The organism is Ruegeria sp. BC2, from assembly GCF_056539245.1.
This window is the reverse complement of the sequence record NZ_JBQFUQ010000005.1, coordinates 1-53,137: the sequence shown is the minus strand read 5'-3', so window position 1 is coordinate 53,137 and position 53,137 is coordinate 1. Positions and strand designations below refer to the sequence as shown.

At 61.6% G+C, this 53,137-nt stretch carries 61 protein-coding genes and 1 tRNA gene (1 of these 62 cut by a window edge); 41 read left to right on the top strand and 21 right to left on the bottom strand.

Annotated elements, in window-relative coordinates; translation table 11 throughout:
- The 5 genes in view from bluB to trmD are tightly spaced (at most 6 nt apart) and all read left to right on the top strand, a layout consistent with a single transcriptional unit that may run on beyond the window.
- Window positions 1-347: the 3' portion of a 5,6-dimethylbenzimidazole synthase gene (bluB, locus tag ACR0CU_RS17300; RefSeq protein ID WP_170448840.1), read on the top strand. It extends 289 nt beyond the left edge of the window; only the last 347 of its 636 coding nucleotides appear in the window; the start codon falls outside the window, past its left edge; the stop codon is at window positions 345-347.
- 6 nt (window positions 348-353) lie between these two features.
- Window positions 354-503: a hypothetical protein gene (locus ACR0CU_RS17295; protein WP_170372674.1), complete on the top strand. Its 150-nt coding sequence runs from the start codon at window positions 354-356 to the stop codon at window positions 501-503.
- Complete coding sequence (rimM, locus tag ACR0CU_RS17290; protein WP_093965189.1) at window positions 496-999, top strand: ribosome maturation factor RimM; 504 nt, start codon at window positions 496-498, stop codon at window positions 997-999. Before ACR0CU_RS17295 ends, rimM begins: the two co-directional genes overlap by 8 nt.
- The gene (locus tag ACR0CU_RS17285) at window positions 996-1,814 is read left to right on the top strand and encodes a hypothetical protein (protein WP_170448838.1); all 819 of its coding nucleotides are present in this window, start codon (window positions 996-998) and stop codon (window positions 1,812-1,814) included. Before rimM ends, ACR0CU_RS17285 begins: the two co-directional genes overlap by 4 nt.
- Window positions 1,811-2,620 (top strand): tRNA (guanosine(37)-N1)-methyltransferase TrmD, encoded by an 810-nt coding sequence (trmD, locus tag ACR0CU_RS17280; protein ID WP_170361458.1) that lies wholly within the window; start codon window positions 1,811-1,813, stop codon window positions 2,618-2,620. The genes ACR0CU_RS17285 and trmD overlap by 4 nt, the downstream gene beginning before the upstream one ends.
- Here trmD and ACR0CU_RS17275 read toward each other — a convergent pair.
- Complete coding sequence (locus ACR0CU_RS17275; protein ID WP_170448836.1) at window positions 2,617-3,420, bottom strand: glycoside hydrolase family 25 protein; 804 nt, start codon at window positions 3,418-3,420, stop codon at window positions 2,617-2,619. The genes trmD and ACR0CU_RS17275 overlap by 4 nt on opposite strands.
- A gap of 395 nt (window positions 3,421-3,815) precedes the next feature.
- Between ACR0CU_RS17275 and rplS the strand changes: the two genes are divergently transcribed.
- Together rplS and rpmE are read left to right on the top strand one after the other, a co-directional pair.
- Entirely contained in the window at window positions 3,816-4,199 is a 384-nt protein-coding gene (gene rplS / locus ACR0CU_RS17270; protein ID WP_093965183.1) for a 50S ribosomal protein L19, read from the top strand.
- Between the two features lie 11 nt (window positions 4,200-4,210).
- Window positions 4,211-4,432 carry a 50S ribosomal protein L31 gene (rpmE, locus tag ACR0CU_RS17265; protein WP_093965180.1) on the top strand — a complete coding sequence of 74 codons (222 nt, stop codon included), beginning with the start codon at window positions 4,211-4,213 and terminating at the stop codon, window positions 4,430-4,432.
- A 64-nt stretch (window positions 4,433-4,496) separates the two neighbouring features.
- Here the strand turns inward: rpmE and ACR0CU_RS17260 are convergent, their stop codons facing one another.
- Both ACR0CU_RS17260 and ACR0CU_RS17255 read right to left on the bottom strand, forming a co-directional pair.
- Window positions 4,497-4,817 (bottom strand): Dabb family protein, encoded by a 321-nt coding sequence (locus ACR0CU_RS17260; RefSeq protein ID WP_170434882.1) that lies wholly within the window; start codon window positions 4,815-4,817, stop codon window positions 4,497-4,499.
- A gap of 25 nt (window positions 4,818-4,842) precedes the next feature.
- Window positions 4,843-5,730: an AEC family transporter gene (locus tag ACR0CU_RS17255; protein WP_170439823.1), complete on the bottom strand. Its 888-nt coding sequence runs from the start codon at window positions 5,728-5,730 to the stop codon at window positions 4,843-4,845.
- 218 nt (window positions 5,731-5,948) lie between these two features.
- On the opposite strand from ACR0CU_RS17255, the gene ACR0CU_RS17250 reads away from it, so the two are divergent.
- Window positions 5,949-6,758 carry a division plane positioning ATPase MipZ gene (locus ACR0CU_RS17250; RefSeq protein WP_093965175.1) on the top strand — a complete coding sequence of 270 codons (810 nt, stop codon included), beginning with the start codon at window positions 5,949-5,951 and terminating at the stop codon, window positions 6,756-6,758.
- On the opposite strand, the gene ACR0CU_RS17245 is transcribed toward ACR0CU_RS17250, so the two are convergent.
- Window positions 6,755-7,987: an adenylate/guanylate cyclase domain-containing protein gene (locus tag ACR0CU_RS17245; RefSeq protein ID WP_170448834.1), complete on the bottom strand. Its 1,233-nt coding sequence runs from the start codon at window positions 7,985-7,987 to the stop codon at window positions 6,755-6,757. The two genes, ACR0CU_RS17250 and ACR0CU_RS17245, sit on opposite strands and share 4 nt — an antisense overlap.
- Window positions 7,988-8,046: 59 nt before the next feature.
- A complete protein-coding gene (locus ACR0CU_RS17240; protein WP_093965172.1) occupies window positions 8,047-8,499 on the bottom strand; it encodes a MarR family winged helix-turn-helix transcriptional regulator in 453 nt (150 codons plus the stop codon).
- 56 nt (window positions 8,500-8,555) lie between these two features.
- Here ACR0CU_RS17240 and hmgA point away from each other — a divergent pair, with 56 nt between their 5' ends.
- From hmgA to ACR0CU_RS17205, 7 genes are all read left to right on the top strand, one after another.
- On the top strand, window positions 8,556-9,911 hold the full coding sequence (gene hmgA / locus ACR0CU_RS17235; protein ID WP_170448832.1) for a homogentisate 1,2-dioxygenase: 1,356 nt from the start codon (window positions 8,556-8,558) through the stop codon (window positions 9,909-9,911).
- A 41-nt stretch (window positions 9,912-9,952) separates the two neighbouring features.
- Window positions 9,953-11,209: a fumarylacetoacetase gene (fahA, locus tag ACR0CU_RS17230; protein WP_170448830.1), complete on the top strand. Its 1,257-nt coding sequence runs from the start codon at window positions 9,953-9,955 to the stop codon at window positions 11,207-11,209.
- A gap of 10 nt (window positions 11,210-11,219) precedes the next feature.
- Entirely contained in the window at window positions 11,220-12,170 is a 951-nt protein-coding gene (locus ACR0CU_RS17225) for an MBL fold metallo-hydrolase (RefSeq protein WP_170343371.1), read from the top strand.
- 134 nt (window positions 12,171-12,304) lie between these two features.
- A complete protein-coding gene (locus tag ACR0CU_RS17220; protein ID WP_170442057.1) occupies window positions 12,305-13,915 on the top strand; it encodes an FAD-dependent oxidoreductase in 1,611 nt (536 codons plus the stop codon).
- A gap of 5 nt (window positions 13,916-13,920) precedes the next feature.
- Entirely contained in the window at window positions 13,921-14,112 is a 192-nt protein-coding gene (locus ACR0CU_RS17215; RefSeq protein ID WP_170448828.1) for a DUF2783 domain-containing protein, read from the top strand.
- Complete coding sequence (gene maiA / locus ACR0CU_RS17210) at window positions 14,109-14,747, top strand: maleylacetoacetate isomerase (RefSeq protein ID WP_170448826.1); 639 nt, start codon at window positions 14,109-14,111, stop codon at window positions 14,745-14,747. Before ACR0CU_RS17215 ends, maiA begins: the two co-directional genes overlap by 4 nt.
- 90 nt (window positions 14,748-14,837) lie before the next feature.
- Entirely contained in the window at window positions 14,838-15,179 is a 342-nt protein-coding gene (locus ACR0CU_RS17205; protein WP_170343368.1) for a DOPA 4,5-dioxygenase family protein, read from the top strand.
- Here the strand turns inward: ACR0CU_RS17205 and ACR0CU_RS17200 are convergent.
- The gene (locus tag ACR0CU_RS17200; protein ID WP_480643518.1) at window positions 15,176-16,804 is read right to left on the bottom strand and encodes an acyl-CoA synthetase; all 1,629 of its coding nucleotides are present in this window, start codon (window positions 16,802-16,804) and stop codon (window positions 15,176-15,178) included. The genes ACR0CU_RS17205 and ACR0CU_RS17200 overlap by 4 nt on opposite strands.
- Before the next feature lie 222 nt (window positions 16,805-17,026).
- Here ACR0CU_RS17200 and ACR0CU_RS17195 point away from each other — a divergent pair, with 222 nt between their 5' ends.
- Window positions 17,027-18,418: an aminotransferase family protein gene (locus ACR0CU_RS17195; RefSeq protein ID WP_170448822.1), complete on the top strand. Its 1,392-nt coding sequence runs from the start codon at window positions 17,027-17,029 to the stop codon at window positions 18,416-18,418.
- Between the two features lie 120 nt (window positions 18,419-18,538).
- Here the strand turns inward: ACR0CU_RS17195 and ACR0CU_RS17190 are convergent, their stop codons facing one another.
- Complete coding sequence (locus tag ACR0CU_RS17190) at window positions 18,539-19,315, bottom strand: methyltransferase domain-containing protein (protein WP_170448820.1); 777 nt, start codon at window positions 19,313-19,315, stop codon at window positions 18,539-18,541.
- Between the two features lie 170 nt (window positions 19,316-19,485).
- On the opposite strand from ACR0CU_RS17190, the gene ACR0CU_RS17185 reads away from it, so the two are divergent.
- Together ACR0CU_RS17185 and ACR0CU_RS17180 are read left to right on the top strand one after the other, a co-directional pair.
- Window positions 19,486-19,665, top strand: a complete 180-nt coding sequence (locus tag ACR0CU_RS17185) for a hypothetical protein (RefSeq protein ID WP_170448817.1) — start codon at window positions 19,486-19,488, stop codon at window positions 19,663-19,665.
- Between the two features lie 129 nt (window positions 19,666-19,794).
- The gene (locus ACR0CU_RS17180; protein ID WP_170448815.1) at window positions 19,795-20,565 is read left to right on the top strand and encodes an SGNH/GDSL hydrolase family protein; all 771 of its coding nucleotides are present in this window, start codon (window positions 19,795-19,797) and stop codon (window positions 20,563-20,565) included.
- Between the two features lie 55 nt (window positions 20,566-20,620).
- Here the strand turns inward: ACR0CU_RS17180 and rplT are convergent, their stop codons facing one another.
- The 4 genes from rplT to ACR0CU_RS17160 form a co-directional block, all read right to left on the bottom strand.
- Entirely contained in the window at window positions 20,621-20,986 is a 366-nt protein-coding gene (gene rplT / locus ACR0CU_RS17175) for a 50S ribosomal protein L20 (RefSeq protein WP_170344760.1), read from the bottom strand.
- A 14-nt stretch (window positions 20,987-21,000) separates the two neighbouring features.
- The gene (gene rpmI, locus ACR0CU_RS17170; protein ID WP_039523697.1) at window positions 21,001-21,201 is read right to left on the bottom strand and encodes a 50S ribosomal protein L35; all 201 of its coding nucleotides are present in this window, start codon (window positions 21,199-21,201) and stop codon (window positions 21,001-21,003) included.
- Window positions 21,202-21,382: 181 nt separating this feature from the next.
- A complete protein-coding gene (locus ACR0CU_RS17165) occupies window positions 21,383-22,936 on the bottom strand; it encodes an alanine/glycine:cation symporter family protein (RefSeq protein WP_170343362.1) in 1,554 nt (517 codons plus the stop codon).
- A 14-nt stretch (window positions 22,937-22,950) separates the two neighbouring features.
- The gene (locus tag ACR0CU_RS17160; protein WP_170372650.1) at window positions 22,951-23,388 is read right to left on the bottom strand and encodes a universal stress protein; all 438 of its coding nucleotides are present in this window, start codon (window positions 23,386-23,388) and stop codon (window positions 22,951-22,953) included.
- 189 nt (window positions 23,389-23,577) lie between these two features.
- On the opposite strand from ACR0CU_RS17160, the gene ACR0CU_RS17155 reads away from it, so the two are divergent.
- Complete coding sequence (locus tag ACR0CU_RS17155; RefSeq protein ID WP_093965149.1) at window positions 23,578-24,063, top strand: Lrp/AsnC family transcriptional regulator; 486 nt, start codon at window positions 23,578-23,580, stop codon at window positions 24,061-24,063.
- Window positions 24,064-24,065: 2 nt separating this feature from the next.
- Here ACR0CU_RS17155 and pyk read toward each other — a convergent pair whose 3' ends face one another.
- On the bottom strand, window positions 24,066-25,511 hold the full coding sequence (pyk, locus tag ACR0CU_RS17150) for a pyruvate kinase (RefSeq protein ID WP_170448813.1): 1,446 nt from the start codon (window positions 25,509-25,511) through the stop codon (window positions 24,066-24,068).
- Between the two features lie 117 nt (window positions 25,512-25,628).
- On the opposite strand from pyk, the gene ACR0CU_RS17145 reads away from it, so the two are divergent.
- From ACR0CU_RS17145 to ACR0CU_RS17135, 3 genes are all read left to right on the top strand, one after another.
- A complete protein-coding gene (locus ACR0CU_RS17145) occupies window positions 25,629-26,366 on the top strand; it encodes an N-formylglutamate amidohydrolase (protein ID WP_170370097.1) in 738 nt (245 codons plus the stop codon).
- Between the two features lie 86 nt (window positions 26,367-26,452).
- On the top strand, window positions 26,453-26,692 hold the full coding sequence (locus ACR0CU_RS17140) for a DUF6868 family protein (protein WP_005981131.1): 240 nt from the start codon (window positions 26,453-26,455) through the stop codon (window positions 26,690-26,692).
- 72 nt (window positions 26,693-26,764) lie between these two features.
- Window positions 26,765-27,079 carry a DUF1244 domain-containing protein gene (locus ACR0CU_RS17135; protein ID WP_170448811.1) on the top strand — a complete coding sequence of 105 codons (315 nt, stop codon included), beginning with the start codon at window positions 26,765-26,767 and terminating at the stop codon, window positions 27,077-27,079.
- A gap of 42 nt (window positions 27,080-27,121) precedes the next feature.
- Here ACR0CU_RS17135 and ACR0CU_RS17130 read toward each other — a convergent pair whose 3' ends face one another.
- The 3 genes from ACR0CU_RS17130 to dgcN form a co-directional block, all read right to left on the bottom strand.
- A complete protein-coding gene (locus ACR0CU_RS17130; protein ID WP_170448809.1) occupies window positions 27,122-27,982 on the bottom strand; it encodes a D-amino-acid transaminase in 861 nt (286 codons plus the stop codon).
- Between the two features lie 49 nt (window positions 27,983-28,031).
- On the bottom strand, window positions 28,032-28,997 hold the full coding sequence (gene dgcA / locus ACR0CU_RS17125) for an N-acetyl-D-Glu racemase DgcA (RefSeq protein WP_170367845.1): 966 nt from the start codon (window positions 28,995-28,997) through the stop codon (window positions 28,032-28,034).
- A 72-nt stretch (window positions 28,998-29,069) separates the two neighbouring features.
- Complete coding sequence (gene dgcN, locus ACR0CU_RS17120) at window positions 29,070-30,071, bottom strand: N-acetyltransferase DgcN (protein WP_005981125.1); 1,002 nt, start codon at window positions 30,069-30,071, stop codon at window positions 29,070-29,072.
- A gap of 293 nt (window positions 30,072-30,364) precedes the next feature.
- Between dgcN and ACR0CU_RS17115 the strand changes: the two genes are divergently transcribed.
- On the top strand, window positions 30,365-31,327 hold the full coding sequence (locus ACR0CU_RS17115) for an L-malyl-CoA/beta-methylmalyl-CoA lyase (protein ID WP_480643513.1): 963 nt from the start codon (window positions 30,365-30,367) through the stop codon (window positions 31,325-31,327).
- A gap of 58 nt (window positions 31,328-31,385) precedes the next feature.
- Here the strand turns inward: ACR0CU_RS17115 and ACR0CU_RS17110 are convergent, their stop codons facing one another.
- Window positions 31,386-31,961: a PA14 domain-containing protein gene (locus ACR0CU_RS17110; RefSeq protein ID WP_480643511.1), complete on the bottom strand. Its 576-nt coding sequence runs from the start codon at window positions 31,959-31,961 to the stop codon at window positions 31,386-31,388.
- Window positions 31,962-32,080: 119 nt separating this feature from the next.
- Window positions 32,081-32,533, bottom strand: coding sequence for an Lrp/AsnC family transcriptional regulator (locus tag ACR0CU_RS17105; RefSeq protein WP_170342784.1), 453 nt, complete (start codon window positions 32,531-32,533; stop codon window positions 32,081-32,083).
- A 72-nt stretch (window positions 32,534-32,605) separates the two neighbouring features.
- On the opposite strand from ACR0CU_RS17105, the gene ACR0CU_RS17100 reads away from it, so the two are divergent.
- Both ACR0CU_RS17100 and ACR0CU_RS17095 read left to right on the top strand, forming a co-directional pair.
- Window positions 32,606-33,202 carry a LysE family translocator gene (locus tag ACR0CU_RS17100; protein WP_170372617.1) on the top strand — a complete coding sequence of 199 codons (597 nt, stop codon included), beginning with the start codon at window positions 32,606-32,608 and terminating at the stop codon, window positions 33,200-33,202.
- A 121-nt stretch (window positions 33,203-33,323) separates the two neighbouring features.
- Window positions 33,324-34,286: an acetyl-CoA carboxylase carboxyltransferase subunit alpha gene (locus tag ACR0CU_RS17095; protein WP_170367835.1), complete on the top strand. Its 963-nt coding sequence runs from the start codon at window positions 33,324-33,326 to the stop codon at window positions 34,284-34,286.
- 4 nt (window positions 34,287-34,290) lie between these two features.
- On the opposite strand, the gene ACR0CU_RS17090 is transcribed toward ACR0CU_RS17095, so the two are convergent.
- The 3 genes from ACR0CU_RS17090 to ACR0CU_RS17080 all read right to left on the bottom strand — a co-directional run bounded on the left by ACR0CU_RS17090 (window position 34,291) and on the right by ACR0CU_RS17080 (window position 36,916).
- Complete coding sequence (locus tag ACR0CU_RS17090) at window positions 34,291-35,430, bottom strand: lytic murein transglycosylase (protein WP_170448805.1); 1,140 nt, start codon at window positions 35,428-35,430, stop codon at window positions 34,291-34,293.
- Between the two features lie 112 nt (window positions 35,431-35,542).
- Window positions 35,543-36,190: a GntR family transcriptional regulator gene (locus ACR0CU_RS17085; RefSeq protein WP_093965127.1), complete on the bottom strand. Its 648-nt coding sequence runs from the start codon at window positions 36,188-36,190 to the stop codon at window positions 35,543-35,545.
- A gap of 30 nt (window positions 36,191-36,220) precedes the next feature.
- Window positions 36,221-36,916, bottom strand: coding sequence for a M48 family metallopeptidase (locus ACR0CU_RS17080; RefSeq protein ID WP_254437633.1), 696 nt, complete (start codon window positions 36,914-36,916; stop codon window positions 36,221-36,223).
- 100 nt (window positions 36,917-37,016) lie between these two features.
- Between ACR0CU_RS17080 and ACR0CU_RS17075 the strand changes: the two genes are divergently transcribed.
- On the top strand, window positions 37,017-37,337 hold the full coding sequence (locus ACR0CU_RS17075; RefSeq protein ID WP_170342794.1) for a TIGR02300 family protein: 321 nt from the start codon (window positions 37,017-37,019) through the stop codon (window positions 37,335-37,337).
- Window positions 37,338-37,471: 134 nt separating this feature from the next.
- A tRNA-Ala gene (locus ACR0CU_RS17070) sits at window positions 37,472-37,547 on the top strand.
- A gap of 36 nt (window positions 37,548-37,583) precedes the next feature.
- Here the strand turns inward: ACR0CU_RS17070 and ACR0CU_RS17065 are convergent.
- Window positions 37,584-38,591: an ester cyclase gene (locus ACR0CU_RS17065; protein WP_480643507.1), complete on the bottom strand. Its 1,008-nt coding sequence runs from the start codon at window positions 38,589-38,591 to the stop codon at window positions 37,584-37,586.
- 165 nt (window positions 38,592-38,756) lie between these two features.
- On the opposite strand from ACR0CU_RS17065, the gene ACR0CU_RS17060 reads away from it, so the two are divergent.
- The 14 genes from ACR0CU_RS17060 (at window position 38,757) to ACR0CU_RS16995 (ending at window position 52,859) form a co-directional block, all read left to right on the top strand.
- Complete coding sequence (locus tag ACR0CU_RS17060; RefSeq protein WP_170361386.1) at window positions 38,757-39,806, top strand: ABC transporter ATP-binding protein; 1,050 nt, start codon at window positions 38,757-38,759, stop codon at window positions 39,804-39,806.
- Between the two features lie 75 nt (window positions 39,807-39,881).
- Window positions 39,882-41,093 (top strand): ABC transporter substrate-binding protein, encoded by a 1,212-nt coding sequence (locus ACR0CU_RS17055; RefSeq protein ID WP_170361384.1) that lies wholly within the window; start codon window positions 39,882-39,884, stop codon window positions 41,091-41,093.
- A 112-nt stretch (window positions 41,094-41,205) separates the two neighbouring features.
- Window positions 41,206-42,183: a carbohydrate ABC transporter permease gene (locus ACR0CU_RS17050; protein ID WP_480643505.1), complete on the top strand. Its 978-nt coding sequence runs from the start codon at window positions 41,206-41,208 to the stop codon at window positions 42,181-42,183.
- Window position 42,184: 1 nt separating this feature from the next.
- On the top strand, window positions 42,185-43,339 hold the full coding sequence (locus ACR0CU_RS17045) for a carbohydrate ABC transporter permease (protein WP_170367810.1): 1,155 nt from the start codon (window positions 42,185-42,187) through the stop codon (window positions 43,337-43,339).
- Window positions 43,340-43,469: 130 nt separating this feature from the next.
- Window positions 43,470-44,000 (top strand): ester cyclase, encoded by a 531-nt coding sequence (locus ACR0CU_RS17040; RefSeq protein WP_170448800.1) that lies wholly within the window; start codon window positions 43,470-43,472, stop codon window positions 43,998-44,000.
- Between the two features lie 11 nt (window positions 44,001-44,011).
- Entirely contained in the window at window positions 44,012-45,340 is a 1,329-nt protein-coding gene (gene hisD / locus ACR0CU_RS17035) for a histidinol dehydrogenase (protein WP_170448798.1), read from the top strand.
- Window positions 45,337-46,389: an ester cyclase gene (locus ACR0CU_RS17030; RefSeq protein WP_170448795.1), complete on the top strand. Its 1,053-nt coding sequence runs from the start codon at window positions 45,337-45,339 to the stop codon at window positions 46,387-46,389. Before hisD ends, ACR0CU_RS17030 begins: the two co-directional genes overlap by 4 nt.
- Entirely contained in the window at window positions 46,389-47,153 is a 765-nt protein-coding gene (locus ACR0CU_RS17025; RefSeq protein WP_170448793.1) for an SDR family NAD(P)-dependent oxidoreductase, read from the top strand. The genes ACR0CU_RS17030 and ACR0CU_RS17025 overlap by 1 nt, the downstream gene beginning before the upstream one ends.
- Entirely contained in the window at window positions 47,138-48,196 is a 1,059-nt protein-coding gene (locus ACR0CU_RS17020) for a LacI family DNA-binding transcriptional regulator (RefSeq protein WP_254430021.1), read from the top strand. Before ACR0CU_RS17025 ends, ACR0CU_RS17020 begins: the two co-directional genes overlap by 16 nt.
- Window positions 48,193-49,182, top strand: a complete 990-nt coding sequence (locus ACR0CU_RS17015) for a nuclear transport factor 2 family protein (RefSeq protein ID WP_170448791.1) — start codon at window positions 48,193-48,195, stop codon at window positions 49,180-49,182. The genes ACR0CU_RS17020 and ACR0CU_RS17015 overlap by 4 nt, the downstream gene beginning before the upstream one ends.
- 179 nt (window positions 49,183-49,361) lie before the next feature.
- On the top strand, window positions 49,362-50,330 hold the full coding sequence (locus ACR0CU_RS17010; protein WP_170448790.1) for a cupin domain-containing protein: 969 nt from the start codon (window positions 49,362-49,364) through the stop codon (window positions 50,328-50,330).
- Window positions 50,331-50,347: 17 nt separating this feature from the next.
- Window positions 50,348-51,475 (top strand): cobalamin-independent methionine synthase II family protein, encoded by a 1,128-nt coding sequence (locus tag ACR0CU_RS17005; protein WP_170448788.1) that lies wholly within the window; start codon window positions 50,348-50,350, stop codon window positions 51,473-51,475.
- Window positions 51,472-52,167, top strand: coding sequence for an alpha/beta fold hydrolase (locus ACR0CU_RS17000; protein WP_170448786.1), 696 nt, complete (start codon window positions 51,472-51,474; stop codon window positions 52,165-52,167). The genes ACR0CU_RS17005 and ACR0CU_RS17000 overlap by 4 nt, the downstream gene beginning before the upstream one ends.
- Window positions 52,164-52,859 carry an RraA family protein gene (locus ACR0CU_RS16995; RefSeq protein ID WP_170448784.1) on the top strand — a complete coding sequence of 232 codons (696 nt, stop codon included), beginning with the start codon at window positions 52,164-52,166 and terminating at the stop codon, window positions 52,857-52,859. Before ACR0CU_RS17000 ends, ACR0CU_RS16995 begins: the two co-directional genes overlap by 4 nt.
- Window positions 52,860-53,137: the final 278 nt, after the last annotated feature.

The window sequence follows — 53,137 nt, the reverse complement described above, 5'->3', positions numbered from 1 at the left end:
AACTGTCGGGCATGCAGGAGGCGCCGGTGCAGCTGGCGGTCTTCTGCGATGACGCCACCGACAAGGGCCAGGGGCTGGGCGCAGGCACCATGCCAGAGATGCGCCGCTATTCGGTGGTCTCGGCCGTCACTTTGTTCTGGCTGGCGCTGCGCGCGCATGGCCTGGGACTGGGCTGGGTCTCGATCCTCGATCCCGACCGGCTGGCCCGCGACCTGTCGGTGCCCGAGGGCTGGCGGCTGATCGGCTATTTCTGCGTGGGCTGGCCCGAGGAAAGCTCGGACACGCCCGAACTGGAAACCCATGGCTGGGAGTGCCGCCGCGGCAGCCTGCCGGTGGAAACGCGGTAGGGTGGCATGTTTGGTTTGATACGCCTTCCCATCCTGCTGCTGATCGCCTTTATTGTGGGCGTGTTCTTTGAGCGCAACAATCAACGCGAAGCCTGCGACGAAATCGGTGTCTGGGAAAGTGGAATATGCGTGACAACGGAAATGCCCAATGACTGATCTGATCTGTGTCGGCAGCATCGCCGGGTCCTTCGGCGTACGCGGCGAGGTCCGCCTGAAAAGCTATTGCGCGGTACCCGAGGATATCGAGACCTACTCCCCTCTGACCGACGAGAGTGGCGCCCAGCGCTATCCGCTGATCATCACACGCGCGATCAAGAACGGATTTGCCGCGCGTCTGGGCGGGGTCGAAACCAAGGAACAGGCGGACGCCCTGAAGGGGCTGCGCCTTTATGCCCGGCGCGAGCAGTTGCCATCGCTGCCGGATGACGAATTCTATCACGCCGACCTTTTGGGGCTTGAAGTCTATGACACCGGCGGAACCCTGCTGGGGCGGGTCAAATCGGTGCAGAACCACGGCGCCGACGACCTGCTCGAACTGCACGGACCGGGACTGAAATCCACTGTATTTCTGCCATTCACCAAAGCGGCCGTACCCACGGTTGACCTTGAGGCCGGGCGTATCGTCGCCGACCCTCCCGAGGGCCTGCTGTGACGCGGCGCATCTTGCTGCATCTGGGCCTTCACAAAACCGGCACGACTGCCGCGCAATCCTTTCTGTTCGAGAACCGAACGTTGATCTGGCCGCGCCACGCATTGGTTCTGCCCTATGTCACCCGCAAATCCGGGTTATCCGAAGCCGCCACGCGCCATTCGCTGTATGGGACATTCGGTACGCTGTCCGAATTCGGCAATCGCTGGCGCGAACTTCTGGCGACGCTGGATTTCGGGGAAAAGCGCGGGCTGATCCTGAGTGAGGAGAACTTCTCGGGGCTTCGCCCCAGCCGCAATCTGGTTGTGGGATACGCCGAAGCCCCTGATCTGGCCGCCTGCCTGGTCGATACGCTGCGCAACCGGCTGGTCGGGTCGGAACTGGACATCACCGTATATCTCTCGCTGCGCCAGCGCGGCAGTTGGATCCGCAGTCTCTGGGCCCATGATCTTCAGCGCACGCGGCTAGTGCAGGATTTCGACACGTTCCGCGAGAGGCTCGAAGAGCTCCCTTCACTGCAGCAGACTGCGGACGCCGTTCGTGATCGGCTGCCCTCGGTTCGAGTGCAGACCGAATGGCTGGAAGACCTGCGTGAGCATAGCTTTGGCCCCGGCACACCTTTTGCCGAGTTCCTGGATCTGCCGCCCGAAAAGGCCGCCCTGCTGGTCAAGCCCACTCGGTCAAACCCGGCATTGCCGCAAGAAGCGCTGTCCGAAATGCTCGAGTTGAACCGATCGGGGCTGGACGAGGCGGCGCTGGTCCGACAGAAAGCCCGCATCGTCGAACGCGCTCAAAACAGTCTGACCACGAACACATGACGGACAAACCTGCAAAGTCATATGGCCGCAAGGCTATTCGCCCCACGCTGAAACCGCGTGAGCTGCTGACGCCCACGCCGGACCTGCATGGCGTGTGGAAGGCCAAGGTGATCACGCTGTTCCCATCTGCCTTTCCCGGCGTCTTGGGCGAAAGCCTGACCGGCAAGGCGCTGCAGGAGGGGCTGTGGCAACTGGAAACGGTCGATCTGCGGCAGTTCGGTGTCGGCAAGCATCGCAATGTCGACGACACGCCCGCAGGCGGCGGTGCCGGCATGGTGTTGCGGCCGGATGTACTGGGGGCCGCCATTGATCACACTATGGATGGGGTACAGGGCAACTGGCCGCTGATCTACCTCAGCCCGCGCGGGCGCCGGATGGATCAGCGCATGATGCAGAACTTGGCCCGTTGCGATGGCATGACCCTGTTGTGTGGCCGCTTTGAAGGCGTTGATGAACGGGTTTTAGAGCACTACGGCATCCAGGAAGTCTCGCTGGGCGATTTCGTCATGACCGGAGGCGAGATTGCCGCGCAGGCGCTGATCGACGCCACCGTGCGACTGCTGCCCGGGGTTCTGGGAAATCAGGCCTCGACCGAGGAAGAGAGCTTTTCGTCCGGCTTGCTGGAACACCCGCAATACACTCGGCCGGCCGAGTGGAACGGGCGCGAGATCCCTCCGATCCTGATGTCCGGACATCATGGGCGCATCGCCGAATGGCGTCACCAGATGGCGGAAGAGATTACCCGCACGCGCCGCCCGGACCTGTGGGATGCCTACCTGAAGGCGCGCGGGGAAACCGACGACTAGGGTGCGCCCGCCTTCCATCGCGCCCAGATATCAGGCGAGCCGTTGAAGGCGTTGATGTCCACCCGCCCCTGCACGCCGGGAACCAACCCGGTGCCCGTGTACTGCCAGAACCGCCAGACTGCCTTGGGATAGACGTTGCGCGGATGCCCTGCGACCGAGCGCAGCCAGAACTCGGTCTTTGGCAGACGTCCGATACCTGTGTCCTCGTAGAAATCGACCGTGGTGTAGACGATCGGCCGACGGCCGTAATGTCGCTCCAATATGTCGAGGAACCTTTCCGCCTCGGCCCGCACCGTTTTGCCATCGGGGCGCAGGGTGCAGGTCTTGGAATGGGGGGTCCATTCCATGTCCAGCACATGCGGCAGGTCGGCCCCTCGGGGAACGTTGCGAATGAACCAACGGGCCTGTTCGGCCGCGGGGCGGCAGAAGTAGTAATAGTGATATGCACCCCACGGAACCCCCGCCGCCCGGGCGCCCTGACTGTGATCCTGGAACATCGGATCGGCCACGTCGCCCCCTTCGGTCGCCTTAATGAACACGAAACTGACCCCCGAGGCCTTGGCCTGACGCCAGTCGATCGGTCCCTGCCAGCGCGAGACGTCGAGCCCATGCACGGGATAGTGCTCGGGCCGCCGCCGCTCCCAGTCATGCGGGTCGGCATCCGCAAAGGCTGGGTACAGAACCGAAGGTCCGGAAAGTCCCGCGACCACCGGTTGGTCTAAGATTTGGGGCGCCGGCGCACGACGCCCGCAAGACATCAGTGCCAGCGCAATAACCACGCAGAAAATCGCTTTGCTCATCGTGTTGCTCTGCCTCTAAACCTGCCCTCAAATTATGACCCAGAATGCCCGATCCCCGGCACAAGGCAACGCCGCGGTACGGGTGACGGCGGATTCCCACCAAATCCACCGCGATTTGGCCTGAAAACCGGCGATTTGGGCTTGATATGCTCGTCCGACTTCCCTAAACGGGCGCAATCCGGTGCCGCCTTTGGGGCGACTCCGGTGTTTTGGGTTGATCGCAGGAACGCACCTGCCCTTCTTCGGATCAGGGAAGCTGTGGAATAACCCGGACCAAAAGGAACATTCGACCTGACCTCTGGCGGGCTGCAGATCGCGGGACCCGGAGAAGACCAAGAGCTCTCAGATCGTGCCCAACTTCGTGGACCAACCACGAGCAGATAGGAGTAACTGCGATGGACCTGATCGCACAGCTTGAGGCGGAACAGATTGCCGCCCTGGGGAAAGACATCCCCGACTTCAAAGCCGGTGACACCATCCGTGTCGGCTACAAGGTGACCGAAGGCTCGCGCACCCGTGTGCAGAACTACGAAGGCGTCTGCATCGCGCGCAAAAACGGCGACGGCATCGCCGGATCGTTCACCGTTCGCAAGATTTCGTTTGGCGAAGGCGTGGAGCGTGTGTTCCCGCTGTATTCGACCAACATCGACAGCATCACCGTTGTCCGTCGTGGCCGCGTCCGTCGCGCCAAACTGTACTATCTGCGTACCCGTCGCGGTAAATCCGCCCGTATCGCAGAAGTCACCAACTACAAGCCCAAGGCTGGCGCCGAGGCGTAAGGAACGGAAAGATGAAAAAAGACATCCATCCCGACTACCACATGATCGACGTCAAACTGACCGACGGCACCGTGATCCAGATGAAATCGACCTGGGGTGCCGAAGGCGATCAGCTGGCCCTGGAAATCGACCCCTCCTCGCATCCTGCGTGGACCGGTGGCTCGTCGCGCCTGATGGACGCCGGCGGTCGCGTGTCGAAGTTCAAGAAGAAGTACGAAGGCCTGGGTTTCTGAACCAGCGCCTTTGCGGAAATTCCAAGGCCGTCCCCCAGGGGGCGGCCTTTTTCGTTGGCCGCTTCTATTGCGCGTCCGGCACGTCTAGGTCAAAGACGATGATCCCGTCGGCACCATTCTGACACAGATCACACAGCTGACCGCCCAACCGGCGGTGTGTCGGGTGTTCGGCGTAAGCCTGCACGGCGGGTCGATCCGCAAAGCGGATCACGAACCCATCGCGATAGTCCTGCGACTTTCCTTCGAAATCGAGATTGGGTCCGCTTTCAAAAGCCAAGGCCCCGTCCAGATCAGCGCATAGCTCGGCCAAGCCTGTCAGAACGGCGCGACGCGCGTCCTGCGGTGCATCTGATCGGAATGTGAAGAACACGCAGTGCAAAATCATGATGTCGGTTCCTGGTTGGGCAAAGTCAGATCCAGTAGGCCAAGGCGAGCGGCAGCACAAGGATCGTCGTCAGGGTTGAGACCATAATGTACCCGGCCACTTCCGGGCCATATTCCGGAACATGCTGGTCGATGAACAGGTATGTCGCAACCGAAGACGGCATCAGGCAGCACAGGATCAACGCTCCGCGTTCGACCCCGGTAAAGCCGAACAGCCAAACAAGCGTGGTGGCGATCCCGACGGCCAGAACGAGGTGCAGACCTGTCAGAACGACTGCCCGGCCAAGGCTGCCCGTCCGAAGCGTGGCCAGCGTGTGACCAAGTGTCAGCAACATCAGCGGGATCGACAGCCCCCCCAGGATGTCAAAGGATTTGGCGATCGGTTGCGGCAGGGCAGAACCCGTAGCCATCAGCGTCAGCGCGATGGCAACCGCATAGATGATCGGAGATGTTGCAAGCTTCCGGGCCGAGAACTCTCCGGCCGGGATCCACATGCCTACCGTGAAAATGCTCACCAACACCACGACGACAAAAGCCATCGTATAGGCCATGCCCGCATCGCCCAGTGCCAGCAAAGTGACCGGCAATCCGATATTGCCCACATTGCCATGCATCAGCGGGGTCAGAAACGCCCGCACCGGCCAGCGCAACAGCCGCAATGCCAAAAACCCGAGCACGCCGAATGCCGCAATGGCGAGGGCAGCAGCAGCCATCATGTCCAGAAACGTGGCAATCTGGATCTTGGTGGCGGACAAATGAGAGATGATCAGTGTCGGATATCCCACCTTCGAGACAATCCCGCCGATCACCTTGTTGTCGAACGGTGCGCGCGCGACCGCCAGCCCGTACCCCACACCGGCACAGATCAACACCGGCAGAACGATGTTCAATACGTTCAGGAATACGTGCTCCAAGCCGGGTCCTTGCGTCCAAGTCAGTTTGCAGACTGTGGCGGCGCACGCCCCATTTGGCAACAACCAAGCGTCAAGCTGCGGGTATCGCGAAAAAAACCAATTTAGACACTGATATTGTCCCGCAGACCCTACAGGACCGCTTTTCTTCGCGGATCACACAACATATAGTGGGTTCAAACAACGTGTAGGCAAACACGGCGCGACTTGGGAATACAGGTATGGCACATATCATCGTTGTGGGGAACGAAAAGGGCGGCGCAGGCAAGTCGACGGTTTCCATGCATGTTGCAACCGCGCTTGCGCGTTTGGGCAACAAGGTCAGCACCCTGGATCTGGACCTGCGGCAGCGCAGCCTGGGCCGCTACTTCGAGAACCGCCGCAATTTCCTTTCCACGGAAAAGCTGGAGCTGCCCAGCCCGCGTCACCATGACCTGCCCGAGATCGACGCTAGCAAGCTCAAACCCGGCGAGAACATCTATGACCACCGCCTGTCGGCCGCCGTGGCCGAGTTGGAGAGCGACAGCGATTTCATCCTGATCGACTGCCCCGGCTCGCATACAAGGCTCAGCCAGGTGGCTCATTCGCTGGCCGACACGCTGATCACGCCGCTGAACGACAGTTTCATCGATTTCGACCTGCTGGCGCGGATCGATTCCAAGGGCGAAAAGATCCTCGGTCCCTCGGTCTATTCCGAGATGGTCTGGAACGCGCGGCAATTGCGGGCGCAGGCCGGGCTGAAACCGATCGATTGGGTGGTGGTGCGCAACCGCGTGGGCACCCAGCGCATGGTCAACAAGGAAAAGATGCAGCGCGCCATCGAGATGCTGTCGCAGCGCATCGGCTTCCGCGTTGCATCGGGCTTTTCCGAGCGTGTGATCTTTCGCGAACTGTTCCCGCGCGGGCTGACGCTGCTGGACCTTAAGGATATCGGGGTGAAACAGCTCAACATTTCGAACATCGCTGCTCGTCAGGAGTTGCGCGACATGATGCGTGAACTGAACCTGCCCGGGGTCGAGATCGACTTCTAAGCCGTCGGCGCGTAGATCGTAAACAGCTCTTTGGGTTCGGGCACGCCGCGCAGCATGTAGCGCCCGACCGAGATCAGTTCCTGTTCGCAGGGCTGAGCGGCGCGGGCCACGTCATCCGAGATCAAGATACGCCGGTCCAGCGACCGGTGCATGCCTGCAATACGCGCAGCCTGGTTCACCGCCGGACCGATCACGGTGAAATCCAGCCGGCTTTCAGCACCGATATTGCCGTACAGGATTTCGCCCGAATGCAGAGCAAGGGTGAAATTGGCGACCGGCAGGCCGGCAGCGGCCCGTTCCGCGTTGAGCTCGGCCATACGCGTCTGCAGAACACCGACGGCGGCCAGCGCGGCGCGGGCGTCCTCGTCGATCTCGCCCACGTCGAACATGGCCATCAAACCGTCGCCCATGAATTTCAGGATATTGCCGCCACAACCCTGCACGACCTCGACCGCCACGGCCAGATAGTCGTTCAGCATGGCAATGATGTCCGACCCGGGAAGCCGTTCGGCCAGGCCGGTAAAGCCCTCGAGGTCGAAATTCCAGATCACGGCGTCGATCTGCTGCAACGATCCGCGACGGATTTCCCCCGACAACACGCGCCGACCCGCATCCCGTCCAAGATAAACGCGCAGCAGATCCTGCGCCATTTTCCGGTTCGAGGCCGATTTCAAGGCCAGACCCAGATGCGGCAGAGCATATCGGATCAGATCCAGGTGAATGTCGTCGAACCCCTCGGCATGGTCCGTCGTCCACGACATCAGCACCCCCTCGGGCATCTGGTCCAGAGCGATCCGGTTTTCGGGCTCGACCTTCTGCAGAACCAGACCGGATGCGAAGTAATCGGTGGCACCTTTCTGGTGCAGCTCGTTCAGAAACGGAAATCGGCTGGGTTCGTTCTGGTCTTTCAACCTTTCACGCAGCTCCTTCGCGCCGGACTGCAGCATCGCGTAAAGCGGGCTGGACACCCACTGATCAGGCAATTCCTCGCGATGTTCGTAATTCTCGACGCTGCCCCCTTCGTCCCGGTACCAGTTGAAGCCGGTGCCGCCGTAAGTGGGGTGATAGGCGCTCTGGGCGGCGTGAAACCGCATCAGGGGAACGCCTGCATCCACAAGCCGCAGGCAATAGCCTTCGAGTATTTCCGACTGTTCGGCCCCTTCCAGCCCCCGGTCCAGCAACCATCCAATCAGATCATCGGCGCGGGATTTGGGGTCGGTGGATGGCATCTTGGGGCTCCGTCTGGTCTGCACCCCACTTGGGGGCTGCGGGGCCAGATTACCAGAGGTCAGTCCATCCCGGCCAGCCGCCGCAGCATCATCCTCAACAGCGCCGCCTCGCCCGTCGTGAACATGCCCGCCAGCCGGGCGTCATAGTCGCGGGCGATGTCGCGCAATTCGCGGTACACCGTCAGACCGGCGGGGGTCAGGGTCAGCCGCTCCATCCGGCGGTCATTTTCGTCGCGGGTGCGCCGTAGGTATCGGCGCTGTTCCAGCTTGTGCACCGCGCGGCTGATCTTGGTCTTGTGCATCTTGGCACGTTCCCCGATCTGCTTGGCGGTCATCTCTCCGTAATTGCCCAGGTGGAACAGCACGCGCCATTCGGTGCGCAGCATCCCATAGCGGTTCTTGTAGACCTTCTGAAAATCCAACGAGCTTTCCTCGGCCGCCTGGTTGAGCAGGAAGGGCAGGAAATTTCGCAGGTCGAAGTCATCTTTTTCGGCGGAATCTGGCTGTGTCATGGTTGTTAGTTACAAAATCAACTATTATCCGACAAGCAGCAAACGGAGGAACCCCGATGAATCGTCCGACTGACCCGCACGCTCTGACCCAAGCCAGCACGCCCGTTGGCACCCACGCAGGCTATATGCCCGGCTTTGGCAATGACTTCGAAACCGAGGCGCTGCCCGGCGCTCTGCCGCAGGGCATGAACAGCCCGCAGAAGTGCAACTATGGCCTTTACGGCGAACAGCTCAGCGGCACCGCCTTCACCGCCAACCCGCCCGAGCGCACCTGGTGCTATCGCATCCGGCCGTCGGTCAAGCATTCCCACCGCTATGAAAAGATCGACCTGCCCTATTGGAAAAGCGCCCCGAATGTCGATCCAGACGTGATCAGCCTGGGCCAGTACCGCTGGGACGCGGTGCCTCATTCCGACCAGCCGCTGACCTGGCTGACCGGCATGCGCACCATGACCACCGCTGGCGACGTGAACACCCAGGTCGGCATGGCCAGCCACATCTATCTGGTCACTGAATCGATGGTCGACGACTATTTCTTCTCGGCCGATTCCGAGCTGCTGGTGGTGCCGCAGGAAGGCCGCCTGCGCTTTGCGACCGAGCTGGGCATCATCGACCTGGAACCCAAGGAAATCGCCATCATCCCACGCGGCCTGGTTTACCGTGTCGAGGTGCTGGAAGGCCCGTGCCGCGGCTTCGTCTGCGAGAACTACGGCCAGAAATTCGAACTGCCGGGCCGCGGCCCGATCGGCGCCAATTGCATGGCCAACCCGCGTGACTTCAAGGCGCCTGTCGCGGCGTTCGAAGATCGCGAGGTGGCCTCGACCGTGACGATCAAGTGGTGCGGCCAGTTCCACACCACCAAGATCGGCCACAGCCCGCTGGACGTGGTGGCCTGGCATGGCAACTACGCGCCCTACAAATACGACCTGCGCACCTACTGCCCGGTCGGGGCCATCCTGTTCGACCACCCCGATCCGTCGATCTTTACCGTGCTGACCGCGCCTTCGGGCGTGCCGGGCACGGCGAATATCGATTTCGTCCTATTCCGCGAACGCTGGATGGTGATGGAGGACACGTTCCGCCCGCCGTGGTACCACAAGAACATCATGTCCGAGCTGATGGGCAATATCTACGGCCAGTATGACGCCAAGCCGCATGGCTTTGTGCCGGGCGGCATGAGCCTGCACAACATGATGATCCCGCATGGCCCCGACAAGGAAGCCTTTGAAAAGGCATCCAACGCCAATCTGGGGCCGGACAAGTTGGACAACACCATGTCCTTCATGTTCGAGACCCGCTTCCCGCAGCACCTGACCGCCTTTGCCGCGAACGAGGCGCCGCTGCAGGATGACTACATCGATTGCTGGACGGATCTGGAAAAGAAATTCGACGGCACGCCCGGCAAGAAATGACACCGGTGGCCCACGGCCACCGCACCGCACAAGGAAACGCAATGCCTTTGATGAAATCCTGGGTGGCCTCGGCCAATGACGCGAACCACCCGTTTCCGCTGAACAACCTGCCTTATGGCGTCTTTTCGACCGAGGGCACCGAGCCGCGCTGCGGCGTGGCGATCGGGGACATGATCCTTGACGTGTCCGCCGCCGAGGCCGAAGGGCTGATCACGCTGGGCGACGAGCCGCTGTTCGACCTGCCCTTCTGGAACCCGCTGATGGAACAGGGACCGGCGGTCTGGGCCGCGCTGCGCGACCGGCTGACCGCCATGCTGGCGAAAGGGTCGAAAGAACAGGACAAGGTCGAACCGCTGCTGGTTCCGCAGACCAAGGCCCAGCTGCACATGCCCTTTGCCGTCAGCGAATACACCGATTTCTACGCGGGCAGGCACCACGCCACCAACGTCGGCACCATGTTCCGTGGCCCGGAAAACGCGCTGCCGCCCAACTGGCTGCACATCCCCATTGGCTACAACGGACGGGCCTCGTCGGTGGTGGTTTCGGGCACCGATATCCGCCGCCCCTGGGGGCAATTGAAATCGCCTGACCATGACCGACCCGCCTTCCTGCCCAGCCGCCGCTTCGACATCGAGCTGGAGATGGGCGCCATCGTCGGCACCCCGTCCGACGGCCCGATCACCGTGCAGGAGGCCGACGACCATATCTTTGGCTATGTCCTGCTGAACGACTGGTCGGCGCGCGACATCCAGGCCTGGGAATACCAGCCGCTGGGCCCGTTTCAGGCCAAGGCCACCGCCACCTCGATTTCGCCCTGGATCGTGACCAAGGCCGCGCTGGACCCGTTCCGCTGCGACACGCCCCCGCGTGAGGTCGAGCTGCTGGACCACCTCAAGGACTGCGGCCCGATGCTCTATGACGTCGAGCTTGAGGTGACGATGGCGCCCGAGGGCAAACCGGCGTCCACCATCGCCCGCACCAACTACAAGGAAATGTATTACTCCTCGGCGCAGCAACTGGCGCATCACACCACCTCGGGTTGCCCGATGAACGTGGGCGATCTGCTGGGTTCGGGCACGATCTCGGGGCCGACGAAGGACAGCCGCGGCTCGCTTCTGGAACTCAGCTGGGGCGGCAAGGAACCGATCACGCTGGACACCGGCGAAACCCGCAGCTTCATCGAAGACGGCGACACGCTGACCCTCAAGGGCGCCGCCCGGGGTGACGGCTACACGATCGGTTTCGGCGACTGCACCGGCACGGTACTGCCCGCGCTTGAAGACCCATACGCACGATAAGGAGCGCCACATGGCCAAGGCATTCGCGTCCCAGGGGGACATGACCGAAAAGAAGATCTCGTTCACCGAAGTGGGCGAAGGGCTCTATGCCTTCACCGCCGAGGGCGACCCGAACTCGGGCGTGATCATCGGCGATGACAGCGTGATGGTGGTCGAGGCCCAGGCCACGCCGCGCCTGGCGCAGAAGGTGATCGACTGCATCCGGTCCGTTACCGACAAGCCGATCACCCATGTGGCGCTGACCCATTACCACGCGGTCCGCGTGCTGGGCGCCAGCGCCTTCGGCGCGCAGCAGATCGTCATGTCGGACATGGCCCGCGCCATGGTCGTCGAACGCGGGAAAGAGGACTGGGACAGCGAGTTCCAGCGCTTCCCGCGCCTGTTCGAAGGGCATGAGAGCATCCCCGGCCTGACCTGGCCCACCACCACTTTCAACGACACGATGACGATCTATCTGGGCAACCGCCGGGTCGATCTGATGCATCTGGGTCGGGCACATACCGCCGGTGACATCGTGATCCACGTGCCCGACCAGAACGTGATGTTCACCGGCGACATCGTCGAATATCACTCGGCCTGCTATTGCGGCGACGGGCATTTCAGCGACTGGGGCGACACGCTGGATCAGATCCAGTGGTTCGACGTGGACGCCATCGCGCCGGGGCGCGGCGATGCGCTTGTCGGCAAGGAAATGGTGAACGCCGCCATCGAGAACACCCGGGATTTCGTCGAAAGCACCTATCGCCCGGCGGCCAAGGTGGCGGCACGCGGCGGCAGCCTGAAAGAGGCCTGGGACGCGGTGCGTGCGGAGTGCGATCCGAAATTCTCGGACTACGCCATCTATGAACACTGTCTGCCCTTCAACGTGGCCCGCGCCTATGACGAGGCGCGCGGCATCGACACCCCGCGCATCTGGACCGCCCAGCGCGATCTGGAGATGTGGGAGGCCCTGCAAGGCTGAGAAATGGCCCGGCGACTTGATCCAGATCGTGTTGCCGGCCTGAAAACGATGCAACCATGGAGGAGAGCCATCGGCGCCCCGCGCCGGTGGGCAGGGAATGTGCGCCCGGCGCACAGAACTTGGGGAGAGAGCCCATGAACAAGATTTTTGAACAGCCGCTCTATGCCTATGCCCGCAGCCCCGATCAGGATGCCCCCGCCCCGGTGCGGCATCAGGTGATCGTGATCGGCGCAGGGCCGGTCGGGCTGGCCGCCGCCATCGACCTGGCCCAGCAGGGCGTCGAGGTGGTGGTGCTGGACGACAACGACAAGGTCAGTTTCGGCAGCCGCGCCATCTGTTTCGCCCAGCGCACGCTGGAAATCGCCGACCGGCTGGGATGTGCCCGGCCGATGGTGGACAAGGGCGTGCTGTGGAACACCGGCAAAGTGTTTTTTGACGACCGCAAGGTCTATGAATTCAACCTGCAACCCGATGAGGGCTATGCACATCCGGCCTTCATCAACCTTCAGCAATACTACTTTGAGCAGTTCATGGTCGAACGGGTCCGCGCGTTGCAGGCCCAGGGCGCGCCGATCGAGATCCGTGGCCGCAACAAGGTCGAGGCGATCGGCACCCATGACGACCACGTCAAGCTCGAGGTGGAAACGCCAGAGGGGTCGTACACCGTCGAGGCCGACTGGCTGATCGCCTGCGACGGGGCCAATTCGCCCACCCGCCGGATGCTGGGGCTGGATTTCGTGGGCCGGGTGTTCGAGGACAACTTCCTGATCGCCGACGTGATCATGGAGGCCGATTTCCCGTCCGAGCGCTGGTTCTGGTTCGACCCACCCTTCAACCGCGGACAGTCTGCCCTGCTACATAAACAGCCCGACAATGTCTGGCGCATCGACCTGCAACTGGGCTGGGATATCGACAAGGAACGGGAAAAGCGCCCCGAAAACGTGATCCCACGCCTCAAGGCGATGCTGGGCGAGGATGTCCAGTTCGAGCTGGAATGGGTCAGCATCTATACCTTCCAGTGCCGCCGGATGGAGAAATTCCGCCACGGCCGCGTCCTGTTTGCCGGCGACAGCGCCCATCAGGTCAGCCCCTTCGGCGCGCGCGGGGCCAATTCGGGCCTGCAGGACACCGACAACCTGTGTTGGAAGCTGAAGATGGTCCTGGACGGTACCGCGCCCGACAGCCTGCTGGACAGCTATGACGTCGAGCGCATCCATGGTGCGGACGAGAACATCCTGAACTCGACCCGCTCGACCGATTTCATCACGCCGAAATCGGAAATGTCACGCATCCTGCGTGACGCGGTTCTGGACCTGAGCGAACACTATGAGTTCGCCCGGCCGCTGGTGAATTCCGGCCGGCTGAGCGTGCCCTGCACCTATGACGGCTCGCCGCTGAATTCGGCGGATGCGCTGGATGGCCCGGCCGAAACGCGCCCCGGCTCGCCCTGCCCCGATGCTCCGCTGGGGGATGAATTCCTGTTGCCCAAGCTGGCGGGCAAGTTCACCCTGCTGACCATCGACGCCGACGCCCCGGAAACGATCGAGGAAGAGGGCGTGACGGTCGAGCGGCTGGCGCTGTCGGTCAAAGATGACCGGACGCTGGCGTTGAAGCGGCGGTATCTGGGTGACGCGGAAGGTGCGGTCTATCTGATCCGGCCCGACCAGCATGTGGCGGCGCGGCGCGACAGCTATGAAGACAACGCGTTCCGGCATGCGATCCGCCGGGCCATCGGCAAGGAGTAGGCACAATGGATGAACTGATCCTCACCCCGAATATCGACGGCGCGGATGATTTCTATGCCGATCTGCTGGCCGCGCACGACGGTCTGGACAAGGCCGAAAGCGACGCGCTGAATGCGCGGCTGGCACTGGTGCTGGCCAACCACATCGGCGACCGGACCATCCTTAAACAGGCGATCGACGCGGCCAAAGCCCGATGAGCGACGTCGTCCTGTATGACTATTGGCGATCCTCGGCCAGCTACCGGGTGCGCATCGCGCTGAACTTGGCCGGGATCGCCTATCGCGCGCAGACCGTCGATCTGGTCAAGGGCGAGCAGACCGCGCCCGCGCATCTGGCGCGCAACCCGCAGGGCTTTGTGCCAGTGCTCGAGATCGACGGCGTGCAACTGACCCAGTCGCTGGCCATTCTGGACTATCTCGACCGGACGCGGGGCCTGAACCTGCTGCCGGACGCCCCGGTTGCCCGGGCCAGGGCCCAGGCGCTGGCCCATGCCATCGCGGTGGATCTGCACCCGGTCTGCAACCTGAAGGTCGCCCGGCACGCCACGCAGTTGAGCGGCGGACGGGGCGACATGCCCGGCGACTGGATGCGCCACTTCATCCGCCCCGGTCTGCTGGCCTTCGAGGCAATGCTGGAAAGGTTCGAGCAAGCCCCCTATTGCACGGGATCGGCGCCCGGTTTGGCCGATCTGTGCCTGATCCCACAGATGTACAACGCCCGGCGCTGGCAGGTCGATCTGTCGGACATGCCGCGCATTCTGGCGGTCGAGGCGGCCTGCGCCGACCACCCTGCCTTTGCAGCGGCCCACCCGGACGCCCACGCGCCGGTCTGAGCCGCGCACAGGGTCTGTGTGCCGATGCGTCTGTGCACCGGCGCCGATCGGGCCTAGCCTTGTGCCGGAAATCACCGCACGAGGCCCCCGATGCCACAGATCACCGGCTATCACGCCCATGTCTATTTCGACGCCGAAACGCAGGAGACCGCCCGCCGTGTCTGCGAAGAGGCTGCACGCCTGTTCCCCGTCGAGATGGGCCACATGCACAGCCGCAATGTCGGCCCCCACCCGCGCTGGAGTTGCCAGTTGAGTTTTGCCGCAGATGCCTTCGACAAGGTGATTCCATGGCTGATGCTCAACCGGCAGGGGCTGACCGTGTTCACCCATCCTGAAACCGGCCAGCACCTGCCCGACCACCGCGACCGGGCGATCTGGATGGGCGAGATGCTGGACTTGGACCTGTCGATCTTTGACCGGCTGGGCGCCTAGCCCAATGCCCGCGCCTGTTCCCTGAGCTTGAATTTCTGGATCTTGCCCGTCGATGTCTTGGGCAGCGGCCCGAACACCACCGTCTTGGGCGCCTTGAAGTGAGCCATGTGGTCGCGGCAGAACGCGATCAGATCGGACTTGGTCGCTTCGGCGCCCGGCTTCAGCTCGACAAAGGCGCAGGGCGTCTCGCCCCATTTCTCGTCCGGTTTGGCGACCACGGCGGCCTCCATCACGGCGGGGTGCTTGTAGAGGATATCCTCGACCTCGACCGACGAGATGTTCTCGCCCCCCGAGATGATGATGTCCTTTGACCGATCCTTCAGCGCGACATAGCCGTCGGGATGCATCACCCCCAGATCGCCCGAGGCGAACCAGCCGCCGCGGAACGCTTTCTGCGTGGCCTCGGGGTTCTTGAGATACCCTTTCATCACGATGTTGCCCTGCATGAAGATCTCGCCCATGGTCTCGCCATCGGCCGGCACCGGCTCGAGCGTTTCGGGATCAGCCACCATCAGCCCCGACAGGGCAACGTATTTCACCCCCTGCCGCACTTTGAGCGCGGCGCGTTCCTCGGCGGGCTTGTCGTTCCATTCGTCCTTCCACGCGCACACGACCGACGGCCCATAGGTTTCGGTCAGGCCGTAAACGTGAGTGACGTCGATGCCCATCGCCTCCATCTTTTCGATCACGGCGGCAGGCGGCGGGGCACCGGCGGTCATCACCTTGATCTCGTGATCGAAGTCCTTGAGGTGATCGGGCGCGTTGGCCAGCATGTTCAGCACGATGGGGGCGCCGCAGAAATGGGTCACGCGCTCGTTCCGGAAGGCGCGGTAGATCGGCTCGTCCCGCACCGCGCGCAGGCAGACCGACGTACCCGCGTTCGCGGCCATGGTCCAGGGGAAACACCAGCCGTTGCAGTGGAACATCGGCAGCGTCCACAGATAGACCGAATGCTGCGGCATGCCCCATGTCAGGATGTTCGACGTGGCGTTCAGCGCCGCGCCACGGTGGTGATAGACCACCCCCTTGGGATTGCCCGTGGTGCCCGAGGTATAGTTCAGCGTGATCGCGTCCCATTCATCGGCGGGCAGAGACCAGTCGAATTCCGGGTCGCCCTCGGCCAGCAGGTCGACATAGGTCAGCGCGCCGAGCTTCTCGCCACCGTCGAAACTCGGGTCCTCGATGTCGATCACCAGAATGTCGTGATCCACCTGCTCCAGCGCCTGCTTCACCACGCCCGAGAATTCGGGATCGACCAGCAGCACCTTGGATTCGGCGTGGTTCAGGATGAAGGCGATGATTGGCGCGTCCAGCCTTGTGTTGATGGTGTTCAACACCGCGCCTGCCATGGGCACGCCGAAATGCGCCTCGTACATTTCGGGGATGTTGGCGGCGACGATCGACACCGTATCGCCCGTGCCCACTCCACACGCAGCCAAAGCGCTGGCCAACCGGCGGCAGCGCGCATAGGTCTGCGCCCAGCTATGGCGCCGGTCGCCATAGACCACGGCCGGATAGTCAGGGTAAACGGCCGCCGTCCGCTCGATATAACTAAGCGGGGACAGGGCCGTGAAATTGGCCAGGCCTTTGTCCAGATCGCGCTGATAAATGCTGTGGGTCGCCATCCGCCTCTCCTCCCCAATTCGTCGGATTTTTCGTATTGAGCACAAAGGTTGCCGCAAAACAAACCCGTAAAAATACGCGAGGTGAATATACTGGAGCTACGCGATCGGGTAATCTGGCCCTACTGCGTACCGGGCTTTCGGGCTGATCTGCGGTATCTGGTTCATCCGCGCCCGCCGGGCATTGTGATTCCCGCGCGTCGCGTCTTACTGAAAGGACATGTCATGGACGGCACGTTCAACGAAAACGATCTTTCCCGCGTGGTCGAGGCCGACCGCGCCCATATCTGGCACCACTTGATCCAGCACAAGCCGTTTGAGACGAACGATCCGCGCATCATCGTCGAAGGCAAGGGCATGCGCGTCTGGGATCAAAAGGGCAAGGAACACCTGGATGCCGTCTCGGGCGGCGTATGGACGGTGAACGTGGGCTATGGCCGCGAATCCATCTGCAAGGCCGTCTACGACCAGCTGATGAAGCTGTGCTATTTTGCGAACTCGGCGGGCTCGATCCCCGGGGCGCTGTTTGCCGAAAAGCTGATCGAGAAGATGCCGGGCATGAGCCGGGTCTACTACACCAACTCGGGGAGCGAGGCGAACGAGAAAGCTTTCAAGATGGTCCGCCAGATCGCCCACAAGAAATACGGCGGCAAGAAGACCAAGATCCTGTATCGCGACCGCGATTATCACGGCTCGACCCTGGCGGCGATGTCGGCGGGCGGTCAGGATGAGCGCAACGCGCAATACGGCCCCTTTGCGCCGGATTTCGTGCGCGTTCCGCACTGCATGGAATACCGCAAGCACGAACTGGACGGCTCGCCCGACGAGAACTTTGGCGAATGGGCCGCCGATCAGATCGAAGCGGTGATCCTGCGCGAAGGTCCCGACACCGTAGGCGCGCTGTGCCTTGAGCCGGTGACCGCCGGCGGCGGCGTGATCGAAGCGCCTGAAGGCTACTGGCAGCGCGTGCAGGAGATCTGCAAAAAGTACGACATCCTGCTACATATCGACGAGGTCGTCTGCGGCGTTGGCCGCACGGGTACCTGGTTCGGGTACCAGCAATACGGCGTGAAACCCGATTTCGTGACCATGGCCAAAGGCGTGGCCTCGGGGTATGCCGCGATTGCCTGCATGGTGACCACCGAGGAAGTCTTTGACATGTTCAAAGACGATGCCGCGGACCCGATGAACTATTTCCGCGACATCTCGACCTTTGGCGGCTGCACCGCCGGGCCGGCGGCGGCGATCGAGAACATGCGCATCATCGAAGACGAGAACCTGCTGGGCAATTGCGCAGCGATGGGGGATCGCATGATGGGCAACCTGCAGGCACTGATGGACAAGCACAAGGTCATCGGCGACGTGCGCGGCAAGGGCCTGTTCCTGGGGGCCGAACTGGTCGCGGATCGCGCGTCCAAAGAACCGGTGGACGAAAAGCTGGCCCAAGCGGTCGTGGCTGATTGCATGGCGCAAGGGGTAATCATCGGCGTGACCAACCGTTCGGTCCCCGGGCGTAACAACACGCTGTGCTTCTCGCCCGCTTTGATCGCCACGGCGGACGACATCGACCAAATCACCGATGCGGTTGATGGCGCACTGGGGCGTGTGTTCGGGTAAACCCAGCGCGGGACAAAAGACCAAGTGAAACCGGCGTTCTTCGCGCCGGTTTCTTTTTTGAGCCCTATTCGCTCAGGCAATAGCCTTTGTTTGAGTCAATCAGCGCATCCAGACCAAAGTCTAGGATTTGCGCCCGCTGATGACAAAATGGGTTAGCGAAAAGAAAAACCGGCCCTTCGCGGCCAACGATCTCTGCTCATCCACCCATTCCTTGGCTTCCTGATCCGGAACGAGCTTGTTGGACTCGGCGAACCTTTTCATCAGGGTGATCATCATATTGGCCAGCCCATCTGGCCGGAGTTCGTTATCGCAAATCGTGATCGGCGCGACGCTTTCCACTGTGAAACCCTGGTCTCTCAAAATCGGCGGCAGTAGAGCGGGCACGTCTCTCCCGACAAAGTGCTTGTCCCAGGCCTTTATCATCCGATGCATTCTCGCCGGATCGTTGCTGTACCAAACCAGGCTGTCGAAATGGATGTCGCCCACGACAAGCAGACCAGCCGTCCTGAGACAGCGATGGGCCTCCGCCACCGCGGCGGCAATGTCGTCTAAATACTCGTAAACCTGAACCGACACCGCCTTGTCGAGTGACGCATCCTCGACCGGAAGTTGGCCTGCCTCACCCTCCATGATCTGGACCCAGTCATATTCGTGGCAGCGGTTTTTGGCGGAACTCCGCATCGCCTCACTTGGATCGATCCCCAAAACACGCCCGGTCGGACCAACCGCCCGCGCCAGTTCTGCTGTCAAAAGACCGTTGCCGCATCCAACGTCCGCAATGGTATCACCCGGGGCTGGTCGCAACGCGTCAAAAGACCCTCGCCGCCGCCGGGTGACATCGGCACCTTGATACACGCTATCGAGTAGACGCGTTGTTGCTGCATCAAATTCAAGCATGGCACTCGCAAAACCAGTGTTGGTCAATTCAGCATGCGCAAGCCTAGCGGTTTTTGGTCTGATTGTCTGCCTTCGCAAAAAGGCGGCACTCAGGCATCAAAAAAGCCGCACCTAGTGGGGCGGCTTTTCTTTCACTGTTTAGCGAATAGGGATCAGGAGGCCAGAGGGGCATGCACCCCAGCGACGACACCACACGCTTTGTTCTGGCCGAAGCGAGGATTTCATGGGAAACCGTGTCGTCGGGAGTATTCAACGGGGTCTTCCTGGATGATGTAATCATGGTGACTTATGCCGGACCCGGAAATGGCGTGGCGTTTGCGGCGCAATTGATGAAGAAGGGCCCCAAATAGCACCCCCAGCAATCAACGGATTGACCAGTAGGTTTCGTCGTCGATCTTTTCTGCTATTGGGTACTAAGCAACTTAACTACATCGCCGCATGAAACTGCAACAAACATGTAATTTGTCCCAAGGCCTGCCATGTCTGCCCTATTGTGCATCGGGGATTCACACACTCGTCTCATCGGCTCAAAGCCTGAAAACTCCCGTTTTAAGTATGGCCGCCTTTGTCCCGCCGAAGTACCCGGTTTCAGGGCGACCCACCTATTGAGCATAAAAGGCGCTACCGCTGCTGGATTTCGACAAAAGGATCATCAAAACTCGCCTTTTGCGAAAGCAACCAAAGCAATAAAGCGCCTGAACCCAGATTTTTTGGTTTTTGGGTTCGGGCAAGTTGACGCTGAACTAAGCTGTTACTTCGTTGCCCTGCGCGATTCTATTAATTTGGAAAGCGCTCTTGAGACGCGGATTGCCAAATTGGGTTCCTATCTTGACGCCTGCAAAGATGTCGCGGATGGTCGGCCGTTTTTAATAAAAGGACTGAACACTTCGACACTGCACGAAACGGCAGCCTTGCACCGAATGGTCGCCAGAAACCTTCATCAGGAACTCGGCCTTATGCAACGGCAGGTGGTGCGGGCCCTGCGTCTGCGTAAGATCACAACCGACGTTCACCGTCAGCTCAACACTCAGCTTACCACGGCTCTGAGCGACGCAGCTCAGGCAAGAAACTTCCCATACGTCGACTTACGTGAGACAACTGGTCTGAAGGAACGTCCCGGGCTGTCAAAACCATCGTTTTGCGCAGGAGGGACTGATATCCATCTAAGGCTGGCCCCTGAAGTTGAAAGCGGATTCGCACAGGCTATTGCCAATAAGGCCAAAGAACTGTTGGGAACGCGCCTTTCGTAACACAAAAGCCGCCCCGAACGGGACGGCCTTTCTTTCACTGTCTCTCGAAAGAGTATCAGGCGGTCAGAGCGGCCTGTGCCTTGGCGACGATCGCGCCGAACGCTTCCGGTTCGTGCACGGCCAGGTCGGCCAGAACTTTGCGGTCCACTTCGATACCGGCCAGGTTCAGGCCGTTGATGAAGCGGGAATAGGTCAGAGCTTCGTCATGCGAACGAACAGCGGCGTTGATGCGCTGGATCCACAGGGCGCGGAAGTTGCGCTTGCGGTTCTTGCGGTCGCGGGTTGCGTACTGGTTGGCCTTGTCGACGGCCTGACGGGCAACCTTGAAGGTGTTCTTGCGGCGGCCATAGTAACCTTTGGCGGCCTTGATGACCTTCTTGTGACGGGCGTGAGTTACGGTTCCACCTTTAACGCGGGACATATCGGTATCTCCTCTTAGCGGTCGTAGGGCATGTAGCCCTTGACGATCTTGGCGTCGGGGGCGGACAGGGTGGTGGTGCCACGGGCGTCGCGGATGAACTTCTTGGTCCGCTTGATCATGCCGTGCCGCTTGCCGGCCTGAGCCGACATGACCTTACCGGTCGCGGTCACCTTGAAGCGCTTCTTGGCGCTCGATTTTGTCTTCATCTTGGGCATTTCCGTCTCCTTTCAGGGTTCGGTTCGAAACGCGACTCGGCATGCCACATCGGCCGGTCGCGCGATCAGATGCGCCGTTTACGCAAGTTCGGTCATGCTGGCAAGGGGTTTTTGACCTGTTCGGGTGCTTTTTGCACCGGGGTCGGGAACCGGGGCAGCAGGGCCGCCCCGGTTGGTGTCATCAGTCGGCAAACTTGCGGATTTCGCCGCTTTTCAGTCGCGCGCTGTACGAGGCCAGCTCCTGACGCACCACTTTCATCAGGAAGTAGAGCGCAAAGACGTTGACCACGGCCATGGCAAAGATCGCCGCGTCCGAGAAGTCGATGACCGGACCCAGGTTGGCCGCAGCCCCGATCACCACGAAGACGCAGAAGATCAGCTTGAACGCCAGCTCCTTGGTGTGGCCCTCGCCGAACAGATAGGTCCAGGCCTTGAGGCCATAGTAGGACCAGCTGATCATGGTCGAGAAGGCGAACAGGATCACCGCGATGGCCAGGATGTAGGGGAACCAGCTGAAGGCGCTGCCGAAGGCGGCCGAAGTCAGGCTGACGCCCGAGTTGCCATCCACGGTTGCGATCGCCGTGCCCGCTTCGTTCAGCACGTACAGGCCGGTTGCCGGGTCGATCACCAACTGCTGGGTGATGATGATCACCAGCGCGGTCATGGTGCAGATCACCACGGTGTCGATGAACGGCTCAAGCAGCGAAACAAAGCCCTCGGTGATCGGTTCCTTGGTGCGGACGGCCGAGTGTGCAATGGCCGCCGAGCCAACGCCTGCCTCGTTCGAGAAGGCGGCGCGCTTGAATCCCTGGATCAGAGCACCGACCATGCCGCCGGCGACACCCAGACCGGTGAAGGCACCAGCGAAGATCTGACCGAAGGCCCAGCCGATCATGTCGGCGTTCATGATGATGATGACCAGAGCAGTGGCGACATACAGGATGCCCATGAACGGCACGACCTTCTCGGTCACGCGGGCGATCGACTTCAGGCCGCCCACGATGACCATGAACACCACGGCCGCGAAGACCAGGCCGGTGATCCAACCGGGATAGTCACCGACAATACCCGCGATCTGCTGGTGCGCCTGGTTGGCCTGGAACATGTTGCCCCCGCCCAGCGCGCCAAGGATACAGAAGATCGAGAACAGGACCGCCAGGATCTTGCCGCCGGGCAGACCCAGCTCGGCAAAGCCCTTGGACATGTAGTACATCGGGCCGCCCGAAACGGTGCCGTCTTCGTACTCGTTGCGGTACTTCACACCCAGCGTACATTCGGTGAATTTCGACGCCATGCCCAGAAGGCCGGCGAGGATCATCCAGAAGGTCGCACCGGGTCCGCCGATGCCGACCGCCACCGCGACGCCCGCGATGTTGCCCAGGCCGACGGTACCGGACAGGGCCGTTGCCAGCGCCTGGAAGTGACTGACCTCGCCCGCATCGTTGGGGTCGGAATAGTCACCTTTGACCAGGCTGATCGCATGGCTGAAGAACCGCATCTGCACAAAGGCGAAATACAGCGTGAACACCGTCGCGGCCACGACCAGCCACATCACGATCCAGGGAAAGCTCGTCCCCGGAAAAGGTGCGAAGATGAAGCTGACGAAGGGGCCCGTCAGATTCGCGAAGGCCTGGTTGATCTTTTCATCCAGACCGGGGGCCTCCTGCGCAAATGCGGGGTTGGCCAGCAGGGCCGCGGCCGCACCGGACAGGCCCAGGGTTTTGATCGATTTCATGTCTGCTCCTCCCGTCAGTTCACGACTGTGACCGGAACGTCGGCGTGCATGACCAAATTCTGGGTCGAACTGCCGAAGATTCGCTTTTTGATGCCGTCAGCCGAGGATCGTCCCACGACGATCTGCGATCCGCCGTTTTCGACCGTGATCGCGTTCAGCGTTTCGGCCACATCGCCATGGCGGACAATACCGCGGGCGCTGAAGCCTGCGGCCTTCAGGGCCTCGACGGCGGGTTCCACCACGCGGTTGGTGGCAAGCGCGATCTCCTCCTCGCGCCGCTTGTGCCGCAAGGCGTTTTCCTCGGGAGTCTGGAAAGTATAGGGCGACCATTCGATGACATAGGCAACCAGCAGTTCACACGATCCAATCCGACTTGCCAGATCCTTGGCAAAGCCGACCGCGCGATCCCCGGTCTCTGTCCCGTCCAGTCCTATGACAATTTTCGTTGTCATCTCGTTCCTCCGTTTTTGTTGATTTGGCCGGGGCCCGTGCCCCCGGCAGGGCAGCCGGAACCTGGAACTCGTTTTACAAGACTGCCCTTCGGTCAAGTATCAGGAAAAATCACTAGGAAAAGGAGATTTTTTCGGTCTATTTTCAGGAAAATATGCCGCCAGACCTCAAAAACGCAGGGAAATTGCCTGATGGACAGGGATTTGGATAAGATCGATCAACGGATATTGGCCGAGCTTGAGGCCAATGGACGCCTGCCAATAGTCGAACTGGCGGCCCGAGTAAACCTGACCAACACGCCGTGTTCGGAGCGGGTGAAACGGCTGGAAAAGAGCGGGTACATCACCGGCTACAGCGCGGTGATCGACAAGGAGAGGCTGGGGCTGGGGCACTTGACGGTGGTGCAGGTTTCGCTGACGGCCACAGCCGAACACTCGCTGGACCGTTTCAACGAGGCCGTGCGACGGGTACCTGAAATCGAAACCTGCCTGATGGTCGCCGGATCATTCGACTACATGCTGACCGTGCGGACACGCGACATCGCGCATTTCCGAACGGTTTTGGGCGACAAGATCAACAAGCTTCCGGGGATACACCAGACAAGCTCTTTCACGGTGATGGAAACCGTAAAAGAACCTGTCGGCGCCAAAGCAAGACCCGGCGGACCGGGTGGCTGATCCTATTCGGGATCCGTCGAGTAGATCAGACGCTCGTCGCAGGGGGCGACGCGCAGGATGTTGGTCGAGCCTGGCACGTTGAACGGAACACCGGCGGTCACCACGATCTGATCCGAGGCGCCGGCAAATCCGCTGGCGCGCGCTGCGCGCGCCGCATTGACCACGGCGCTTTTGAACCGCTCGAGCTCGGGCGTCATCACGCAGTGACAGCCCCAGCTGAGGCACAGACGCCGCGCGGTGCCCCGCAGCGACGTCATGGCGATGATCGGGACACCGGGACGCTCGCGGGCGGTGAGCAGTGCGGTGGTACCGCTTTGGGTAAAGCAGCAGATCGCCTTGATGTCGGTCTTTTCGGCAATTTCACGGGCTGCGGCCACGATGCCGTCGGCAACGGTCGTTCCCTTGGTCTGGCGCGAGGCGTCGATGATCTGTTTGTAGGTTGGGTCGGCTTCGACCTCGATCGCGACCTTGTTCATGGTCTGAACGGCCTCGATCGGATACGAGCCCGCGGCCGACTCGGCGCTCAGCATGATGGCGTCGGTTCCCTCATAGATCGCGGTGGCGACGTCCGACACCTCGGCGCGGGTGGGCATCGGGCTTTCGATCATGCTTTCCAGCATCTGGGTGGCAACGATCACCGGCTTGGCGGCGGCGCGGCACTTGCGGACCAGTCGCTTTTGAATCGGAGGCACGGCCGAGACCGGGAGTTCGACCCCCAGATCGCCACGGGCGACCATGATGCCGTCCGATGCGTCGAGAATTTCGTCGAACGCCTCGACCGCGGCGGGTTTTTCGATCTTGGACAGGATGGCGGCGCGGCCGTCGGCCAGGACGCGCGCTTCGTACACGTCCTTGGCCCGCTGCACGAAGCTCAGCGCAAGCCAGTCGACACCCAACTGGCAAACGAACTCCAGATCGTCCCGGTCCTTCTCCGACAGGGCCGCCAGCGGCAGTACTACGTCGGGCACGTTCACACCCTTGCGGTTCGAGATGGTCCCGCCGATTTCAACTTTGCAATCCGCGAAATCGGGGCCGCATTTCTCAACCACAAGCCGGATCTTGCCGTCGTTGACCAGCAGATGCGCCCCCGCTTCCAACGCCTGAAAAATCTCGGGATGCGGCAGGCAGACCCGGCTGACATCGCCCGGAGTTTCATCCAGATCCAGGCGGAACGCGGCACCTTCGACCAGGTCTTCTGCATCATTCGCAAACACACCGACCCGCAGTTTCGGGCCCTGAAGGTCCGCCAGAATGGCGATCGGGCTGTCGAGGTCCTTTTCGATCTGACGAATGATCCGGTGGCGTTCACGGATTTCGTCGTGGCTGCCATGGCTCATGTTCAGGCGGAAAACATCGGCGCCGGCCTCGTGCAGAGCACGGATCATATCATAGTCGTTGGACGCCGGGCCCAGCGTCGCCACGATTTTCACATTTCTCAGGCGTCGCATCGATCTTGCTCTCCTTGATGGTCGAATGTTACCGCAAACAATGGTCGGTTTGCTTATTGCGCAATTCCCTTTCCGAGGCAACTGTCCTACACCTGCGGCAAACTAGATGACAGGCTCATGACATACACTCCGTTTTACGTGCACGGGGCGGATCGCCCGTCCCGCTGGCTGATCACGTGCGACCATGCCACCAACACCGTCCCGCCGCAGATCAACGGCGGCGACCTGGGCCTTCCGCGTGAGGACATGGAGCGCCACATCGCCTATGACGTGGGCGCCTACGAGGTGTCGAAACATCTGGGCGAGATCCTGAACGCGCCGGTGATCGCGGCCAATTTCTCGCGGCTGGTGATCGACCCGAACCGAGGCGAGGACGACCCGACCCTGTTGATGAAACTGTACGACGGGTCGATCATCCCGGCCAACCGCCACGCCGACGCCGCCGAGCGCGATCGGCGCCTGAACCTGTGCTATCGCCCCTATCACGAGGCGCTGGCCAAGATGGCCGCCCTGCCCCACGCCGTGATCGTGTCGATGCATTCCTTCACGCGCCAGTTGCGGGGCCGCCCGCCGCGCCCCTGGCATATAGGCATCCTGCACACCGCGGACGAACGGTTCTCGACCCCGCTGATCGACCGGCTGCGGACCGAGGAGGATCTGTGCGTCGGCGTCAACGAACCTTATACCGGCGTACTACCCGGGGATGCGATCGACCGGCACGCCACCGCTTTTGGCCGTCCCAATGCACTGATCGAGCTGCGCAACGACCTGATCGCCGATCATTCCGGGCAACGCGCCTGGGCCGAGCGGCTGGCGCCGATCCTGCAGGACGCGCTGGCCGCAAGCGGGCTGTAACGCTGGAAAATCCGCGACCAAACGACGCCTGTCCTCTTGCGCGGCGCGCGGGCGGCCCCCATTTTTCGGGGTGAAAGGAGGCCGTCATGACACCTGAAACCCTGACAGCCTTTTTCGGCTGGATGACCGTTTTGAACTTTGCGGTCCTGCTGCTGTCGACCCTGATGGTGGTGGCCCTGCAGGACCGCATCGCTGCCATTCACGGCCGCATGTTCCAGATGGAAAAGGCCGAGGTCAGAAAGGCCTATTTCAAGTATCTTGCGAACTACAAGATACTGACCCTGATCTTCTGCCTGATGCCCTGGATTGCCCTCAAGCTGGTCTGAACCGGCGCGCGTTGTGCAATGGCCTCGGGCTTGCTAGGTCTGGATCAAATCCCTTCAAACCGGAGCCCGACCATGGACCCCCAGACCGAGATCGAACTTCAGGCCGCCGCTTTCCGCCGTCTGCAGAAACACCTGATGCAGGACCGCACCGACGTTCAGAACATTGACATGATGAACCTCGCCGGGTTCTGCCGAAACTGCCTGGCACGGTGGTATCAGGAGGCCGCCAATGAAAAAGGCATCGAAATGGGCAAGGACGAAGCCCGCGAGATTTTCTATGGCATGACCATGGATGAGTGGAAATCCACATACCAGACCGCGGCCAGCCCCGAAAAACAGGCCGCCTTCAAGGTCGCGTTCGAAGAGAACGTGGGCAAAAAAGACTGACACCATAACGAAAGGGCCCGCCAGATCGGCGGGCCTTTGAATTCAGATCGCTGCCTTCAGGCTTTCGTCCAGATAGATCTCGCGCAGCCGCGTGGCGATCGGGCCTGGCGTGCCGTCGCCCAGCGCGACACCGTCGATCTCGACCACCGGCATTACGAAAGCACTGGCCGAGGTGGTGAAGGCCTCGTCGGCCTCTTTTGCTTCGTCGATCGTGAACAGGCGTTCCTCGACTTCCATCTGCGCCTCGGCCGCCATGCGCAGTACCGCCTTGCGGGTGATCCCGTGCAGAATGTCGTTTGACAGCGGGCGGGTAACGATCTTGCCGTTCTTGACGATATAGGCGTTGTTGCTGGTGCCCTCGGTCACGTACCCGTCTTCGATCATCCAGGCATCATCGCACCCTGCGGCCTTGGCCATCATCTTGCCCATGGACGGGTACAACAGTTGCACCGTCTTGATGTCGCGGCGGCCCCAGCGGATATCCTCGATCGAGATGATCTTGGCCCCTTTCTTCGCCGCCGGGTTGTCAGCCAGCCCGGGCTTGTTCTGGGTAAACAGAACCAGCGTCGGCTTGGTGTCGACCGAAGGGAAGACGAAATCGCGGTCGCCGTCGCTGCCGCGGGTGACCTGCAGATAGACCAGCCCCTCGTTGATGCCGTTCAGCTCGACCAGCTTGCGGTGGATCTTGAGCAGCTCGTCCTTGCTGCAGGGTTCGGCCATCTGCAATTCGTCCAGCGACCGCTTCAGGCGCACCGCGTGACCCTCGAAATCGATCAGCTTGCCGTCCAGCACGCTGGTTACCTCATAGACGGCATCCGCCATCAGAAAGCCTCGGTCGAAGATCGAGACCTTGGCTTCGGTCTCGGGCAGGTATTCGCCGTTCACGTAAACGGTGCGGGTCATGTCATATCCTTCTCGTCCTTGGGCTGCGCCCATTCCTCGCCTCAGCGCGTCACCCCCAGAGCGCCGCCTGCGGCGGGTGTACTCCGGCCGCGTCGAAAACCAGCGGGGTGTCGCGGTCTTCGGCCAACAGAAGCGGGCCGTCAAGGTCCGTCACCAGCGCGCCCTGCGCCACCAGTGTCGCAGGCGCCATCGCCAAAGAGCTGCCGACCATGCAACCCACCATGATGCCATAGCCCTCGGCCTGCGCCCCGCGGCGCAGTTCCAGCGCCTCGGTCAGGCCGCCGGTCTTGTCCAGCTTGATGTTGATCACGTCATATTTGCCCTTCAACCCGGGCAGGCTGGCACGATCGTGGCAGCTCTCGTCGGCGCAGACCGGCACCGGGCGCTCCAGCCCGATCAGCGCCTCGTCATCCCCGGCGGGCAGCGGCTGTTCGACCAGCGCGACGCCCAGCCGCACCAGATGCGGCGCCAGATCAGCATAGACCTCGGCCGTCCAGCCCTCGTTGGCATCCACGATGATTCTGGCGTCGGGCGCTCCAGCCCGCACGGCCTCGAGCCGAGGCATGTCGTCGGGCGTGCCCAGCTTGATCTTCAACAGCGGACGATGCGCGTTCTTCGCCGCTTGCGCCCGCATGGCGTCGGGCGTGTCCAGCGACAAGGTATAGGCGGTGATCTCGGGCTTGGGCGCGGGCAGGCCGGCCAGTTCCCAGGCGCGCTTGCCCGCCCGCTTGACCTCAAGGTCCCACAGGGCGCAATCCACCGCATTGCGCGCGGCACCGGCGGGCAGCAGGTCCATCAGCGACTGGCGCGTGAACGCGTCGGGCAGGCCGCGGATCTCGGCTTCGACCGATTCCAGCGATTCGTCATACCGGGCATAGGGCACACATTCACCCCAACCCTGATGCGCCCCATCCGTCAGGCGCACCGTCAGTACCTTGGCCTCGGTCCGCGACCCGCGCGAGATGGTGAACACCTGCGCCAGCCGGAACACATCACGAGAGACGTCGATCTGCACGCGCCCACTCCTCAGTCTTTGCAGTTTCCAGCGCCGGAGGCAGGTATCCCCGCCATCGGCGCCCCGGTTGGATCACATCGCGGCCAGCGCGTCCACCAGCTTGCCCGCGCCGAACCGGTACGGATCCGTGGTCGGCAGGCCCATCTCGGCCTCGACCTTGGCGATGTAGGCTTTCGCGTCCTCCTCGCTCAGGTGCTGGGTGTTGATCGACACACCCGCGACCTGACAGGCGGGGTTCGCCACGCGCGCCAAAGGCAGAGCCGTATCGCGCAGCTGCTCCAGTGTCGGCAAGGAGTATTCCGGCAGACCGCGCATGTGGGTGCGGGTCGGCTCGTGGCACAGAACCAGAGCATCCGGCTGACCGCCATGGATCAAGGCCATGGTCACGCCGGAATACGAGACATGGAACAGCGATCCCTGCCCCTCGATGTGATCCCAGTGATCGGGATCGTTTTCGGGCGTCAGGTATTCAACGGAACCGGCCATGAAATCGGCCACCACGGCGTCCAGCGGAACGCCCTGCCCGGTGATCAGAATGCCGGTCTGGCCGGTGGCGCGGAAGGTCGATTTCATGCCGCGCTTGCGCATCTCGGCATCCATCGACATGGCCGTGTACATCTTGCCTACCGAACAATCGGTGCCCACCGCCAGACAGCGCTTGCCGCTGCGCTTGCGCCCGTTGGCGATCGGATAACCCACCGTGGGCACACGAACGTCATGCAGGGTGCATCCATGGGTCTGGGCCGCGGCCACCAGATCGCCTTCGTCGCGCAGAAGGTTGTGCAGGCCCGAGGCCAGGTCATAGCCCATTTCCAGCGCGGCGATCAGGACCTCTTTCCAGGCCTGGCTGATGACGCCACCGCGGTTCGCGACACCGATCACCAGCGTCTTGGCGCCGGCGGCCTTGCCTTCGGCCAGGGTCATGTCGGTCAGGCCCAGATCGGCCTTGCAGCCTTCCATCCGTAGCTGACCCACGGCGTTTTCCGGGCGCCAATCCCGAATGCCGATCGCGACCTTGGCGGCCAGTTGGTCGGGGGCATCGCCCAAAAACAGCAGATACGGTGTCTCGATCATCGCGCGCTCTCCTTTTCTTCCGCCCCAACCTATTGAAGGCCGTCAACGAGCGTTTCTCGTTTTCCTCCGACCTCCCGCACCTCGGCCGGAGAATTTTGCAAGATTCCCCCGCGCGGCGCAAAAAGCTTCGAAACTTTCAAAACGATGAAACTTTGACCGCCGCGTTCCGAGGGTTGCGCACAGCTTTCTGCAACAGCATTGCCGCAACTGCACAATCAGGCTTGCGCAGGGTCGCGCAATTTAATACCCAATTACCAACTGAAATCGCAATTTCATTACCCAACGAGGTGCCGATGAGCTTTCGTATCCAACCCGCCGCCCCGGCGCGACCAAACCGCTGTCAGCTGTTCGGCCCCGGTTCCAACACCAAGCTGTTCCCCAAGATGGCCGCCTCGGCCGCGGACGTGATCAACCTCGACCTCGAAGATTCGGTGGCCCCGTCCGACAAGGACACCGCCCGCGCCAATGTGATCGAGGCGCTGAACACCGTGGACTGGGGAAACAAGTACATGTCGGTGCGGATCAACGGGCTGGATACGCCCTATTGGTACCGCGATGTCGTTGACCTGCTGGAGCAGGCCAGCGACCGGCTGGATCAAATCATGATCCCCAAGGTGGGCTGCGCCGAGGATGTCTATGCGGTTGACGCTCTGGTCACTGCGATCGAACGCGCAAAGGGCCGCACCAAGCCCATCAGCTTTGAAGTCATCATCGAATCCGCCGCCGGCATTGCCCATGTCGAGGACATCGCGGCCTCCTCCCCGCGCCTGCAGGCGATGAGCCTGGGCGCGGCCGATTTCGCCGCCTCGATGGGGATGCAGACCACGGGAATCGGCGGCACGCAGGAAAACTACTACATGCTGCGCGAGGGCCAGAAATACTGGTCGGACCCCTGGCACTGGGCGCAGGCCGCCATCGTGGCCGCCTGCCGAACGCATGGGGTGCTGCCGGTCGACGGGCCGTTCGGCGACTTCTCGGACGACGAAGGCTATATCGCGCAGGCGCGCCGTTCGGCGACGCTGGGCATGGTCGGCAAGTGGGCGATCCACCCCAAGCAGATCGCGCTGGCCAATCAGGTCTTCACCCCGTCGGACGAGGCGGTGGCCGAAGCGCGCGAGATCCTAGCCGCGATGGAGCAAGCCAAGGCCAATGGCGAAGGCGCCACGGTCTACAAGGGGCGGTTGGTCGACATCGCCTCGATCAAACAGGCCGAGGTAATCGTGGCGCAGGCCGAACTGATCGCTGCAAACGGCTGATGAGGGCTTTAAAAAAAAGGCGCTCGTTTCGAGCGCCTTTTCCTGACTTCGGTTGGCCTCAGCGGCCGAACACGTTGTTTGGTGTCCAGGTAAACTTTTCACCCTGCTTGCCGGATTTCATCATCAGGCAGGACGTTCCTAGCTTCTGGAAATAGATGATCTTCAGAGGGTACCAGCCCGCCTTTGGAACCTCGACCTCGGTGCGCTGATTGGCTTCGCACCCCTGGATCCCGGTGACACGGCCGATCTGCTGGCCACCGACATAGGCCTCGATCCCGTCATTGGACCAGGTTTCAAGCTCGTAAATGCCCGGAGAATCAAAGCGCATGTACCCGGTGATTTCAGCGGCAACATTGTAGGGGTCCGTGAATGTCAAAACCGGCTCGCCCTTGTTGGTGTCGGCATAGTCCAACCCACGCAGTGGCTTGCCCGGCTTGGCCTTGGACAACACGCTTTTGGCCTGGCTCAGATCGCGGATCTTTCTCTGAGTACCCTGCCCCACATATTTCACGTTCAACCCCGCCTTTGGATTGGGCTGCGGGTTGGCGGGCTGCAATTTCAAAGGCGCGGCGAATGCGGCACCGGCGACAATCGCCATCACGGCCGCCAATGCGCCTTTCCGAACAAAACTCATGATCGTGTCTCCCTGACATCGCGCCCTGTTCGATCTGATGCCGAGTTTCTGGCGCTTTCAGGCTGACGATATTCCGGGATACATATGCCTGCAAGGTCCTTGCGGCAGTAGGCTCAAGCTCAGGCCCGCAGGTCTTTCGGGGATCCCATGACCACGTAGGACGTGATCGAGGTGACATGGGGCAACGTGCCCAATACGTCGGTATGGAAGGTCTTGTAGGCCGACAAGTCGGCGCATTCCACCCGCAGCAAGTATTCGATCGTACCGGTGATGTTGTGGCATTCCACCACTTCGGGCGCCAATTGCACCGCTTTTTCAAAACCTTCCTGGGCGGCCTTTGTATGCTCACCCAGTCCGACGCCGATATAGGCGACGAAACCGACGCCCATCGCCGCAGGGTTCAAAACGGCGCGATACCCGCTGATGACGCCCGACCGCTCAAGCTCTTGAACCCGGCGCAGACAGGCTGACGGCGAAAGCCCGACACGGTCCGCCAGTTCAAGGTTGCTGATCCGGCCATTCCGGGCCAGCTCTTGCAATATTTGCTGATTCTTGAGGTCAATATTCGCCATTTGTTGCAAGCTTTATGTAATCGAGCGCGAAATCGCAATTTCATTTGACCATACCTGGGCGATCTTTGCGCCATGACTTACGATATTCTACTTGCGCTGGTCGCCTTTGCCTTTGTCTCGTCCATCACGCCGGGACCGAACAATCTGATGCTCATGGCCTCAGGGGCGAATTTCGGGTTCCGGCGGACAATCCCCCATATGCTGGGTATCGGCCTGGGTTTCATGCTGATGGTTTTGTTGGTCGGCGCAGGGTTGGTGCAGGTGTTCGAAGCCTATCCCGTCAGCCACGTGATCCTCAAAATCGCGTCGGTGGCCTATCTGCTATTCCTCGCGTGGCGAATTGCCAATGCGGCTCCTGCCAAGGGCCCGGGACACGCCGGACGACCCATGACGTTTCTGCAGGCGGCGGCGTTTCAATGGGTGAACCCCAAAGCCTGGGCCATGGCGTTGACGGCGACGACCGCCTATGCCCCGGGCCAGACCCTGCAAGCCATTGCGCTGGTTGCCATTGTATTCGGCTGCGTGAACCTGCCATCTGTCAGCACCTGGACGGTTCTGGGCCAGCAGATGGCGCGCGTGCTGACCAACCGGCGACGTCTGACCGTTTTCAACTGGTCGATGGCGGTTCTTCTGGTGATTTCGTTGTACCCGGTGCTGTGGCCGGGCTGAGGTCGCCGGCCCGCATACCTTTTCGCCACGCGCAGGGAAACGTACCCTGACATGCGGTGCCGAGTTGCATCCGCGGCGACCTCGGGTCATATAGCGGAGAACTTTCGCGTTGAGAGGCGTCATGACCCAGTATCTGGATTTCGAAAAACCGCTGGCCGAGATTGAAGGCAAAGCCGAAGAGCTGCGCGCCCTGGCCCGCGCCAACGAAGAGATGGACGTAGCGGACGAAGCCGCCGCGCTGGACGCCAAGGCGGCCAAGCTGCTGGACGAGTTGTACAAGGACCTGACGCCCTGGCGGAAATGCCAGGTGGCCCGCCATCCCCAACGTCCGCACTGCAAGGATTATGTCGAGGCCCTGTTCACCGAATTCACCCCGCTGGCTGGTGACCGAAATTTTGCCGACGATCTGGCGGTCATCGGCGGCCTGGCACGGTTCAATGATCAGCCGGTGATGGTGATCGGCCATGAAAAAGGCTCGGACACCAAATCGCGGATCGAGCGCAACTTCGGCATGGCCCGCCCCGAAGGCTATCGCAAAGCCGTGCGCCTTATGGAAATGGCTGGTCGGTTTGGTCTGCCGGTGATCACCTTGGTGGATACTGCCGGCGCGTATCCGGGCAAGGGCGCCGAAGAACGCGGGCAATCCGAAGCGATCGCCCGTTCAACCGAGATGTGTCTGAAAATCGGTGTGCCGCTGGTGTCTGTCATCATCGGCGAAGGCGGCTCGGGCGGCGCGGTGGCTTTTGCCACGGCCAACCGGGTAGCGATGCTGGAACACTCGATCTATTCGGTGATTTCGCCCGAAGGCTGCGCGTCGATCCTGTGGAAAGATGCCGAAAAAATGCGCGAGGCCGCCGAGGCGCTGCGCCTGACCGCGCAGGACCTTCAAAAGTTGGGCGTCTGCGACCTGATCATCCCCGAACCCAAAGGTGGCGCGCATCGCGACCGCCCGGCCACGATCGAATCCGTGGGCAAGGCGATCGCCAAGATGCTGAAGGAACTGAACGGCAAGGATGCCGCCGCGCTGATCAAGGACCGGCGTCAGAAGTTCCTGGACCTCGGATCCAAAGGCCTAGCGGCCTGATCCGTCAGCCACCCAATGAGCGCAACAAGCTGACCGAGGGTACGCCCGTAACGGGCAGGCCCTTGGCTTGCTGATACGCGGTGATGGCCGCGGTGGTGTTCTTTCCGATCACCCCATCAGCCCCTTGCGTGTCATACCCGGCAGCAGTCAGACGCCGCTGCAACTCTTTGCGATCTTCCAGCGTCAGGCCGGTTTCATCGGGCCCGAATGACGCCTGAAAAGGTGCGCCATCGGCGATCCGATCGGACAGGTGCCCGACCCCGATCGCGTAGCTGTCCGAGTTGTTGTAGCGTTTGATCACCTGAAAATTGCGGAACACCGCTATGCGCGGCCCGGGTTTCTGCGGCTGCAGAATTGCAACCGGTGTGCCCGAATTTGCCGCTGCAGATCCGACCTCACCTCCCCAAGGCTGCCCTCGCACCCAACCCGCCCGTGACAGGTAGGCAGCTGTCGAAGCCAACGAGTCTGTCGGATCGTCGGACCAGATGTCGCGTCGGCCGTCTCCGGTGAAATCCACTGCGTAGGCCAGATACGAGGTCGGGATGAATTGCGTATGCCCCATGGCGCCGGCCCAGCTACCGGTCATGTTCGCCGGCGACGTGTCACCGTTCTGAAGGATCTTCAACGCCGCAATCAGCTGGCTTTCGAAGAACGCCCCGCGACGCCCGTCATAGGCCAGCGTGGAAAGGGCCGAAATCACGGGCACATCGCCCCGCCGCTGCCCATAGCGGCTTTCCAGCCCCCAGACCGCCACCACAACCTCTTTGTCCACGCCATAGCGCGACTCAATCTGCGTGAGGGTGGCGTTGTGGCGTTGCAGCATCTGCTTGCCGGTACTGATCCGCTCGTCTGACGCGGCAATGGCCAGATAGTCTTCGAGCGAGCGCTTGAATTCGACCTGGTTGCGGTCGCGTTCGATCACATCTGGCAGGTAACCGGCCCCCTGAAACGCCCGGTCGATCGTCGCTTGCGAAATACCCTGCCCTGCCGCGCGCGCCTTGAAACTTGCAACCCAAGAATCCCAGCCGGCATTGGGCACTGCCCGCATTCGCGACGCGGTTGTTCCGGTAGGCGCGGACCCGCCCGCGCAGGCGCTCAGGAAACCTGCACCGAGGCCCAGTGAGAATGTCCGTCGATTGATCATGGCTGAAATCTGCTCTTGTTTGTTGTTGGCAGCAGCGTAGCGCAGCAAATGCCTTGAGGCCAGCTTCGCAACCGCCGCCCGTTTGGATTTCACACTTTGAGCAAAGGCCCGCTCAGCTGACCAGCAAGCGCAGACCCTGGGTCACATCCGATCGCACCGCCAACCGCAAACCCGGTTCGTCCCCCGCCTTCAGAGCGGCGATGATCAGCTTGTGGTAATGCGGCGGCTCGGTCCGTCGCAGGCGGCCATAAAGAGCTCGCATGGTCGGACCAAGCTGCAGCCAGACTGTTTCGGCCATCGCAAGCATGGCCGGAGCCTGCGCCCGCAGATAAAGCGTGCGGTGAAACTCGAGGTTCGTTCGGATGTAGCCGACCGCATCGCGCTTGGTCACCATTTCGGCCACGGTCATGTTGATGCTCTGCAACCGGTCGATCAGAGCCATATGCGCCCGAGGCAGCGCACGGCTGGCCAGCTCGACCTCCAGCAGGGCCCGCAACGCGGCCAATTCTTCGATCCGGTCGTTGCTGAGTTCGGGCGTAGAGACCCGACCCGAGTTGGACAGAAACAGCGCCCCTTCGGCGGCCAGACGGCGAACGGCTTCGCGCGCCGGCGTCATGGACACACCGAACTCCTTGCCGATGCCGCGCAACGTCAGCGCCTGACCGGGCGGGATTTCTCCATGCATGATTCGAGACCGCAAGGCGCGGTATACCTGATCATGGGTCGCGATCTGGGAGTCGGAGCTGCGGGTGGTCAACATCCCCTCATGTGATCACAAATCCCCGTGACGTCAACCGGCGGGCGCCTCGAACCTGTAACGGTGCAGTTCGGCCCCATTGTCGCGCAGCCAGTGCCGGGCCGCTTTGTACGGCCCAAAAAGCCGCTCGACCTGCGCCCAGAACGCCGCCGAATGGTTCATCTCGGCCAGATGCGCGACCTCATGAGCCGCGACATAGTGCAGGATTTCGGGGGGCGCCAGAATCAGCCGCCACGAAAACATCAACCCTCCCGCTGCACTGCACGACCCCCACCGCGACCGTGTATCGCGCATCGTCAGACTGGAGTAGCCCCGCCCCAGCATGGCCGCATAGTCGTCGCAGGCTTCGGTCAAGCGATCACGCGCCAGCTCTTTCAAAAAGCGGGCGAGGCGCCGCGCTTCGGCCCCTTCGGGCACCGCAACCTGATCGGCGTGCAAACTGACCCGGCGCCCCTCCGCCGGCACGATTCGCCTTGGCACACCTTCGACCGGCAGGGTTTCCCCGAAGCCGACCGACGCCGGAACGGGCCGCGCGCCCAGATGCTGGCGGATCCAGTCCTCCTTTGAGCGCGCAAAGCCGATGGCCTCGGATTCGGACACAGCCTGCGGATAAGTCAACGTAACCCGGCCATCCAACTGGGAAATCCGCAAGCTTATGCGGCGTGCCCGCGCCGATTTGCGCAAGGTCAGCGCAACGGGAGGCTGTCCGGGCAATGAATGTCGCCCCATGGTGCGATCTCCTTGGCGCAAAGGCTTTGACAGTACCCGCCGCATGTGGCAGGTGAACTGAATCGTTGATACGACTCACCTGATATCAAGGGGAATTGACATGCCCAAGGAAGAATGGGGCGTAAAGCGCGTTTGTCCGACCACTGGCAAGCGGTTTTATGACCTGAACAAGGACCCGATCATCAGCCCCTACACCGGCGAGATCGTGGAATTGGAAACCGGCAAAAGCCGGATGATCGCAGCCGACGCCGAAGATGCAGCGTCGGTCAAGGCGCGCGAAGCCTCGTCCGATGACGAACTGCTGGACGATGATGACGCAGTCGATGTCGATCTGGACGACGATCTGCTTGAGGACGACGACGAGGACAACGTCTCGTTGGACGACATCACCGACGTCGCGTCGGAAGACGAAGACTCGTGATCCGGCCGGGGCGGCGCAGGCTGCCCCGCGCCCCGTGCGCCGCGCATCTTTTTTCACCGATTCCGATTTTTTGGTCTTGCACTCGCGCACGTCGTTTCATAAACGTCCGTCCACCGCACAGGCGGTACCGGAAAGGGGCCTTAGCTCAGTTGGGAGAGCGCTTGCATGGCATGCAAGAGGTCAGGGGTTCGACTCCCCTAGGCTCCACCAAAACCCCTCCCACTGCATCCAGTTCGCCCCCTCGGGCTACACCTGCGCCGTTCCGATGCCCGTGGTTCTTTCCAGTATGTCCACGCCTTGCTGCTTCCAGAAATGCAGAAGGTCGATGAAGATCCAGTTCTCGGCCAGCTTGTCGCCTGCGCGGCGATAGATGTCGATCACCCGAAACTCACCGGGCGTTTGGGTCGCGGGCATGCCCATGAACCCTCCGGTCGGAACAGCCGTGAAGTTCGGCCAGCCGAAAAACCCGCCGTAGTGACCTTCGGCCAGCCGGCAGAAATGTTTGGTCTTTGACCGCTCGGCGAATGCCGCGCGGAAGGGACCGGCGTGTTGCTTGCCATACCGTTCAATTGTGTAAGTGGCGCCAATTCCCTCGGGGCCCCACCAGATCATGTCGTCATGCCAGGTGCGGCTCAGCTCTTCGCTCAGGGTCAGGCCACTTTTCCACTGGCCCAGGTCAGAAATCATGGCGTTGATCAGCGCCAGAGTCTGCTCCCCTTCTTCGGCGGGTTGATCCGTGCCAAGGATACCGTCGTGTGTCAGGGGCCCGGGCTGTACAAGATGGGCTGCGGTTTGGGGCGGAAACGGGTTCTGACCAGCCTGCACCATCAGATGTGGGATATCGAAATACATCGCGGTCTCGACGATCTTGCCGTCTTGCACCTTGTTGAACTCGCAATAGCGCAGGAATGCCATTTTGCCTGTCGGTCGAATGCCCAACCAGGAGTGGTCGAACAGACCCATCAGATGGCCCATGGAAACCACCCAGACCTCGCGCTCGTCGGTCAGCGAGTTGCACCCCGCGAAGAATATGTCCTGACGCCGCTGCATGCGTTTGAGGCTAGTTCGCAGCGGGCCCCAGAAGTTTTCCGCTACGTCGTGGACCCCCGAAATCTGACCGAACGGGTGAAAGCCGCGCCACAGCAGATTCGGCGCACAGAATCGCCCCATGACATCTGACAGCTTGTCGTTGGTGGTCAACTGCAGGTCCTCATAGAACGCCTTCACCAGATCTTTCTCTTTTTGAAAGCTCATCTGTTTTTCATTGTTTTGCAGCATCTTGCGCCTGTTATTGCCTGGGGGTGAATCACTGATTTCCGGCATATTTGCATACGTATGCAAAAATGTCTTGCCAGAATTGGTAAACCAAGAATACCCTTTTGCAAACGTATGCAAAACGATTCCTTCCCGGGGGGCTTCATGGCGGAAATTCAACTGCGCAATGTCGGCAAGCGATGGGGATCGTTTGTTGGGGTTCACAACTTCGATCTGACAATTGCCGATCGCGAGTTTCTGGTTCTGCTTGGCCCGTCCGGCTGCGGCAAGACCACGACAATGCGCATGATCGCGGGGCTTGAGGACGTGACCGAGGGCGACATCCTGATCGACGGCAAGGTGGTCAACGATCTTGAACCCAAGGACCGCGACGTGGCGATGGTGTTCCAGAGCTATGCCCTCTACCCCAACATGAACGTCTATGAAAACATCCGCTTCCCGCTGAAGGTCCGCGGGATCGACCCCGCGACCCATGACGAGAAGGTGCGCCGCGCCAGCGCCATGGTCGAGCTGGACGATTTTCTCCATCGCAAGCCGGCTGAACTGTCGGGCGGTCAGCGTCAGCGTGTCGCTCTGGCCCGCGCGATCGTGCGCGAACCGAACGTGTTCCTGATGGACGAGCCGCTGTCCAACCTCGACGCCAAGCTGCGTGTATCCACCCGCGCGCAGATCAAGAATCTCAGCCACGAACTGGCCGTCACCACGATCTATGTCACCCATGACCAGATCGAGGCGATGACCTTGGCCGACCGTGTCGTGGTGATGAAAAAGGGCATCGTGCAACAGGTCGGCAGCCCGACCGAGATTTACGACCGCCCGGCCAACACTTTCGTCGCCAGTTTCATCGGCTCGCCCGCCATGAACCTGATGGATGGTCAGGTCGAGGGCGGCGTTTTCCGGACCACGGGTGTCGAAATCCCGGGGGTGGACGTTGCTGATGGCCCGCTGACCTTGGGGTTCCGCGCCGAGGATGCGACACTGGCCGAAGGTCAGGGCCAGATCACTGCACCGATCTACACGCTCGAGCTGCTGGGTGACGCCACCATGATTTCGGTCCGGGTCGGCGGTGCACTGGTCTCGGTCAAAGCCGACAAAGCATTCCGCGCCGAAATAGGCGAGATGGTCTCGTTCTCGGTGCCGAAAGAAATCTGTCACCTGTTCGAAGCAGAGAGCGGTGCGCGGATCGGGGGCTGACCCCAACCAAAGCCCGAAAGGGCCAACCAACGGTCCGGACGTCGACGACGGACCGATCCTGACAGGGAGAAACGCATGAAACTCAAGACAATTCTGATGGCAGGCGCCATGACCATGGTGACCAGCACTGCATGGGCGGCGTGTTCGTTCGAGAACACCGTTCCGCTCAAATCATTGTCCGCCGGGTTCGAAGCCTGGAAGGCCGTCACCGACGCGATGGCCGAGTGCGGCAATTTCGGCGCATCGCTGGACCAGGAGTTCCGCGAGAAGCAGCCCGAAGCCTTTGCGGCGGATCCGGCTCTGTACCAGATCGGCGGCGTGTCGAATGCAACGCTGGTGCCGCTGCTGAACGCGGGCACCATTCGTCCGCTGGATGATCTGGTCGCGAAATATGGCCAGGACCTGCTGCCGAACCAGCTGATCAAGGTGGACGGCCAAACCATGGCCATCGCCATGATGGTGAACGCCCAGCACCTGATGTACCGCAGCGACGTTCTGGCCGATCTGGGGATCGACGAGCCCAAGACCTATGATGATGTTCTGGCCGCTGCAGCCAAGATCAAAGAGGCCGGCGTCATGGATTACCCCATCGGCGGCACCTTCAAGACCGGCTGGAACCTGGGTCAGGAATTCGTGAACATGTACCTGGGCGAAGGCGGTGAGTTCTTCGCTGACGGCAACATGCCTGCGATCAACAACGATCAGGGCGTGAAGGCTCTGGAGACGCTCAAGGCCATGACCGAATACATGGACCCCGAGTATCTGGTGTCGGATTCCACATACGTTCAGCAGCAGTTCCAACAGGGCAAGATCGCCATGGCCAACCTGTGGGCCAGCCGCGCTGCTGCAATGAACGATGAGGCCGAAAGCCAGGTCGTCGGCAAGGTCGTCATGGCGGCCGCTCCGATGGGCTCGGCCGCTCCGGCAACCACGATCTGGTGGGACGGCATCGTTCTTGCCTCAAACATGAGCGACGAGGAAGCCGATGCCGCGTTCCGCGTGGCGCTGGAAGGCATGGATGCAGAAATGGTCGAGGCCAACAACAACGCCGCCGTCTGGCTGAACCCGGCCTACAAGCCCGGTGATCTGGCCGCAGGTGCAGCCGCTTCGGCAGAAGCCGGCGCCAAAGCCTATCCCGCATCTGGCCCGATGGGGATCATGCACACAGCGCTTGGCAATGGCCTGGCCGATTATCTGACCGGCGCCAAGGACGCACAGACCACGCTGGCAGACATCGAGGCGGACTATCTGACTGCCGCGAAAGAGGCCGGACTGGTCAACAACTGATCCTGCCGCGGGAGGGCCTCGACCCTCCCGCACCCAATCCAACGAGAACCATAAGAAAGGCAGAGCCATGAATTTCCGGACATTTGCCGCCTTTGTCGGCCCCTCTGTCTTTATGATGCTTCTCTTTATCGCTTTCCCGCTGGTCAGCGTGTTCAAGCAGAGTTTCTACGTCACCCAGCCCATCTATGAGACGGTCGAGGTCGAGACCTGCACGCCGGGCTTCCTGACCCAGACCTGCGTGACCGAGGAAAAGTCCATTCCGAGGCTGGACGAAGAGGGCGAGATCATCACGCAGACCCAGTTTGTCGGGCTGGAAAGCTATCGCAACGTGCTGGAGCCCGAACGCGCCTGGCGCGCGATCAGCGAAGGCAGCTGGAGCGTGCTGTCCACGATCAATTTCTGGAAGGCGCTGCGCTTTACGTTGACCTTTACCTTGATCACTCTGCCCTTGGTGATCGGTACCGGGCTGCTGATCGCCATCGTGATCAACAATGCTACATCGGCAATACGTGGTCCGGTGATCTTTGTGTCGCTCCTGCCCTTCATCATCACGCCGGTCATCGGCGCCCTTTCGATCAACTGGCTGTTTCGCGGCGACGGTATCCTCACGGCCCTGCTGGAATGGTGGCTGAACCGCGACATCGCGCTGTTCGCGCAGGCCTGGACGATCGAGTTGCTGATGATGCTGTACCGCGTCTGGCATGTCGCACCCTTTGCCGCGATCGTGTTCTACGCCGGTCTTCAGACCGTGAACCAGGACAGCCTTGAAAGCGCGGTGATCGACGGCGCAAGCCGCTGGCAGCGCCTGAAATACATCGTCATCCCGCACCTGATGCCGCTGATTATCTTCGTGTCGATGATCCATCTGATGGACTCCTACCGGGTGTTCGAAGAAATCGTCGGCTTCTCAAGCCAGGGCTACGTCATCTCGCTGCAATGGCTGACCTACGACTTCCTCGTGCCGGATCAGGCGGGCAACCGTTCGATCAGTCGGGCTTCGGCCAGCGCCATGCTGACCATGGTCGGCATCGTCATCCTTCTCATCGCACCGCTGCGCCGGACATGGCGCGACCACAAAGGAGGTCACTGATATGTCCTCGCGCGCCCTTCGCCAACCGCTCGGCCTGCGCCTGTCGTCGAACCTGTTTCTGGCGTTCTGGTGCCTCGTGGCGGCCTTCCCGATCTTCTGGATCGCGGTGATGAGCTTCAAATCACCCGTGGACGCATTCGACAGCAACGCGCTGAACGTGATCTTCGGTCCAGCGACTCTTGCGACCGGGGAAGGCCTTTCCATCCTCGACATCATCCTCGGCATCGTCACCATCTGGGTCGCGGTGATTGCGACGACCAAGACACTGCCCTCGATGGTCAGAACCTACACCAAGCCGGGTCAGGCCTGGTTCGGCTGGATCATCGGTGGTTTGGCTTTGGTGCTGGGTTTTTTGTTGGTGTTTTTCCTGATCCTGCCGGCCGTTTTGAACGTGCTGAACCCACTGTTCGGCCCGCTGGGGCGGGACGTGGTTGGTCTGACGACCGAGCACTACAAGACCGTCTGGATCGACCGCGGCTTTTCCAACAACTTCAAGAACTCACTGATCGTTACCGCAGGCGTCGTGACCGTGTCGCTGACCGTGGGCACGCTGGCGGGCTATGGGTTGGCGCGGTCTGGCTCGACGCTGGCGTTCTGGATCCTGATCGTCGCGTTGGTGTTTCGCGCGCTGCCGCACTCGGTTCTGGTGGCGGGCTATCTGCCGGTCTTCATCAACTCGGCCGAATGGCTGCGCCCGATCCTGGGGGAAAACGCGCCCACGCTGTACGGCAAGCCCTTTGCCGTAATCGCGGTTCTGGTGGCGATCAACCAGCCCTTTACCATCTGGATGCTGCGGTCGTTCTTCCAGAACATCCCGGCCGAGCTGGACGAAGCCGCGCGCGTGGATGGCTGCAACCATTTCCAGGCCTTCCGTCGGGTGATCATGCCTGTGATGTGGCCGGGCGTCATCACCACCGGGCTGTTCAGCTTCTTGCTGGCCTACAACGACTTTCTGGTGACCTCGCTGCTGCTGGACGCGCAGAACCAGACCATGGTTCCGGCCATCGCCGGCATGTTCAACCGCGAAACCACCACCACCGACCAAGTCGTCGCCGTGGCCGCCGCCGTGTCGATCACCGCGCCGCTGTTCTTCCTGGTTATGATCTTCCAGCGCCAGATCGTCAGCGGTCTGACCGCCGGCGCGGTCAAGGGCTGATGAGCCGCCGGTTCCGCGATAACGCCCTGACGCGCCATCCGGCGCTGAACAGGTTGCCCAGGGATTTTCCCGGATTTGGGGGCATGTCCCCCCGATCCCCAATCCCTGACAACCTGACAAGGACAAGACGATGAAAGGTTCCCGACCTAAACAAGCGGTTCTGACCCGCGACACTGACTTGACCAAGACCGAAGACACGCGCCGCGTGATCGAATCCATGGTCGACGGCCTGAATGACCACCGCATCAACGACATCGGCGAGTTCTTCGCCGAAGGATTCCGCTGGATGGGCAACCAGGGCTGCGGCACGAAGAACGGTCTGCAAGAGTTTCAGGACAACTGGCAGCGCCCCTTCCAGGCCGCGTTTTCCGACAAGGTCTGCATCGACGAGGCGCGGCTTTACATGGGTGAATGGGCCGCGGCCTTCGGCCGGCAGGAGGCGACCCATTCGGGCGAATTCCTGGGCATCCCGCCCACCGGCAAGCGGGTCGAGATCCGCTACATGGATTTCTGGAAAGTGGTCGACGGCAAGATCGTCGACAACTGGGTGAACGTTGATTTCGCCCATGTCGCCGCGCAGCTGGGCGTCGACCTGTTCCAGGGCCACGGCTGGGAAGCATATGACCGGGGAGAGAAAACTCCGCCCCGCCCCGACAACTGAGGATCAAGACAATGGCAATCGAGTATCTCAAACGCGGCAAGTCCGACGCAGACCGGGCCGAGGATGACGCCAAGACCCGCGCCGTGGTCGAGGCGACCCTGAAGGATATCGAATCCCGTGGCGACGCCGCGGTGCGCGAGCTGAGCGAGAAGTTCGACAACTATTCGCCCGCCTCGTTCCGCCTGTCGCAACAGGAGATCGACGACCTGATCGCTCAGCTGTCAGACCGCGAACTGGCCGACATCAAGTTCGCGCAGGAGCAGGTGATGAACTTTGCCCGCGCGCAACGTGCCTCGATGACCGATATCGAGGTCGAGACCCTGCCGGGCGTGATCCTGGGCCACAAGAATATCCCCGTGCAGTCGGTGGGCTGCTATGTGCCCGGCGGCAAGTTCCCGATGGTGGCCTCGGCCCATATGTCCGTGGCCACGGCCAGCGTTGCGGGTGTGCCGCGCATCATCGCCTGCACCCCTCCGTTCCAGGGCAAGCCGAATCCGGCGGTGATCGCCGCCATGCATCTGGGCGGCGCGCATGAGATCTATGTCATGGGTGGCATCCAAGCCATCGGCGCCATGGCTCTGGGGACCGAAACGATCGACCCGGTGCACATGCTGGTCGGCCCCGGCAATGCTTTCGTGGCCGAGGCCAAGCGCCAGCTGTTCGGCCGCGTCGGCATCGACCTGTTCGCCGGCCCGACCGAAACCATGGTGATCGCCGACGAAACCGTCGACGCCGAGATCTGCGCCACCGACCTGCTGGGGCAGGCCGAACACGGCTACAACTCGCCCGCGGTTCTGGTCACCAACTCGCGCAAGCTGGCCGAAGAGACCCTGTCCGAGATCGACCGCCTGCTGGGCATCCTGCCGACGGCCGACACCGCGCGGGTCAGCTGGCAGGATTATGGCGAGGTGATCCTGTGCGACAGCTATGACGAGATGCTGCAGGTCGCCGACGAGATCGCCTCGGAGCATGTTCAGGTCATGACCGATCGCGATGACTGGTTCCTGGACAACATGACCTGCTATGGCGCGCTGTTCCTGGGGCCGCGCACCAACGTATCGAACGGCGACAAGGTGATCGGCACCAACCACACGCTGCCCACCAAGAAGGCCGGGCGTTACACCGGCGGTTTGTGGGTGGGCAAATTCCTGAAGACCCACAGCTATCAGAAGATACTGACCGACGAGGCGGCAACCCTGATCGGCGAGTACGGCTCGCGCCTGTGTCTGCTGGAAGGCTTCGTGGGGCATGCCGAACAATGCAACGTGCGGGTGCGCCGCTATGGCGGCATCAACGTGCCCTATGGCGCGCCGGCCCCATACCGGGATGCCGCCGAATGAGTGACAGGCATACGCAGCACAAGGCGCTGATCGCGCCGCTTCGGGCGGCGATGTATGATTTCGACGAATCCGGCGTGCGGGCCGCGCTGGCGCAGGTGACCGCGCCCGACGCCCTGTTCCGCCTGTGCCACCCCTTCGGTGACAGCACCGGCAGCGAGGCGTTCTACGATCTGGCCTACAAGGGCCTGCTGGATGCCTGGCCGGACCTCGAACGGCGCGACTATATCGTGATGGCCGGGCCGGACGAGTTCGGCGCCGACTGGGTCGGCTGCGGCGGCTACTACACCGGCACTTTCACCGGTCCGTGGCTGGACATCCCGCCCACCGGCCATCAGGTCACCATGCGGTTTCACGAGTTCTACCGGTTCGAGAACGGCCGGATCGTCGAAATGCAGGCCCTGTGGGACATCCCCGAGGTGATGATGCAGGCCCGTGCCTGGCCGATGGCGCCCAGCCTGGGCCGCGAATGGCATGTGCCCGGCCCGGCCACGCAGGACGGTCTGGTGCCGGGGCCCTATGACGCCGACCAGGGCCGCGCCACCTGCCAGCACATCGTCGACATGCTGGAACATCTGAAAAAGCACCCCTCGCAGGGCGGCCCCGAGGTGATGGAGATGGAGCGGTTCTGGCATCCGCGCATGAACTGGTACGGGCCTTCGGGCATCGGCACCGGGCGCGGCTATGCCGGGTTCCGCAACTGGCACCAGATCCCGTTCCTGAACGGAATGCCGGATCGCGGGCAATATGTCGATGACATCACCTATCATTTCTTCGGCGATGGCGATTACGCGGCAGTGACCGGCTGGCCCAACATGATCCAGACCGTCACCCATGACGGGTGGATGGGCATTGCGCCCTCGGGCAAGCGGATCACCATGCGCAGCCTCGATTTCTGGCGGCTGGAGAACGGACGGATCCGCGAAAACTGGGTTCTGGTCGATCTTTTGGACGCATATGCGCAGCTTGGCGTTGACGTCTTTGCCCGCCTGCGGGAATTCAACAAGGCCCGGAACCTGGGCCGCATTGAAACCCCGGATGGAATGAGCTGATGGCCCAACTGCCCCGCACCCCTTCGTTCTCGCTGAGCGGCAAGACCGCGTTGGTCACCGGCGCATCTTCGGGTATCGGATTGGGTTGCGCTGTCGCTCTGGCCGAAGCCGGAGCGCATGTGGTCTGCGCTGCGCGCGGGGCCGAGCGGCTGAACGAAGCGGTGTCCGCCCTGCAGGCGCAGGGCTGGTCGTCCGAGGGGCGCGTGCTGGATCAGGGCGACCTGACCGCGTTGCAGGGGTTGTTCGACGCGCGGGCTTTTGACGTGGTGGTGAACTCGGCCGGAACCGCGCGGCACGGGCCGGCGGTCGAAACAACGCCCGAGGATTTCGACGCGGTCACCAGTGTCAACCTGCGCTCGGCCTATTTCCTGTCGGCCTACGCGGCCAAGGCGCTGATGGCGGCCGGGCGGCCCGGTTCGATCATCCATATCTCCAGCCAGATGGGCCATGTCGGCGGCATCGACCGGGCGCTGTACTGTGCGACCAAGCACGGGCTGGAAGGCATGGTCAAGGCGATGGCGATCGAATGGGGCAAGCAGGGCATCCGCATCAACACGGTCTGCCCGACCTTCATCCGAACCCCGCTGACGCAATCGACTTTCGACAACCCCGAACGCGCGGCCTGGATCATGGACAAGATCAAGCTGAACCGCGTGGGCGAGGTCGAGGATATCATGGGCGCGGTCCTCTATCTTGCGTCCGACGCCTCGGGGCTGGTCACCGGCACGTCGATGCTGATCGACGGCGGATGGACGGCGGACTGATGGCGGACAAGGTCACATCGCTTCAGGTCGCGCAACTGGCCGGCGTCAGCCAGTCGGCGGTCAGTCGGGTGTTCACCCCCGGCGCCTCGGTCAGCAAGAAGACCGAGGAAAAGGTACGCAAGGCGGCGGCCGAATTGGGCTATCGTCCCAACGTGCTGGCGCGGGCGATGGTGTCGGGCAAAAGCCGGATCATCGGCCTGGTGGTCGGCTATCTGGACAACTACTTCTATCCCGAAGCGTTGGAGAAACTGTCCAACCGCCTGCAGGAGCATGGCTATCACGTGCTGATCTTCATGGCTTCGCGCTCGGCCGGAAACATCGACGACGTGATGGAGGAAATCCTCGACTATCAGGTGGACGGGGTCATTCTGGCCTCGGTGCCGATGTCGTCGGACATCGCTACGCGCTGCCAGCAGGCGGGCGTTCCGGTGGTGCTGTTCAACCGCAGTCAGGATATCGAGGGCATCACCACAGTAACCTCGGACAACTATGCCGGCGGCCGCAAGGTAGCCGAGTTTTTGCTGGCGGGCGGGCACCAGCGCATCGGCTACATCGCAGGCTGGCAGGGCGCCTCGACCCAGCGCGACCGCGAGGCTGGTTTCCTTGCCGCACTGCGCGATGCCGGAAGCGATCTTTTTGCACATGGGATCGGCGAGTTTCACACCGAAAATGCCCGTGCGGCGGCCCGAACCATGTTCGACGTGGCACCGGAGCGCCGACCTGACGCGGTTTTCGTCGCCAACGATCACATGGCTTTGGCGGTCATGGATGTTCTACGCTTTGAGCTGGGCCTGCGCATCCCCGAAGACGTCTCGGTCGTGGGGTATGACGATGTGCCCCCTGCCGGATGGCCCGCATACAATCTGACGACGATTCGGCAGCGGGCGAACCTGATGGTCGCGGAAACGGTTGCCGCGCTGCTTGATCACATCGAAGAGCCCAAGACTTCTGAACCCCGCAAGGTGGCAATTGACGGACCGCTGATCGTACGAACCTCGGCCCGGTTGCCCAAGGGATGGAACCCGAAAAGGACGAACACATGAAGGGATTTGACCCCAAATTCCGGGATTTTCCCGACTATATCATCGGCATCACCAAGGAAATCTGGGAAGATCGCGGGATCGCCACGCTGCATGAATATTACAGCGACGACATCGTTGTCCGTTCACCGGGTTCGGTCGTGCTGGGCAACCAAAACGTCATCGGCGCGACGATGGCGACCCTGGCCGAATTTCCCGACCGGCAGCTTCTGGGCGAAGACGTGATCTGGTCAGGCACGCCCGAAGAGGGGATGCTGAGTTCCCACCGCATTATTTCGACCGCCACGCACCTTGCCGAAGGTGTCTATGGCAAACCAACCGGAACCAAGCTGCGGTACCGGATTCTGGCCGATTGCCATGCGATCGACAATCAGATCAACGATGAATGGCTGATCCGCGATCAGGGGGCTATCGTGCGCCAGATGGGCTGGGACCCCAAGGAATACGCAGCCGACCTGATCGCTCGCGAGGGCGGGCCGGAAAACTGCGTGAAACCTCTGACGCCCGAGATCGACCAGCCCGGCCCCTACAAGGGTCGAGGCAACGACAATGAATGGGGCCAGCGCTATGCCGATATTCTGACCCGGATCATGAACGCCGACATGGGCGCGATCGGGGCTGAATACGACCGTGCGGTGCAGTCGGAATATGTCGGCGGGGTCACCGGACACGGTTGGGACTCGGTCGACCGGTTCTGGATGGGATTGCGGGCCAGCTTCCCCAACGCCGAGTTCCGCATCGAGCACCAGATCGGCCGCGACGATCCCAACATGCCACCCCGTGCCGCACTGCGCTGGAGCCTGTGGGGCAAGCATGACGGATGGGGGGTGTTCGGCGCCCCCACCGGGGCGCAGGTCTATGTTCTGGGCATCAGCCATGCCGAATTCGGCGAACTGATCAGCGGCCAGCCCAAGCTGCGCCGCGAATACACCCTGTTTGATGAAACCTCGGTCTGGAAGCAGATCCTTCTGCAAGGCGCAGAGGTCTGAATGCACGCTCCGGTCAAATATCGTGTTCTGGCATGCGGCCTGCGCGAGACCGGTGCAAGCCGGCGCTTTCACCTATTCCGGCAAAGCCTTCGAGCGCGCCGCCTGAATTTGCGGCCTCCGGGAACGTGATCGAGCATCTGCCGACCATTCCCTCAAACGCATAATCCGGAACCAGAACCATGACACAATCAACCATCGCATCACGCATCGTCCGTTATGGCGAGCTCAAGCCGTGCAAGACGGCCTTCATTGATGCCCACACGCCGGGCAGCGATCAAAAAGAGAACTTTACCATAATCGGCGGCGGAGTTTCGGAGTCTCCGGATCAGCATGTGCACATAACCGACAAGATCGGCTTCAATATCGGGGCCGCCGGCCAGCCGCCCAAATGCCGCAACTCGCTGCACAGCCATACGACGGCCGAGGTCTTTTTTGTCGCCAAGGGCCGCTGGCGGTTTTTCTGGGGTCGCTATGGCACGGCGGGCGAGTTCATTGCCGAGGAAGGAGACATCTTCAACATTCCCACCGGCATCTTCCGCGGCTTCGAGAACGTGGGCGACGACTACGGGATGATCATGTCCATTCTGGGTGGTGACGATGCCGGCGGCGGCGTCACCTGGGCACCTCAGGTCATTGAGGACGCCCGGGCGCACGGGTTGATGCTGGGTGACAACGGCGTGCTCTACGACAGCAAGAAGGGCCAGGACCTCCCGCACAACGTCCGGCCCATGCCTCTGCTGACCGAGGAGCAGCTGGAATCCTATCCCGAAGTGCCGGTCGAAGCCGTGATCGGCAAATACGTGGCCCGCTACTGGGACCTGATGGCGCTGGCGGCCGACAAACCCGCCAAGGTGATCGGTGAAAACGGTCTGATCAAGGACAAGCCCGGCTTTGAGGTCGACTTCCTGACCCGTGGCTCAGGTGTTCAAGACCCCACCAAATCGGCCAAGCCCGTCGTGCTGATGCCGGCAAGCGGCCATTGGCGGGTCACTGTCGAGGATGTCGAAACCACGATTTCGGGCGGGGATACGGTACTGGTGCTGCCCGGCGAGGCCTATACCATCACTCCATCCATGACCGGAACGGCCGGGTTGTACCGCATCACCGCGACCGACGATCCTGCTGGCGCAACCTGGACCGGCGACTGATCAAGAAAGGACCCCGCATGACAACGATACTCACCACCCATGTGGGGTCTCTGCCCCGATCCCAGGAAGTTGTCGACTTCATCTTTGCGCGCGAGCGGAATGAGCCCTATGACGCCGATGCGTTCGACAGTTGCATGACCAAGGCCGTATCTGAAACGGTTCGGCGTCAGGTCGAGGCCGGTGTCGACATCGTCAGCGACGGAGAGACCTCAAAAATCTCGTATGCGACATACGTAAAGGACCGCTACACAGGTTTCTCGGGGGACAGTCCACGGAATGCCCCCGCGGACCTGAAGATGTTTCCCAGCTTTTTGCAACGTCTTGCCAACGAAGGGGGCACACCCCAATACGCCCGGCCGCAATGCACGGGCGACGTTCGCTCGAAGGGCCAGGACGAACTGAACAAGGATATCCGCAACCTCAAGCAGGCAATGGCTGAGCACGGAGTCGAACATGGCTTCATGAACGCCGCCTCGCCCGGGGTGATTTCTCTGTTTCTGCAGAACGCCCACTACCCCAGCCGTGAGGCCTATCTGGCCGCGCTCGCCGATGCGATGAAGCAGGAATATGAAACGATCGTCGCAGCGGGACTGGATCTTCAGTTGGACTGCCCCGATCTGGCCCTTTCGCGGCACATGCTGTTCGCTGATCTGTCCGATGCCGAATTCATCGCGATCGCCGAGATGCATGTTGAAGCCCTGAACCACGCGCTGCAGAATGTCCCGCAAGATAGGGTCCGGGTGCATATCTGCTGGGGCAACTACGAAGGCCCGCATTGCTGCGACATTGCGATGGATCAGGTATTCACGACCCTGATGGCAACCAAATCCCGCTATGTTCTGTTCGAAACGTCGAACCCGCGCCACGCCCATGAGTGGACCGTCTTCCGGGATCGCAAGAGCGAAATCCCGGACGACAAGATCCTTGTGCCCGGCGTCGTAGACACGACAACGAATTTCATCGAACACCCCGAGCTGGTGCGGCAACGCATCGAGCGGTTCACCAACATCGTCGGGCCGGATCGGGTCATCGCCGGGAGTGACTGCGGGTTTGGCACTTTTGCCGGCTTCGGTGCGGTCGACCCCGACATCGCCTATGCCAAGTTGGCCTCCCTGGCCGAAGGTGCCAGATTGGCATCGGCATGACGCCCCTGGTTCTTCTTCCCGGAATGATGTGCGATGCCCGACTGTTCGGGCCGCAAATCGAAGCCCTGTCCGGACGGGTGCCGCTGATGACCCACCCGCTGAGCGCCCAGGACAGCGTCGAGGCAATGGCGGCCGATGTACTGAGCCATGCACCGCCGATATTTGCCCTTGCGGGGCTTTCCATGGGCGGGATCGTTGCCATGGAGGTCCTGCGCCAAGCGCCAGAACGTGTTGAACGGCTGGCCCTCCTGGACACGAACCCGCTGGCCGAAACAGACGAGGTCAAAACCCGGCGAGGTCCGCAGATGGAGGCCGTGCGCCAAGGTGGATTGCGGCAGGTAATGCGTGACGAGTTGAAGCCGAACTATCTGGCCGATGGCCCTCGGCAGGGCGCAATTCTTGACCTTTGCATGGCCATGGCAGCCGATCTGGGCCCCGAGGTCTTTCTTCGCCAGTCCATCGCACTCATGGGCCGCCCGGATCAAACGGACACCTTGTCCGCATTTCAAGGTCCAAGCCTCGTTCTATGCGGCGAGGATGACAGACTATGTCCGTTGGAGCGGCACGAACTGATGCACAAGCTTCTCGGAAACAGCACGCTGGAGGTCGTAATCGGTGCGGGGCACCTGCCCACCCTCGAGCGACCCCAGGAAACCACAGCGGCGTTGCGCCGTTGGTTGGAGGTTCCATGACACCGTCCCTACTTGCCTTGCTACGCAAGGTCGACACACCCACAGTCTGCAACGCCATCGAGATGGCACAAGGCAAGCGCGGGTTTGACCAATTCACGCGTGGTACGATGTTCTGCTCGGCCCCGTCCGAGGGCGCAATCGTCGGATTTGCCCGTACAGCCAAGATCGCTGCGGTGCAGCCGCCCTCCGAAGCGCCAGAAGTCATCAGGCAGCGGCGAATGGACTATTACAGATACATGGCCGAGGCCCCGGCTCCCTCTGTTGCAGTGGTTGAGGATGTCGATTTCCCCTCTTGCATCGGCGCCTATTGGGGCGAAATCAATACGTCTTTGCACAAAGGGTTCGGAATGGCCGGCGCACTCACCAACGGGGTCATGCGGGACCTTGGTGACATGCAGCAAGGATTCCCGGTCATCGCCGGCTCTATCGGGCCCAGCCATGGTTTCGTTCACGTCCGAGAAATCGACACGCCTGTTTCGATCTTCGGCCTGACGGTCAATCCATCGGATCTTATCCATGCGGACCGGCATGGTGCTGTTGTCGTACCTGCTGATCTGATTGATCGGATCGAACACGCCATTCTGAAACTCTTTGAAACCGAACGAATAATTCTGAATGCGGCTTCTGAACCCGGCTTCAACTTCGAGAAATTTGAAGTCGCTTGGGCCGCATTTGAAAAAGCGCGCGTGTAAGGGTGTACGCAGTCTGACTGATCCCTGACGTGGATCGGCAGTTCGTTTGTCGGTCGTAGCCTACGTCTTGGGAGATCCGATCGCGCATTTTGCGCGTTTCTTCTCTTTTTTGTCGGCGATTGTTGGGTTGGTGCTGAACGAGCGGTTGAGAACGAGCAAAGCCGCCCTTGGGCGGCTCGTTTGGTGTTTTGATTTTGTGGATTTGGTTGCGGGAGCAGGATTTGAACCTGCGACCTTCAGGTTATGAGCCTGACGAGCTACCGGGCTGCTCCATCCCG

What these genes read in the sequence shown, in the direction of transcription:
- rpmI (WP_039523697.1), bottom strand. Translation starts at nt 21,201, where the DNA reads ATGCCCAAGATGAAGACAAAATCGAGCGCCAAGAAGCGCTTCAAGGTG.
- ACR0CU_RS17205 (WP_170343368.1), top strand. Translation starts at nt 14,838, where the DNA reads ATGCCACAGATCACCGGCTATCACGCCCATGTCTATTTCGACGCCGAA.
- ACR0CU_RS17040 (WP_170448800.1), top strand. Translation starts at nt 43,470, where the DNA reads ATGAAAGGTTCCCGACCTAAACAAGCGGTTCTGACCCGCGACACTGAC.
- ACR0CU_RS17240 (WP_093965172.1), bottom strand. Translation starts at nt 8,499, where the DNA reads ATGACACAGCCAGATTCCGCCGAAAAAGATGACTTCGACCTGCGAAAT.
- ACR0CU_RS17220 (WP_170442057.1), top strand. Translation starts at nt 12,305, where the DNA reads ATGAACAAGATTTTTGAACAGCCGCTCTATGCCTATGCCCGCAGCCCC.
- ACR0CU_RS17160 (WP_170372650.1), bottom strand. Translation starts at nt 23,388, where the DNA reads ATGACAACGAAAATTGTCATAGGACTGGACGGGACAGAGACCGGGGAT.
- ACR0CU_RS17020 (WP_254430021.1), top strand. Translation starts at nt 47,138, where the DNA reads ATGGACGGCGGACTGATGGCGGACAAGGTCACATCGCTTCAGGTCGCG.
- ACR0CU_RS17215 (WP_170448828.1), top strand. Translation starts at nt 13,921, where the DNA reads ATGGATGAACTGATCCTCACCCCGAATATCGACGGCGCGGATGATTTC.
- ACR0CU_RS17180 (WP_170448815.1), top strand. Translation starts at nt 19,795, where the DNA reads ATGTCTGCCCTATTGTGCATCGGGGATTCACACACTCGTCTCATCGGC.
- hmgA (WP_170448832.1), top strand. Translation starts at nt 8,556, where the DNA reads ATGAATCGTCCGACTGACCCGCACGCTCTGACCCAAGCCAGCACGCCC.
- ACR0CU_RS17055 (WP_170361384.1), top strand. Translation starts at nt 39,882, where the DNA reads ATGAAACTCAAGACAATTCTGATGGCAGGCGCCATGACCATGGTGACC.
- ACR0CU_RS17010 (WP_170448790.1), top strand. Translation starts at nt 49,362, where the DNA reads ATGACACAATCAACCATCGCATCACGCATCGTCCGTTATGGCGAGCTC.
- ACR0CU_RS17085 (WP_093965127.1), bottom strand. Translation starts at nt 36,190, where the DNA reads ATGTTGACCACCCGCAGCTCCGACTCCCAGATCGCGACCCATGATCAG.
- fahA (WP_170448830.1), top strand. Translation starts at nt 9,953, where the DNA reads ATGCCTTTGATGAAATCCTGGGTGGCCTCGGCCAATGACGCGAACCAC.
- ACR0CU_RS17015 (WP_170448791.1), top strand. Translation starts at nt 48,193, where the DNA reads ATGAAGGGATTTGACCCCAAATTCCGGGATTTTCCCGACTATATCATC.
- ACR0CU_RS17195 (WP_170448822.1), top strand. Translation starts at nt 17,027, where the DNA reads ATGGACGGCACGTTCAACGAAAACGATCTTTCCCGCGTGGTCGAGGCC.
- dgcN (WP_005981125.1), bottom strand. Translation starts at nt 30,071, where the DNA reads ATGATCGAGACACCGTATCTGCTGTTTTTGGGCGATGCCCCCGACCAA.
- ACR0CU_RS17185 (WP_170448817.1), top strand. Translation starts at nt 19,486, where the DNA reads ATGCACCCCAGCGACGACACCACACGCTTTGTTCTGGCCGAAGCGAGG.
- ACR0CU_RS17130 (WP_170448809.1), bottom strand. Translation starts at nt 27,982, where the DNA reads ATGACCCGCACCGTTTACGTGAACGGCGAATACCTGCCCGAGACCGAA.
- ACR0CU_RS17275 (WP_170448836.1), bottom strand. Translation starts at nt 3,420, where the DNA reads ATGAGCAAAGCGATTTTCTGCGTGGTTATTGCGCTGGCACTGATGTCT.
- ACR0CU_RS17060 (WP_170361386.1), top strand. Translation starts at nt 38,757, where the DNA reads ATGGCGGAAATTCAACTGCGCAATGTCGGCAAGCGATGGGGATCGTTT.
- ACR0CU_RS17005 (WP_170448788.1), top strand. Translation starts at nt 50,348, where the DNA reads ATGACAACGATACTCACCACCCATGTGGGGTCTCTGCCCCGATCCCAG.
- pyk (WP_170448813.1), bottom strand. Translation starts at nt 25,511, where the DNA reads ATGCGACGCCTGAGAAATGTGAAAATCGTGGCGACGCTGGGCCCGGCG.
- ACR0CU_RS17200 (WP_480643518.1), bottom strand. Translation starts at nt 16,804, where the DNA reads ATGGCGACCCACAGCATTTATCAGCGCGATCTGGACAAAGGCCTGGCC.
- ACR0CU_RS16995 (WP_170448784.1), top strand. Translation starts at nt 52,164, where the DNA reads ATGACACCGTCCCTACTTGCCTTGCTACGCAAGGTCGACACACCCACA.
- ACR0CU_RS17145 (WP_170370097.1), top strand. Translation starts at nt 25,629, where the DNA reads ATGACATACACTCCGTTTTACGTGCACGGGGCGGATCGCCCGTCCCGC.
- ACR0CU_RS17100 (WP_170372617.1), top strand. Translation starts at nt 32,606, where the DNA reads ATGACTTACGATATTCTACTTGCGCTGGTCGCCTTTGCCTTTGTCTCG.
- ACR0CU_RS17065 (WP_480643507.1), bottom strand. Translation starts at nt 38,591, where the DNA reads ATGAGCTTTCAAAAAGAGAAAGATCTGGTGAAGGCGTTCTATGAGGAC.
- maiA (WP_170448826.1), top strand. Translation starts at nt 14,109, where the DNA reads ATGAGCGACGTCGTCCTGTATGACTATTGGCGATCCTCGGCCAGCTAC.
- trmD (WP_170361458.1), top strand. Translation starts at nt 1,811, where the DNA reads ATGACGGACAAACCTGCAAAGTCATATGGCCGCAAGGCTATTCGCCCC.
- ACR0CU_RS17250 (WP_093965175.1), top strand. Translation starts at nt 5,949, where the DNA reads ATGGCACATATCATCGTTGTGGGGAACGAAAAGGGCGGCGCAGGCAAG.
- rpmE (WP_093965180.1), top strand. Translation starts at nt 4,211, where the DNA reads ATGAAAAAAGACATCCATCCCGACTACCACATGATCGACGTCAAACTG.
- ACR0CU_RS17245 (WP_170448834.1), bottom strand. Translation starts at nt 7,987, where the DNA reads ATGCCATCCACCGACCCCAAATCCCGCGCCGATGATCTGATTGGATGG.
- rplS (WP_093965183.1), top strand. Translation starts at nt 3,816, where the DNA reads ATGGACCTGATCGCACAGCTTGAGGCGGAACAGATTGCCGCCCTGGGG.
- ACR0CU_RS17295 (WP_170372674.1), top strand. Translation starts at nt 354, where the DNA reads ATGTTTGGTTTGATACGCCTTCCCATCCTGCTGCTGATCGCCTTTATT.
- ACR0CU_RS17090 (WP_170448805.1), bottom strand. Translation starts at nt 35,430, where the DNA reads ATGATCAATCGACGGACATTCTCACTGGGCCTCGGTGCAGGTTTCCTG.
- ACR0CU_RS17225 (WP_170343371.1), top strand. Translation starts at nt 11,220, where the DNA reads ATGGCCAAGGCATTCGCGTCCCAGGGGGACATGACCGAAAAGAAGATC.
- ACR0CU_RS17095 (WP_170367835.1), top strand. Translation starts at nt 33,324, where the DNA reads ATGACCCAGTATCTGGATTTCGAAAAACCGCTGGCCGAGATTGAAGGC.
- hisD (WP_170448798.1), top strand. Translation starts at nt 44,012, where the DNA reads ATGGCAATCGAGTATCTCAAACGCGGCAAGTCCGACGCAGACCGGGCC.
- ACR0CU_RS17115 (WP_480643513.1), top strand. Translation starts at nt 30,365, where the DNA reads ATGAGCTTTCGTATCCAACCCGCCGCCCCGGCGCGACCAAACCGCTGT.
- ACR0CU_RS17190 (WP_170448820.1), bottom strand. Translation starts at nt 19,315, where the DNA reads ATGCTTGAATTTGATGCAGCAACAACGCGTCTACTCGATAGCGTGTAT.
- ACR0CU_RS17135 (WP_170448811.1), top strand. Translation starts at nt 26,765, where the DNA reads ATGGACCCCCAGACCGAGATCGAACTTCAGGCCGCCGCTTTCCGCCGT.
- ACR0CU_RS17000 (WP_170448786.1), top strand. Translation starts at nt 51,472, where the DNA reads ATGACGCCCCTGGTTCTTCTTCCCGGAATGATGTGCGATGCCCGACTG.
- rimM (WP_093965189.1), top strand. Translation starts at nt 496, where the DNA reads ATGACTGATCTGATCTGTGTCGGCAGCATCGCCGGGTCCTTCGGCGTA.
- ACR0CU_RS17110 (WP_480643511.1), bottom strand. Translation starts at nt 31,961, where the DNA reads ATGAGTTTTGTTCGGAAAGGCGCATTGGCGGCCGTGATGGCGATTGTC.
- ACR0CU_RS17030 (WP_170448795.1), top strand. Translation starts at nt 45,337, where the DNA reads ATGAGTGACAGGCATACGCAGCACAAGGCGCTGATCGCGCCGCTTCGG.
- ACR0CU_RS17260 (WP_170434882.1), bottom strand. Translation starts at nt 4,817, where the DNA reads ATGATTTTGCACTGCGTGTTCTTCACATTCCGATCAGATGCACCGCAG.
- ACR0CU_RS17025 (WP_170448793.1), top strand. Translation starts at nt 46,389, where the DNA reads ATGGCCCAACTGCCCCGCACCCCTTCGTTCTCGCTGAGCGGCAAGACC.
- ACR0CU_RS17105 (WP_170342784.1), bottom strand. Translation starts at nt 32,533, where the DNA reads ATGGCGAATATTGACCTCAAGAATCAGCAAATATTGCAAGAGCTGGCC.
- rplT (WP_170344760.1), bottom strand. Translation starts at nt 20,986, where the DNA reads ATGTCCCGCGTTAAAGGTGGAACCGTAACTCACGCCCGTCACAAGAAG.
- ACR0CU_RS17075 (WP_170342794.1), top strand. Translation starts at nt 37,017, where the DNA reads ATGCCCAAGGAAGAATGGGGCGTAAAGCGCGTTTGTCCGACCACTGGC.
- ACR0CU_RS17165 (WP_170343362.1), bottom strand. Translation starts at nt 22,936, where the DNA reads ATGAAATCGATCAAAACCCTGGGCCTGTCCGGTGCGGCCGCGGCCCTG.
- ACR0CU_RS17080 (WP_254437633.1), bottom strand. Translation starts at nt 36,916, where the DNA reads ATGGGGCGACATTCATTGCCCGGACAGCCTCCCGTTGCGCTGACCTTG.
- ACR0CU_RS17140 (WP_005981131.1), top strand. Translation starts at nt 26,453, where the DNA reads ATGACACCTGAAACCCTGACAGCCTTTTTCGGCTGGATGACCGTTTTG.
- ACR0CU_RS17045 (WP_170367810.1), top strand. Translation starts at nt 42,185, where the DNA reads ATGTCCTCGCGCGCCCTTCGCCAACCGCTCGGCCTGCGCCTGTCGTCG.
- ACR0CU_RS17050 (WP_480643505.1), top strand. Translation starts at nt 41,206, where the DNA reads ATGATGCTTCTCTTTATCGCTTTCCCGCTGGTCAGCGTGTTCAAGCAG.
- ACR0CU_RS17155 (WP_093965149.1), top strand. Translation starts at nt 23,578, where the DNA reads ATGGACAGGGATTTGGATAAGATCGATCAACGGATATTGGCCGAGCTT.